Source organism: Dongia sp. agr-C8, assembly GCF_054658695.1.
Genome location: NZ_BAAGHZ010000001.1, coordinates 1015278 through 1071736 on the forward strand (window position 1 = coordinate 1015278; position 56459 = coordinate 1071736).

52 protein-coding genes (2 of these 52 cut by a window edge) are annotated in these 56459 nt (G+C 66.3%); 20 read left to right on the top strand and 32 right to left on the bottom strand.

Annotated features, from left to right (window positions below):
* Positions 1-711 carry the beginning of a DEAD/DEAH box helicase gene (locus ACYQ4T_RS04650; RefSeq protein ID WP_459851112.1) on the bottom strand. It extends 861 nt beyond the left edge of the window, so the window shows 711 of its 1572 coding nt (coding positions 1-711); its start codon is at positions 709-711; the stop codon falls past the left edge of the window.
* 323 nt (positions 712-1034) lie between these two features.
* Positions 1035-1736, bottom strand: a complete 702-nt coding sequence (locus tag ACYQ4T_RS04655; protein WP_459851113.1) for a hypothetical protein — start codon at positions 1734-1736, stop codon at positions 1035-1037.
* Positions 1737-1848: 112 nt separating this feature from the next.
* Between ACYQ4T_RS04655 and mobA the strand changes: the two genes are divergently transcribed.
* Positions 1849-2454 (top strand): molybdenum cofactor guanylyltransferase MobA, encoded by a 606-nt coding sequence (gene mobA, locus ACYQ4T_RS04660; protein ID WP_459851114.1) that lies wholly within the window; start codon positions 1849-1851, stop codon positions 2452-2454.
* Here the strand turns inward: mobA and ACYQ4T_RS04665 are convergent.
* Positions 2449-2634: a DUF3553 domain-containing protein gene (locus tag ACYQ4T_RS04665; protein WP_459851115.1), complete on the bottom strand. Its 186-nt coding sequence runs from the start codon at positions 2632-2634 to the stop codon at positions 2449-2451. The two genes, mobA and ACYQ4T_RS04665, sit on opposite strands and share 6 nt — an antisense overlap.
* Before the next feature lie 125 nt (positions 2635-2759).
* Here ACYQ4T_RS04665 and ACYQ4T_RS04670 point away from each other — a divergent pair, with 125 nt between their 5' ends.
* The 6 genes from ACYQ4T_RS04670 to ACYQ4T_RS04695 all read left to right on the top strand — a co-directional run bounded on the left by ACYQ4T_RS04670 (position 2760) and on the right by ACYQ4T_RS04695 (position 9526).
* Positions 2760-3395 carry a histidine phosphotransferase family protein gene (locus ACYQ4T_RS04670; RefSeq protein ID WP_459851116.1) on the top strand — a complete coding sequence of 212 codons (636 nt, stop codon included), beginning with the start codon at positions 2760-2762 and terminating at the stop codon, positions 3393-3395.
* A 151-nt stretch (positions 3396-3546) separates the two neighbouring features.
* The gene (locus ACYQ4T_RS04675) at positions 3547-6531 is read left to right on the top strand and encodes a chemotaxis protein CheW (RefSeq protein ID WP_459851117.1); all 2985 of its coding nucleotides are present in this window, start codon (positions 3547-3549) and stop codon (positions 6529-6531) included.
* Complete coding sequence (locus ACYQ4T_RS04680) at positions 6528-7028, top strand: chemotaxis protein CheW (protein WP_459851118.1); 501 nt, start codon at positions 6528-6530, stop codon at positions 7026-7028. The genes ACYQ4T_RS04675 and ACYQ4T_RS04680 overlap by 4 nt, the downstream gene beginning before the upstream one ends.
* Before the next feature lie 95 nt (positions 7029-7123).
* A complete protein-coding gene (locus ACYQ4T_RS04685) occupies positions 7124-7489 on the top strand; it encodes a response regulator (protein ID WP_028100043.1) in 366 nt (121 codons plus the stop codon).
* 31 nt (positions 7490-7520) lie between these two features.
* The gene (locus ACYQ4T_RS04690) at positions 7521-8666 is read left to right on the top strand and encodes a protein-glutamate methylesterase/protein-glutamine glutaminase (protein WP_459851119.1); all 1146 of its coding nucleotides are present in this window, start codon (positions 7521-7523) and stop codon (positions 8664-8666) included.
* Positions 8663-9526, top strand: coding sequence for a CheR family methyltransferase (locus ACYQ4T_RS04695; RefSeq protein ID WP_459851120.1), 864 nt, complete (start codon positions 8663-8665; stop codon positions 9524-9526). Before ACYQ4T_RS04690 ends, ACYQ4T_RS04695 begins: the two co-directional genes overlap by 4 nt.
* A gap of 17 nt (positions 9527-9543) precedes the next feature.
* On the opposite strand, the gene ACYQ4T_RS04700 is transcribed toward ACYQ4T_RS04695, so the two are convergent.
* Complete coding sequence (locus tag ACYQ4T_RS04700; RefSeq protein ID WP_459851121.1) at positions 9544-10512, bottom strand: hypothetical protein; 969 nt, start codon at positions 10510-10512, stop codon at positions 9544-9546.
* Positions 10513-10727: 215 nt separating this feature from the next.
* The gene (ctrA, locus tag ACYQ4T_RS04705) at positions 10728-11438 is read right to left on the bottom strand and encodes a response regulator transcription factor CtrA (protein ID WP_459851122.1); all 711 of its coding nucleotides are present in this window, start codon (positions 11436-11438) and stop codon (positions 10728-10730) included.
* A gap of 261 nt (positions 11439-11699) precedes the next feature.
* On the opposite strand from ctrA, the gene fliI reads away from it, so the two are divergent.
* The 4 genes from fliI (at position 11700) to ACYQ4T_RS04725 (ending at position 14852) form a co-directional block, all read left to right on the top strand.
* Positions 11700-13076 (top strand): flagellar protein export ATPase FliI, encoded by a 1377-nt coding sequence (gene fliI / locus ACYQ4T_RS04710; protein ID WP_459851123.1) that lies wholly within the window; start codon positions 11700-11702, stop codon positions 13074-13076.
* On the top strand, positions 13073-13498 hold the full coding sequence (locus ACYQ4T_RS04715) for a flagellar FliJ family protein (RefSeq protein WP_459851124.1): 426 nt from the start codon (positions 13073-13075) through the stop codon (positions 13496-13498). Before fliI ends, ACYQ4T_RS04715 begins: the two co-directional genes overlap by 4 nt.
* Positions 13499-13602: 104 nt before the next feature.
* On the top strand, positions 13603-13998 hold the full coding sequence (locus ACYQ4T_RS04720; RefSeq protein ID WP_459851125.1) for a PRC-barrel domain-containing protein: 396 nt from the start codon (positions 13603-13605) through the stop codon (positions 13996-13998).
* 53 nt (positions 13999-14051) lie between these two features.
* Positions 14052-14852, top strand: coding sequence for a PRC-barrel domain-containing protein (locus ACYQ4T_RS04725; RefSeq protein WP_459851126.1), 801 nt, complete (start codon positions 14052-14054; stop codon positions 14850-14852).
* A gap of 47 nt (positions 14853-14899) precedes the next feature.
* Here the strand turns inward: ACYQ4T_RS04725 and ACYQ4T_RS04730 are convergent, their stop codons facing one another.
* From ACYQ4T_RS04730 to fliF, 10 genes are all read right to left on the bottom strand, one after another.
* The gene (locus tag ACYQ4T_RS04730) at positions 14900-17053 is read right to left on the bottom strand and encodes a hypothetical protein (RefSeq protein ID WP_459851127.1); all 2154 of its coding nucleotides are present in this window, start codon (positions 17051-17053) and stop codon (positions 14900-14902) included.
* Positions 17050-17886, bottom strand: a complete 837-nt coding sequence (locus ACYQ4T_RS04735) for a MinD/ParA family protein (protein ID WP_459851128.1) — start codon at positions 17884-17886, stop codon at positions 17050-17052. Before ACYQ4T_RS04735 ends, ACYQ4T_RS04730 begins: the two co-directional genes overlap by 4 nt.
* Entirely contained in the window at positions 17883-18974 is a 1092-nt protein-coding gene (locus ACYQ4T_RS04740) for a flagellar biosynthesis protein FlhF (protein ID WP_459851129.1), read from the bottom strand. Before ACYQ4T_RS04740 ends, ACYQ4T_RS04735 begins: the two co-directional genes overlap by 4 nt.
* 206 nt (positions 18975-19180) lie before the next feature.
* A complete protein-coding gene (gene flhA, locus ACYQ4T_RS04745) occupies positions 19181-21313 on the bottom strand; it encodes a flagellar biosynthesis protein FlhA (protein WP_459851130.1) in 2133 nt (710 codons plus the stop codon).
* A gap of 45 nt (positions 21314-21358) precedes the next feature.
* The gene (gene flbD, locus ACYQ4T_RS04750; protein WP_459851131.1) at positions 21359-22747 is read right to left on the bottom strand and encodes a sigma-54-dependent transcriptional regulator FlbD; all 1389 of its coding nucleotides are present in this window, start codon (positions 22745-22747) and stop codon (positions 21359-21361) included.
* Between the two features lie 11 nt (positions 22748-22758).
* Positions 22759-23628, bottom strand: a complete 870-nt coding sequence (locus tag ACYQ4T_RS04755) for a motility protein A (RefSeq protein ID WP_459851132.1) — start codon at positions 23626-23628, stop codon at positions 22759-22761.
* 33 nt (positions 23629-23661) lie between these two features.
* A complete protein-coding gene (gene fliN, locus ACYQ4T_RS04760) occupies positions 23662-23997 on the bottom strand; it encodes a flagellar motor switch protein FliN (RefSeq protein ID WP_459851133.1) in 336 nt (111 codons plus the stop codon).
* A gap of 26 nt (positions 23998-24023) precedes the next feature.
* Positions 24024-24716 carry a FliH/SctL family protein gene (locus ACYQ4T_RS04765; RefSeq protein ID WP_459851134.1) on the bottom strand — a complete coding sequence of 231 codons (693 nt, stop codon included), beginning with the start codon at positions 24714-24716 and terminating at the stop codon, positions 24024-24026.
* A 10-nt stretch (positions 24717-24726) separates the two neighbouring features.
* A complete protein-coding gene (gene fliG / locus ACYQ4T_RS04770) occupies positions 24727-25743 on the bottom strand; it encodes a flagellar motor switch protein FliG (RefSeq protein WP_459851135.1) in 1017 nt (338 codons plus the stop codon).
* Positions 25744-25764: 21 nt separating this feature from the next.
* Entirely contained in the window at positions 25765-27462 is a 1698-nt protein-coding gene (gene fliF / locus ACYQ4T_RS04775) for a flagellar basal-body MS-ring/collar protein FliF (RefSeq protein ID WP_459851136.1), read from the bottom strand.
* A gap of 361 nt (positions 27463-27823) precedes the next feature.
* Here fliF and ACYQ4T_RS04780 point away from each other — a divergent pair, with 361 nt between their 5' ends.
* The gene (locus tag ACYQ4T_RS04780) at positions 27824-29635 is read left to right on the top strand and encodes a hypothetical protein (protein ID WP_459851137.1); all 1812 of its coding nucleotides are present in this window, start codon (positions 27824-27826) and stop codon (positions 29633-29635) included.
* A gap of 2 nt (positions 29636-29637) precedes the next feature.
* On the opposite strand, the gene ACYQ4T_RS04785 is transcribed toward ACYQ4T_RS04780, so the two are convergent.
* From ACYQ4T_RS04785 to ACYQ4T_RS04860, 16 genes are all read right to left on the bottom strand, one after another.
* Positions 29638-30120: a chemotaxis protein CheD gene (locus tag ACYQ4T_RS04785; RefSeq protein WP_459851138.1), complete on the bottom strand. Its 483-nt coding sequence runs from the start codon at positions 30118-30120 to the stop codon at positions 29638-29640.
* Entirely contained in the window at positions 30120-31202 is a 1083-nt protein-coding gene (locus ACYQ4T_RS04790) for a protein-glutamate methylesterase/protein-glutamine glutaminase (RefSeq protein ID WP_459851139.1), read from the bottom strand. The genes ACYQ4T_RS04785 and ACYQ4T_RS04790 overlap by 1 nt, the downstream gene beginning before the upstream one ends.
* Before the next feature lie 5 nt (positions 31203-31207).
* A complete protein-coding gene (locus ACYQ4T_RS04795) occupies positions 31208-32080 on the bottom strand; it encodes a CheR family methyltransferase (RefSeq protein WP_459851140.1) in 873 nt (290 codons plus the stop codon).
* Complete coding sequence (locus ACYQ4T_RS04800) at positions 32080-33813, bottom strand: methyl-accepting chemotaxis protein (protein ID WP_459851141.1); 1734 nt, start codon at positions 33811-33813, stop codon at positions 32080-32082. Before ACYQ4T_RS04800 ends, ACYQ4T_RS04795 begins: the two co-directional genes overlap by 1 nt.
* A 23-nt stretch (positions 33814-33836) precedes the next feature.
* Positions 33837-34376, bottom strand: coding sequence for a chemotaxis protein CheW (locus tag ACYQ4T_RS04805; RefSeq protein ID WP_459851142.1), 540 nt, complete (start codon positions 34374-34376; stop codon positions 33837-33839).
* Positions 34377-34380: 4 nt separating this feature from the next.
* A complete protein-coding gene (locus ACYQ4T_RS04810; protein WP_459851143.1) occupies positions 34381-36237 on the bottom strand; it encodes a methyl-accepting chemotaxis protein in 1857 nt (618 codons plus the stop codon).
* A gap of 26 nt (positions 36238-36263) precedes the next feature.
* Positions 36264-36773, bottom strand: a complete 510-nt coding sequence (locus ACYQ4T_RS04815) for a chemotaxis protein CheW (protein ID WP_459851144.1) — start codon at positions 36771-36773, stop codon at positions 36264-36266.
* Positions 36774-36784: 11 nt separating this feature from the next.
* Positions 36785-38785: a chemotaxis protein CheA gene (locus ACYQ4T_RS04820; RefSeq protein ID WP_459851145.1), complete on the bottom strand. Its 2001-nt coding sequence runs from the start codon at positions 38783-38785 to the stop codon at positions 36785-36787.
* A complete protein-coding gene (locus ACYQ4T_RS04825; RefSeq protein ID WP_395018121.1) occupies positions 38785-39150 on the bottom strand; it encodes a response regulator in 366 nt (121 codons plus the stop codon). The genes ACYQ4T_RS04820 and ACYQ4T_RS04825 overlap by 1 nt, the downstream gene beginning before the upstream one ends.
* A 16-nt stretch (positions 39151-39166) precedes the next feature.
* A complete protein-coding gene (locus ACYQ4T_RS04830; protein WP_459851146.1) occupies positions 39167-39463 on the bottom strand; it encodes an STAS domain-containing protein in 297 nt (98 codons plus the stop codon).
* A gap of 468 nt (positions 39464-39931) precedes the next feature.
* Positions 39932-40258 carry a CtrA inhibitor SciP gene (gene sciP, locus ACYQ4T_RS04835; RefSeq protein ID WP_459851147.1) on the bottom strand — a complete coding sequence of 109 codons (327 nt, stop codon included), beginning with the start codon at positions 40256-40258 and terminating at the stop codon, positions 39932-39934.
* A gap of 146 nt (positions 40259-40404) precedes the next feature.
* Positions 40405-41178 carry a flagellar hook assembly protein FlgD gene (locus ACYQ4T_RS04840; protein WP_459851148.1) on the bottom strand — a complete coding sequence of 258 codons (774 nt, stop codon included), beginning with the start codon at positions 41176-41178 and terminating at the stop codon, positions 40405-40407.
* 4 nt (positions 41179-41182) lie between these two features.
* A complete protein-coding gene (locus ACYQ4T_RS04845) occupies positions 41183-42829 on the bottom strand; it encodes a flagellar hook-length control protein FliK (protein ID WP_459851149.1) in 1647 nt (548 codons plus the stop codon).
* Between the two features lie 11 nt (positions 42830-42840).
* Complete coding sequence (locus tag ACYQ4T_RS04850; protein ID WP_459851150.1) at positions 42841-45387, bottom strand: hypothetical protein; 2547 nt, start codon at positions 45385-45387, stop codon at positions 42841-42843.
* A 9-nt stretch (positions 45388-45396) separates the two neighbouring features.
* Positions 45397-47109, bottom strand: a complete 1713-nt coding sequence (locus tag ACYQ4T_RS04855; RefSeq protein WP_459851151.1) for a flagellar hook-associated protein FlgK — start codon at positions 47107-47109, stop codon at positions 45397-45399.
* 29 nt (positions 47110-47138) lie between these two features.
* A complete protein-coding gene (locus tag ACYQ4T_RS04860; RefSeq protein WP_459851152.1) occupies positions 47139-49412 on the bottom strand; it encodes a flagellar hook-basal body complex protein in 2274 nt (757 codons plus the stop codon).
* 260 nt (positions 49413-49672) lie between these two features.
* Here ACYQ4T_RS04860 and rfbF point away from each other — a divergent pair, with 260 nt between their 5' ends.
* From rfbF to ACYQ4T_RS04900, 8 genes are all read left to right on the top strand, one after another.
* A complete protein-coding gene (rfbF, locus tag ACYQ4T_RS04865; RefSeq protein ID WP_459851153.1) occupies positions 49673-50458 on the top strand; it encodes a glucose-1-phosphate cytidylyltransferase in 786 nt (261 codons plus the stop codon).
* Between the two features lie 145 nt (positions 50459-50603).
* Positions 50604-51692, top strand: a complete 1089-nt coding sequence (rfbG, locus tag ACYQ4T_RS04870) for a CDP-glucose 4,6-dehydratase (RefSeq protein WP_459851154.1) — start codon at positions 50604-50606, stop codon at positions 51690-51692.
* Positions 51689-52240: a dTDP-4-dehydrorhamnose 3,5-epimerase gene (gene rfbC / locus ACYQ4T_RS04875; protein ID WP_459851155.1), complete on the top strand. Its 552-nt coding sequence runs from the start codon at positions 51689-51691 to the stop codon at positions 52238-52240. The genes rfbG and rfbC overlap by 4 nt, the downstream gene beginning before the upstream one ends.
* Positions 52241-52576: 336 nt before the next feature.
* Entirely contained in the window at positions 52577-53440 is an 864-nt protein-coding gene (locus ACYQ4T_RS04880) for a hypothetical protein (RefSeq protein ID WP_459851156.1), read from the top strand.
* A gap of 14 nt (positions 53441-53454) precedes the next feature.
* Complete coding sequence (locus ACYQ4T_RS04885) at positions 53455-54348, top strand: NAD-dependent epimerase/dehydratase family protein (RefSeq protein ID WP_459851157.1); 894 nt, start codon at positions 53455-53457, stop codon at positions 54346-54348.
* Complete coding sequence (locus tag ACYQ4T_RS04890; RefSeq protein ID WP_459851158.1) at positions 54345-55202, top strand: CmcI family methyltransferase; 858 nt, start codon at positions 54345-54347, stop codon at positions 55200-55202. The genes ACYQ4T_RS04885 and ACYQ4T_RS04890 overlap by 4 nt, the downstream gene beginning before the upstream one ends.
* Position 55203: 1 nt before the next feature.
* Complete coding sequence (locus tag ACYQ4T_RS04895; RefSeq protein ID WP_459851159.1) at positions 55204-55704, top strand: hypothetical protein; 501 nt, start codon at positions 55204-55206, stop codon at positions 55702-55704.
* Positions 55705-55714: 10 nt separating this feature from the next.
* The gene (locus tag ACYQ4T_RS04900; RefSeq protein WP_459851160.1) at positions 55715-56212 is read left to right on the top strand and encodes an acyltransferase; all 498 of its coding nucleotides are present in this window, start codon (positions 55715-55717) and stop codon (positions 56210-56212) included.
* A gap of 4 nt (positions 56213-56216) precedes the next feature.
* Here ACYQ4T_RS04900 and ACYQ4T_RS04905 read toward each other — a convergent pair whose 3' ends face one another.
* Positions 56217-56459, bottom strand: the 3' portion of a protein-coding gene (locus ACYQ4T_RS04905) for a hypothetical protein (RefSeq protein WP_459851161.1). 483 nt of this gene lie beyond the right edge of the window; only the last 243 of its 726 coding nucleotides appear in the window; its start codon lies off the right edge, out of view; its stop codon occupies positions 56217-56219.

Here is a 56459-nt window from a genome sequence, read left to right on the forward strand (position 1 = left end):
CTGGTCGATTCGCTCGGCGGTGGTCGATTGCGGCACGACTTCCACCCGGATCGGATCCTTCAGCAGGCCCTTGGCCAGATCGGCGACGTCGTTCGGCATGGTGGCCGAGAACAGCAAGGTCTGGCGCTGCTTGGGGAGCAGCGGGGTGATGCGGCGGATGTCGCGGATGAAGCCCATGTCCAGCATGCGGTCGGCCTCGTCGAGCACGAAGAACTCCGCGCTCTCGAGCTTCACATGGCCCTGCTGGATCAAGTCGATCAGGCGGCCCGGCGTGGCGACGACGATGTCGATGCCCTTGCGCAGCGCGTCGACCTGCGGGTTCTGGCCGACGCCGCCGAAGATCTGCGTCGAGCGCAGCGGCAGGTGACGGCCATAGGTCTTCAGGCTCTCGAGGATCTGCACCGCGAGCTCGCGGGTCGGGGTGAGGATCAGGGCGCGCATCGACTTCGGTGCGGCGCGCTTCTTGGTCTCCATCAGGCGCTGCAGCATCGGCAGCACGAAGGCCGCGGTCTTGCCGGTGCCGGTCTGGGCGAGGCCCAGCAGGTCGCGGCCCTGGAGGAGGTGCGGGATGGCGCGCGCCTGGATCGGCGTCGGGCGCTCGTAGCCGGATTCCTTCACCGCCTGCATCAGCGGCGCGGTGAGCGAGAGATCGGCGAACAAGGCAATCTCGTTCGTGGTGGTCTTGGTCTGGGTATGCGTAGTCGTAGTCAAAGCCGGGATTCCTTTCGGCAAGTGTCATCAAGCCGAAAGAATGGCAGCGCGCAGGATGCGCGCGGCGAAACGCCGGCGAGCGAGCCCGAGGCGCGCCGCTCGAGTACTATGACGGGGATGGATCTTAATCTCAGGACGGGCGCCCCAATGAGTGTCTGGCAGGGGGGCGCAAGCGCGCAGTCGCGAGAAATGCAGGCCTCATATGATGGATGAGGCCTGCAATGTCAAGGAAAAGCGGATTTCCCTTATTTTCCGTCACCCCCGGGGGCCTGGCAGATGCGGCGCGAGATGCCCGGGTCAAGCCCGGGCATGACGTTTCGGGACTACTGCGGCTTGATCCAGGAGATCGTGTCGGTCCACTTCATCTGCTGGACGAAGTCGTTGTAGCCGATCGAATACTCACCGTTGACGTCGAGCTGCTGGGCGCCGACGTCGGTATAGGGGTTGGCGCCCATCGGATAGGGCCGGGGGTCGTTGACGATCAGCCGGAGATCGGACGGCGTGCCTTCATAGCCGATCACCAGCACGACATCCTTGGCGCCCTTGTCGCCTTCGCCGGTCTTCGGCGGCTGCACGATCGCGACGAAGGGCCGCTCGAAGCGGATCTCGTGGATCGCGTCGATCGGCGACAGCACCTTGTGCTGCTGATAGCGCATCACCACCGGATCCTCGCCGAAGAACTTGTAGGCGAAGGGCGAGTAGCCCTGGATCAGCTTCAGGGTCGCCTGTTCCGCGGAGAGCTTGGGCGCCTCGCAGGCCTGCACGCCGGTCAGGAAGTCGGCCAGGCTGCACTGCCAGTTCTCGGCGCCGTAGAGCGGCGGCACGTTGTAGAAGTCCATGATCATCTGGCCGACGGCGGCCCAGCTCCAGCCGGGCTTGGATTCCTGGATCGCCGGGATGTCGAGCTCGGCCTTGGGCGGAATCACGTCGGGCACGGTGTCCTGGGCGCGGGCGACCATCGGCCCGGCGAGGCCGACGACCAGAGCGGCTGCCGCGAGACCGGCACGAAGACGGGAGCGAATCATGACTTTGGCTTTCCTTGGCAGCTCTCAGCGATCAGATTCCCCTTCGTACTAGGGGGCGCCGATTCGGCGAGAGGACAACAATCGGGCAGGTCCGAAGGTTGCACAGAATTTCGTGGTAGAAAACGCTGAAACCGCAGTTCACGCGGCTGTCATCCTCGCCGGCGGGCTGTCCCGCCGGCTGGGCGGCGGCGATAAATGCCTGCTGCCCTTGGCCGGCCGGCCGCTCCTTGCGCATGTGATCGCCCGCGTCCGGCCGCAGGTTTCGGCGCTGGCCTTGAACGCCAACGGCGATGCGACTCGCTTCCGGGACTTCGGGCTCGACGTGGTGGCGGATGACGCGGCGGACTTCGCGGGGCCGCTGGCCGGGATTCTGGCGGCCCTGGATTGGGCGCAACGCGCGCATCCTGCCGCGATGGCGGTGCTGACCGTGCCGGCCGATACGCCCTTTCTGCCCCTGGACCTGGCGGCCCGCCTGAACGCGGCGGGCGCACCGGCGGTGGCGCGGAGCGCGGGCCGGATCCATCCGGTCGTGGGGCTTTGGCCGCTGGCGCTGCGCGACGACCTTCGGTCCGCCTTGCGCCGGGAAGGGATGCGCAAGGTGGAGGACTGGACCCGTCGCCTCGACCCGGCCATCGTCGATTTCGAGGCCGGGCCGATCGATCCCTTCTTCAATATCAACACGCCCGAGGACCTGGAGCGCGCCGCGGCGCTGCTATGAGCCGGGGCGGTCAGGATCGGCGGCGACCAGAGCGACGCGGTCGATCAGGATCAGCACCTTCCCGGCGCCCTCGAAGTTGACGGTCACGCGCTGCCCGCTCACCGACTGGACCTGGCCAAGGCCCCAGTCCGGGCGGTCGGGATGGCGGACGAAAGCGCCGGGCGTCAGGAGCTGGACCATCCACGGTTGGATACCAGATTCGGAGCGAGCGTGCGCATCCTCACTCCTCGCAAAGTAAGCTCTGGTCGACCGGGAGCGAACCGCTAAACTGAGGGCGATTGGGGAAACAGCCAGAGTTGCGCCTTATGGACTTCGACCTGCAGATCCTGGAACTGGTTTGCTCGCGGCTCTGCCATGACCTGATCAGCCCGGTCGGCGCCGTCGGCAACGGGCTCGAGCTCATGGCCGAAGAGGGCGACGACGAACTCCTCGAGGACGCCAGAAAGCTGGTCGAGAGCAGCACCCATCGCGCTTCGTCGCTGCTCCAGATGTACCGTTGCGCCTATGGCAATGCCGGCAACCAGCCGAGCTTCGGGGCCGGAGAGGCGGTGAAGCTGGCCCGGGAAGCGCTGGACCCGGCCCGGGTCGAGTTCAAGGCCGACCTGCCGGTGGTCGCGGACTGGCCCCAGGGATTCGGCAAGCTGTTGCTCAATGCCATCCTGACCGCGGTCGAGTGGCTGCCCCGTGGCGGCAAGTTGTCGCTGGCTGCCTCCGAGTCCGACGGCAAGGCCGTGTTCGGGGTGACCGTCGAAGGCCAGCAGGCCGGCTATTCCCCGGAAGTCGCACGCCTTCTGGCGCTCGACCGGGCCGGTATTGAACTGACCGCCCATAACATCCAGCCCTATCTGACCGGGCTGGTCGCCAGCCACAACAAGTTCCGCCTGGAACTCACGCAACCCGCGGCCGGGATGGCGATTTTGCAGGGCCGGACGGCCGCTTAGCCCCCGCCGGCCGCTGGTTAAGGGCGATGGGATTTTGAGCCGCTGGGTTCACCCTAAATTAATGCTTTTCTGAAAATCTGAGCCTCAATCCGGCCCCGCTGAGAGGGTCGGTCCGGTATGTCCGCGCGTACCTCACAACGGGGCCAAAGCTATGGATGATCTGCTCAAAGAATTTCTGACCGAGACCTCGGAGAACCTCGCCGTGCTCGATGTCGAGCTGGTGAAGCTCGAGCAAAATCCCAACGATATGGAGCTGCTCGGGAACATCTTCAGGCTCGTTCACACGGTGAAGGGCACCTGCGGCTTCCTCGGCCTCTCGCGGCTGGAATCGGTCGCGCATGCCGGCGAAAACGTCCTTGGCAAGGTCCGGGACGGCGAGATCGAGGTCGGCGCCGAAGCCGTCTCGCTCATTCTCGAATGCCTCGACCGGATCCGCACAGTGATGACCGATCTCGAAGCCACCGGCTCGGAGCCGGCCGGCGACGACACCGATCTCATCAAGCGCCTCAATGCCTTCGCCGAATCCGGCGGCGTCAGTTCGGCGCCCGCGGCTGCGGCAGCGCCCGTGGCGGCCCCGGCAGCTCCGGTTTCGGCGCTGGCCGCGGCGGAAAGCTCGGCTTCGATCTACGAGCAGATCGGCGGCATGGGCACGGTCGATGCGGTGGTCGAAGTCTTCTTCTCCCGCGTGACCGGCGATCTGCGCGTGAAGCAGGTCTTCGACGGCGCCAGCATTGACCATCTGCAGGGCCAGATGCGCGACTATCTCGCGAAGCTCTGCGGCGGACCGGATTCCAGCGCCAAGTCGGTGCTGATCGAGCGCAACATGAACGACGCGCAGTTCGACGCGGCCTGCGGCCATTTGCAGGCGGCGCTGAACCAGCTTGAAGTCTCCGCCGCGCTCTCGGCGCGGATCATGGGCATGATTTTCGCGACCCGCGACGAGGCGACCGGCGGCGCGACCGCCCCGGTTTCGGTCCCGGCCAGCGACGAGGTCGTCGCCGAGCCGGCGGCCAAGCCCGCCAAGGCCGCCGCCAAGAAGGACGCCGGAGCCGAGGGCGGCGCTGCCGCGGAATCGGTCGCCAACCAGACCATCCGCGTCAACGTCGAGTTGCTCGAGAACCTGATGACCATGGTCAGCGAGCTCGTGCTAACCCGCAACCAGGTCCTGCAGATCCTCCGCAAGCAAAAGGACAGCGAGTTCGCCGCCCCGCTGCAGCGCCTCAACCACGTCACTTCCGAATTGCAGGAAGGCGTGATGAAGACCCGCATGCAGCCGATCGGCAATGCCTGGGCCAAGCTGCCGCGCCTGGTGCGCGACCTCAGCCACGAATTGAAGAAGAAGATCGACCTGGTGATGATCGGTCAGGAGACCGAGCTCGATCGCCAGGTGCTCGAGATGATCAAGGACCCGCTGACGCATATGGTGCGCAACTCGGGCGACCATGGCCTCGAGACCCCGGAAGAGCGCCGCCGCATCGGCAAGCCGGAGACCGGCAAGATCACCTTGAACGCCTATCACGAGGGCGGCCACATCGTCATCGAGATCTCCGATGACGGCAAGGGCCTGCCGATGGAGAAGATCAAGGCGAAGATCATCGCCAACAATCTCGCCTCCGAGGCCGATCTCGAGGGCATGAGCGACCAGCAGATCCAGCAGTACATCTTCAAGGCCGGCTTCTCGACCGCGGCCGCCGTCACCAGCGTCTCCGGGCGCGGCGTCGGCATGGACGTGGTCAAGACCAACATCGAGAAGATCGGCGGCACCGTCGAGCTGCGCTCGATCGAGGGCAAGGGCACGACCTTCTCGATCAAGATCCCGCTCACCCTCGCCATTGTCTCGGCCCTGGTGGTCGAATGCGCCGGCGAACGCTTCGCGATCCCGCAGATCAGCGTGGTCGAGCTGGTGCGCGCGACCCAGAACGGCGAGCTCAAGGTCGAGAAGATCAAGGACACGCCGGTCCTGCGCTTGCGCAACAAGCTGCTGCCGCTGGTTTCGCTCCGCGACAAGCTGGAGCTGAACGAGGGCAAGGAGACCAACGAGAACGACACCTTCATCGTCGTGACCCAGGTCGGTACCTACAACTTCGGCATCATGGTCGACCGGGTGTTCGACACCGAGGAAATCGTCGTGAAGCCGGTGGCGCCGATCCTGCGCCACATCCCGATGTTCTCGGGCAACACCATCCTCGGCGACGGCAGCGTGATCATGATCCTGGATCCGAACGGCATCGCCGAGGCTTCGGGTCAGATGGGCATCTCCGACGGCGAATCCGCCGAGGCAAAGAGCGCCAAGTCGCGGGCGCATGACGAGGAGCAGGTTCCGCTGCTGCTGTTCCGCACCGGCTCGGGCGTGCCGATGGCCGTTCCGCTGGCCCTGGTCGCGCGTCTCGAGGAGATCGACCGCAAGACCATCGAGCGGTCGAACGACCGCTCGGTCGTGCAGTATCGCGGCCAGCTGATGCCACTCATTCCGATGAGCCCCGAGCACGAGATGGGTGGGCAGAAGGAAGGCCGCCAGCCGGTGCTGGTGTTTGCCGACCGCGACCATTCCATGGGCCTGATGGTGGACGAGATCGTCGATATCGTCGAAGCCAAGCTCAACGTCGATCTGGCCGCCGAGCAACCGGGCCGCATCGGCTCGGCGATCATCGCCGGCCAGGCGACCGAGATCGTCGATGCCGGCTATTATCTCAGCCAGGCGTTCAAGGATTGGTTCGGCTCGCAGCAGCAGGATGCCGTCGAGACCGGCAGGCGCCGCCGCGTGCTGCTGGTCGATGACAGCGCCTTCTTCCGCAACCTCCTGGCGCCGCAGCTGACCGCCGCCGGCTTCCAGGTCATCGCCATGGACTCCGCCGACAAGGCGCTCAGCCTGAGCGAGGCGGGCGAAGAATTCGACCTCATCATCAGCGACATCGAGATGCCGGGGATGAACGGTTTCGAGTTCTGCGAATCCGTGAAGAAGAATGCACGCTGGCAGGCGACGCCGATCATCGCCTTGTCGTCCCACGCCAGCCCGAAGGACATTGCGCGCGGCCGCCAGGTCGGGTTTGACGACTATGTCGCCAAGTACGACCGCGACGGCCTGGTTCACACCATGAACGAAGCGCTTGCCGAACTGATGAGAGGTGCCGCATGAGCCGCAACCAAGAAACCGCGACCGAAGCCGTCACGACCGGCAAGGTCGGAGCCGGGGAGAACCGCGATTACGTGACCATGTCGATCGGCGGACAGCTGTTCGGCATCCCGGTCCTGAAGGTCCAGGACGTCCTGGGTACCCAGACCATCACCCGGGTGCCGCTGGCGCCGGTGGAGGTTGCCGGCTCCCTGAACCTGCGCGGCCGCATCGTCACCGCGGTCGACGTCCGGCTGCGCCTCGGCCTGCCGAAGCGCGACAGCGACAAGCAGGCCATGTCGGTCGTCGTCGAGCACGAGGGCGAGCTCTACAGCCTGCTGGTCGACAGCGTCGGCGAGGTCTTGAGCCTGGAAAGCCGGGATTACCAGCGGAACCCGCCCACGCTCAATCCGAGATTGCGCGAGTTCTCCGATGGGATATATCGTCTGAACGATTCCCTGCTCGTGGTGCTCAGCGTCTCGTCGCTTCTGAATTTCGGTAATCGGGCGGACGCCGCTTAACCTTTCAAGTCGTATCGTCTTTGAGGGGCCTGCCGCGGGCGAACGGGATGAGATGAGGACCCGGTTCGCCCGGTCGGCAGACGGAGACTGCGCTTATGAAGTCGTGCTTGATCGTCGATGATTCCAAGGTCGTTCGGATGGTGGCCCGCAAGATAATCGAGGGCCTCAACTTCGCGATCGAGGAAGCCGATAACGGCCAGACCGCGATGGACCAGTGCCTGAAGCGGATGCCGGACGCGATCCTGCTCGACTGGAACATGCCCGTCATGAGCGGCATCGATTTCCTGCGCAACCTGCGGCAGATGCCGGGCGGCCAGACGCCGGTCGTGGTGTTCTGCACCACCGAGAACGACATCCAGCACATTCAAGAGGCGATCAGCGCGGGCGCCAACGAATACATCATGAAGCCCTTCGACAGCGAGATCATCGAATCGAAGTTCAGCCAGGTCGGGCTTCTTTAACGTTAATAAGTAAAAGGCTCGGTACCAGGGAATGCGGCCTGAAACCAAACCAGTAGTCGCCGCCGGCGGCGGACCCTATCGGGTCATGATCGTGGACGACTCCGCGGTCATTCGCGGCCTGCTCACGAAGACGCTGGAGACCGACCCCGAGATCAAGGTGGTGTCGACGGTCGGCAACGGTCAGGCGGCGATCGATGCGCTGAAGCGCAACGACATCGACGTCATCGTGCTCGACATCGAGATGCCGGTGATGGACGGGCTGACCGCGCTGCCGAAGCTGCTGGAAGCCAAGCCCGGCGTCCAAGTCATCATGGCCTCGACGCTCACGCTCAAGGGCGCTTCGGTCAGCATGAAAGCGATGTCGCTCGGCGCCGCCGACTACCTGCCCAAGCCGACCACGACCACGGGCATCAGCACCGCCGACGATTTCAAGCGCGACTTGGTCGAGAAGGCGAAGAGCTGGGGCCTGGTGGCGCGCAAGAAGCGCGGCCTGCCGCCGGGCTCCGCCGCGGCCCCGGGCAGCAGCGTGCCGCCGCCGCCCAAGAAGCTCTATCCCGGCGCGGTCACCCTGCGACCGGCGCCATTGGTGCAGGGCAAGGTGGACTGCCTGGCGATCGGCTCCTCGACCGGCGGCCCGCAGGCGCTGTTCAACGTGTTCCGTGCCTTGGGCCGGGTCGACCGCATGCCGGTCTTCGTCACCCAGCACATGCCGGCGACCTTCACCACCATCCTGGCCGAGCACCTCGCCCAGGCTTCCGGCATGCCGGCGGCGGAGGCCAAGGATGGCGAGGCTGCCCTCCCGGGGCGGATTTATGTCGCGCCGGGCGACTTCCACATGACCGTGGAGAGCCAGGGCGGCAGCATGGTGGTCCGGCTGAACAAGAATCCGCCCGAGAATTTCTGCCGGCCCGCGGTCGATCCGATGCTGCGCTCGATCGCCAAGGCCTATGGCAACCGCACCCTGTTTGTCATGCTGACCGGAATGGGGCAGGATGGCTTGAAGGGGGCCAGGGAGCTCGTCAACGCGGGAAGCACGGTCATCGCCCAGGATGAAGCCAGCAGTGTCGTTTGGGGCATGCCGGGCGCCGTCGCCTCGGCCGGGCTCTGCACGGCAGTGCTGCCGCTCAATGAGATCGGGGCCTACGTCAAGAAGGCCCTCATGAGGTCGGCGGCATGACGGTGACGGATTTCGATTTCATCTGTCAGATCCTGAAGCAGCGCTCCGGCCTGGTGCTCGGCAACGACAAGGCCTACCTGCTGGAGAGCCGCCTGCTCCCCGTGGCCCGCAAGTACAAGCTCGCCTCGTTCGAGGACTTGGTGCGCCTGATCCGCGTGAAGAGCGACGAGACGGTGATCAAGGACGTGGTCGAGGCGATGACCACGAACGAGTCCTTCTTCTTCCGCGACACCAAGCCGTTCGACCAGTTCAAGCAGATCTGCCTGCCGACCCTGATGGCGGCGCGGCCGAACAAGACGATCCGGATCTGGAGCGCGGCGGCGTCCTCCGGCCAGGAATGCTATTCGCTGGCGATGATCCTCTCCGAGATGTCGGCGCAGCTCGCCGGCTGGAAAATCGAGATCCTCGGCACCGACCTCTCGACCGAGATCCTCGATCGCGCCAAGGAAGGCATCTACTCGCAGTTCGAGGCGCAGCGTGGCCTGCCGATCAACCTGCTGGTCAAGTACTTCACCCAGGTCGGCGACCGCTGGCAGATCAGCCCGAAGATCCGCGCCATGGTGCAGTACAAGGAATTCAACCTGCTGAACGACCCGCGGCCGCTCGGCAAGTTCGACGTCGTGTTCTGCCGCAACGTGCTGATCTATTTCGACCAGCCGACCAAGTCGAAGATCCTGAACAACATCGCCGCCCTGATGCCGAACGACGGCTATCTGTTCCTCGGCGGCGCCGAGACCGTGCTCGGCATCACCGACAAGTTCCAGCTCCTCGCCGGCCAGCGCGGCGTCTACGGCCTGACCGCCGGCCAGACGCCCGCATCCGCCGCCAAGCCGGCCGCGCCGGGCGCGCTCCGCGCCTGAGGCCTCAGGCCCCGGATTCAGGGCCGCGTAAACTTCCAGTCGATTACCAGCTTCGCCGGACGACCCAGGAGCCCGTCCTCGACCTCGCGCGTCAGGGTGCCGCTGGCGGTCTTGCATGCGCCGCAGGATACGCTGATCTGCGCGCCGCCGACCTGGCCCGGCTTGAGCGTGCGCGTCTCCTCGAAGCTGCCGGTCTTCACTTCCTTGCTCTGCGACGTAACGGTCTTCTTGACCTTCGCAAAGCCCGGCACCGGCATGGTGAAGATGAGGGAGCCGGATTGCGTGTCGACCTCGGCCATGACGCCCAGAGTGAAGCTGGTGTTGCCCTGCAGGTCGGTCAGCTTGCCCGCGCCGGAAACCGCGGTGTCGAAGGCGCAGGGCGTCTGGTTCTTCAATGAGCAGGCGGCGTCGAAATAGGCCTCGTGCGCCTTCTCGGTCACCTTGAAGCTGCCGGATTGCGGGCCGGCGGAGAACAGCTGATAGCGGTTGCCCGGCATGGCGCTCGCGGTCTCGATGTTCTGCTGCGCCGCCTTGAGCTTCGGATCGCTGGGGTCGATCTGCTGGCTCATCTTCATGGTTTCCTGCGTGATGCAGGCTTCGTCGTCGCCGCATTTTTCCATGATCTTCTGCGCCATATCCATCATGCCCTGCATGTTCTGGGCGCCGGCCGCGGCGGCTTCCTGGCGCTGCTGCATGGCGGCGTTCTCGCCGGCATCGGGCTGGTGCATGGCGCCGAACCCGGCGGGCTTTTCGGCGATCAGCGTCGCCGCCACCTCATAGCGGTTCTCGATTGACCAGATCACCTCGCGCTCATGCGAAGCGGGCCGGTCGGTGCCGCCGCCGGTCAGCGTATAGGTGAGCGTAAGGGTCGCCTTGGATTTCGGCGGCGAAAAGGGATCGGCCGCAGCCGGCATCGAAAGGAGCGCGACCGCGAGGCCGCAGAAGATCGTGCGCAGACGTCGGGGCGCTGCCTTGCTCTTTGACATGGGTTCGGATCCATCCCTGGTTCATCCGTGCGGCGAAAGCAATCGAGGTTCGCCTGCAATTCGCAGCGCGGCCAGCTGAAACCCGGGTCAGCGTGCCGGACGTCACAGCTTTCCGTTGGACCCGCACACGAAGATCCGAGTTGGCCGGAAACGCATAAACAAAGAAGCCCGGACTGAGCCGGGCTTCCCTGATGCATTCGGTATGGCGAAACGGATCAGGCGCTCTCGGCCTTGGCCGGCTGGCCGGCGGCTTCCGGATCGCGCAGCACATAGCCGCGGCCCCAGACCGTCTCGATATAGTTCTCGCCGCCGGTCGAGGTGGAGAGCTTCTTGCGGAGCTTGCAGACGAAGACGTCGATGATCTTCAGCTCCGGCTCGTCCATCCCGCCGTAAAGATGGTTGAGGAACATTTCCTTGGTGAGCGTCGTGCCCTTGCGCAGACTCAAGAGTTCCAGGATGCCGTATTCCTTGCCGGTCAGATGCAGCGGCTGGCCGCTCACCTCGACAGTGCGGGTGTCGAGATTGACCACCAGCTTGCCGGTCTTGATGACCGAATCCGAATGACCCTTGGAGCGGCGGACGATCGCCTGGATGCGGGCGATCAGCTCGCGGCGGTCGAACGGCTTGGTCAGGTAGTCGTCGGCGCCGAAGCCGAGACCCTTGATCTTGCTGTCCAGCTCGCTCAAACCCGAAAGGATCAGGATCGGAGTGTTAACGCGCGAGCTTCTGAGCCGGCGCAACACCTCATATCCGTCGATGTCGGGGAGCATGAGGTCGAGCAGGATGATGTCATAATCATAGAGCTTGCCGATCTCGAGACCGTCTTCGCCCAGATTGGTCGAATCTACGATGTAACCTTCCGCTTTCAGCATCAGCTCGATGCTCTTGGCGGTATTGGTATCGTCTTCGACTAACAGCACGCGCATGGCTGCACCCTTTCGTGCACTATTTTGCCACCGGTGTGACCCTGTGAATATTAACCATTTGGGCGGCCAATTGTAAAGGATTGCGTGGCCGGCCCGGGTCTCACCAGACTTCGTTCCTAAGTGGCTGATTTGTCCGGAAAGTTAAGACATTCTCCCAAGTCAGCATTAACCGCAGGTTAACGCCGATTGTTTATGGTTGGCCCCATCTGGAACCCCTGGCTGGCGCTAGACCCAACCTTGATCAAGACACTTGAACCATTGATGCGGGAATTGGCCCGCGTGCCGGACGTGACGATCTACGGCAAGGTTGCCGCGATCCTCGGCATGCTGGTCGAGATCGCCGGGCTGGAAGACTCGCTCTCGATCGGCTCGCGGGTCGACCTGGTCGACCGTACGGGCAACCGGGTGCCGAGCGAGGTGGTCGGTTTCCGCGACGGCCGGGCGCTCGCCATGTCTTTCGGCTCGCTGGACGGCGTCGGCCTCGGCAGCAAGGCCGTGTTGGTCCATGACGAACCGGCGATCCGGCCGACCAATGGCTGGCTGGGCCGGGTGGTCAATGCACTGGGCGAGCCGATCGACGGCAAGGGCCCGCTGCCGCTCGGTCACAAAGCTTGCCGGATCCGCGCCAATCCGCCGCCGGCGCATCTGCGCGCCCGGGTCGGCGGCAAGATCGATCTCGGCGTGCGCGCCATCAACACCTTCACCACCGTCTGCCAGGGCCAGCGCCTCGGCATCTTCGCGGCTTCCGGCATCGGCAAGTCGGTGACGATGTCGATGATGGCGAAATACACCAGCCTCGACATCAACGTGATCGGGCTTATCGGCGAGCGCGGCCGCGAGGTGCAGGAGTTTCTCGAGGACGAGCTTGGACCCGAGGGTCTCGCGCGCAGCGTGGTCGTGGTCGCGACCTCGGATGAATCGCCGCTGCTGCGCCGCCAGGCGGCGCAGATGACCCTGACCCTCGCCGAGTTCTTCCGCGACCAGGGCCGCCACGTGCTCTGCATGATGGATTCGGTCACCCGCTTCGCCATGGCCTTGCGCGAGATCGGGCTTTCCGCCGGCGAGCCGCCGGCCAGCAAGGGTTACACGCCTTCCGTCTTCGCCGGCCTGCCGCGGCTGCTCGAGCGCGCCGGTCCCGGCCTGGTCGGCTCCGGCAGCATTACCGGCCTGTTCACCGTGCTGGTCGAGGGCGACGATCACGACGAGCCCATCGCCGATGCCTGCCGCGGTATCCTCGACGGCCATATCGTGCTCGAGCGTTCCATTGCCGAGCGTGGGCGCTATCCGGCGATCAACGTCTTGCGCTCGCTGTCGCGCACCATGCCGAACTGCAACAACGAGCAGCAGAACGACATGATCCGCATCGCGAGACAGAACATGTCGGTCTATGACGACATGGCGGAGCTGATCCGCCTCGGCGCCTATCGCCGCGGCACCGACCCGACGGTCGACCGCGCGATCGAGCTCCGGCCGGCATTGGAGAAGTTTCTGTCCCAGCGCAAGACCGAGCGTTCGGACCTCGAGACCGGGTACCGGGAACTGGCCGCCATTGTCGCCATGCCCTATGACGGGGCGGACGGCGCCGCCCCGACCGAGGCCGCCACAACCGAGGCCCCCCCGCCTGAGGCCAAGGCATGAGCGGCCTCGACCAGATGCTGCGGCTGCAGAAATGGACGCTGGACGAGAAGCGGCGCCAGGCGACCGACCTCGAGGCGCTGATCGAGCGCCTGCGCGGCGACATCCGCCGCCTGGAAGAGGAGGTCGCCAACGAGGTCGAGGCGGCGCGCAACGACATCGAGCTGAGCCGCATGCTGCCCGACTACAAGCGGACGATGGCGGAGCGGCGCGAGCGGATCGAGAAGTCGGTCGCCGACCTCAGCGCCGAGCTCGACAAGCTGCGCGACCAGATCATGGAATCCTTCGCCGAGCTGAAGAAGACCGAGCAGACCATCGCCAACCGCGCGCAGCGCCAGCGCGTCGCCCAGCGCCGCCGCGAGCAGAACCGCGCCGACGAAGTCGGATTGCAGCTGCATCGCCGCAAGAAAGACACCACGCTCTAACTCCCGCCCGACAAGCCGAGCAAAATTCGCCTGCGGAGCGGCGGAACTCGCCCGGCCTGCGCCGATTATCCCGTTGTGAAACCGGAACAATCGAGGAGGAAGCGATGGCACAGGCCATTCCGCGCAGTCAGCAGACCTTGAAGAAGGACGAGACGGTCAACCTGATCGCCGCGACCAAGGTCAACGGAACCAAGCTCTTCAACCGCAAGGGCGAACGCGCCGGCGAAGTCGAAGACATCATGCTCGACAAGGTCTCGGGCCATGTCGCGTATGCAGTAGCGGCCTTCGGCGGCTTCCTCGGCCTGGGCGAGACGCGGCGGGCGATCCCGTGGAGCGTGCTGCGTTACGACACCAGCCTCGACGGCTACGTCGCCGATGTCGATGACTCGGTGCTGAAAGACGCGCCCAACGAGATCCCGTCAAACGACAGCTATTACCGCGACCTCGACTGGAACTCGCGGGTCTACAGCCATTTCGGCGTCCCGCCGTACTGGATCTGAACGACTGCCTGCGCGCGATGGGCGCGCGGGCCATCCATTTAAAAGGAAATATCATGAGCAAGTTCAAAACCGGCCTGCTCGCCGGCAGCTTCATCGCGGCTTTTGCCGTCACCCCGGCGCTCGCGCAGGATTCCACCACCGCCCCGGCCAAGCCGGCGGCGCCGGTCAGCACCGAGGCCTCCACCAATGTCGGCGTCGGCGCGGTCGATGCCGGCAAGCTGATCGGGGAGGACGTGGTCGACGCGAGCGGCAAGACGGTCGGCGAGATCGAAAGCGTGATCGTCGATACCAAAGGCAAGGTCACGTCGGTGGTGCTGGATATCAGCGGCTGGCTGGAATCCGAGAAGCGGATCTCCGTGCCGTGGACCGATCTCAAGGCCGATGCCGACGGCAACATCCACAGCAGCATCACCAAGGAGTCGGCACAGGCAGCCGCCGGCTACAAGTACAGCACCGAGGCCAATCGCGGCAAAGTGCTGAACGATTCCGGCCAGCTCTATGCGAGCGACAGCGCGCAGGAGCCGACGACGGCGCAAACCACCGCAGCCGACACCAGCCGCCCGGCGGCGCTGAATGCCGACGGCTCGATCAACGCCAGCAAGGTGGTCGGGGTCAATGTCGTCAACAACGCCAACGACACGGTCGGCGAGATCAGCGAAGTCCTGCTGGATGATTCCGGCAAGGTCTCGGGCGTGGTCGTCGATGTCGGCGGCTTCCTCGGCATCGGCACCCACGCGGTGAAGCTGGCCTGGAACCAGATCAAGATGACGAACCAGGACGGCAAGCTGCAGGCCGTGGTCAACATGGACAAGAACGCGCTGAAGCAGATGCCGGAATACAAGACCAACGGCTGAGGCTGCGCAGTTCGAGGCCGGCGGAGTTCGCTCCGCCGGCCTTTTCTTTATGCGGTGAGACCGTCGCGCGACTGCCGGAGCTCGTCGAGCGGCGAGACCGGGAAGACCTCGACGGTGCGGAATTCCAGCGCGCCGGTGGCGCCGCCGACCTCCAGCGCGTTCTCGAAGATATTGATGATGTCCTGGCGCTGATTGCGCGAGAGCCGGCTGCGGCTGCGGATCATCAGGTCGAAGCGCCTGCCGCGGATCAGTCCGTCGAGCTGGAAGGCGCCGAGTGCGGCGAAATTCACATCCACCAGGAAGCGGGTGCCCTGGTCCTTCTTGTCCGGCTCGCTGCCTTCGCCGCCGCTGTTGTGCCGGTAGTAGAGGTTGATCTGGGTGAGGCCGACCCGCGGGTCGTAGACCGGCAGGAACAGGGCGCGCCAATCGACCGCCGGCCGATCCTTGGCGAGATCGGAAAGCTGGGTGAACTCCTCTCTGAGGCGCTTCACCATCTCCTCTTTCTCGATGGGAAGCTTGCGCCCGGCGAGCATCGGCTGAAGCAGCCGCTCGATCTCACCGCTGCGATAGGCCCCGATCGCGGCGGCGAGCCCGGCCGCGAGCCGCGGCCCGGTTTGCGGGATGCCGGGCGGCGGCGGAGTCTCCGGATCATGGGAAGTCCCGACCGGCACGCCGCGCAGCACCGCAATGAGATCGTCCAGCGCTGGCCAGCGGTTGGAGAGATAGAGCAACGCCTGCTGCGGGCTGGTGATCGGCGGCAGCGGTGCTGCCGCGGGCGGCGCGATCGGCTCCAGCACCAGGGCCACCTGCGCGCCGACCGGCAGGCGCGTGCGCTCCTGCATCATCAGCGCGCCGGCGGGCGTGTCGATCACGGCATGGCCGGCGCGGGTATAGCCCAGCACCTTGCCGATCAGCGGCACAGCGCTGCCGGTCAGCCGCGCCGCCTCCGGGGCAATCTCGATCTCCCCGCCCTTGGTCGGCAGCACCGCGACCACATGCAGCGTGAGCTCGCTGCCGGCGGTTAGCATGGTCGGCAGCGCCGGCGTGGTCGCCGCCGCCGTCGTGCTGCCGGCGAGGAATTGTGCGAGCAACGGACCCGCGCCCGAGGCGAGCGGCATCGGCATCGCGCCGGGCGGCACATGCGCCGCCGGGATACTGCCGGGCGGGACGCTGGATGCGGGGACGCTTCCCGGCGGGACATTCGCGATCGGCATGCTGCCCGCCGGAAGATTCCCCGGCAGAGGCGTACCGGCCGGCAACGGTGTCGCGCCCTTCGGCAGCGGCACGGTCTCCGCCGCGTCGGCGGCGGCGAACAAGGCAGCGATGCGCGTGGCGACATCGGGTTGCAGGATCGTGGCGCCGCTGCCGGGCTGCGCGACGGCGGTGACGAGGACGGTAGAAGCGGGAACGCCACCGGCTTGCGGCGGTGAAGCGGCGGGAACAGCCGGTGACGGCTGCGGGCTCGCGGGCAGTGTTGCCGACGGTTGTGTCGTGCCTTGCGGCAGCGGACTCGGCCTATCGGGATCGACCGGGGCCAGGATCGGGCCGGTCGGAACGGGGGTCGTTGTCGGCGGTTCGACCAGCGCCCGGGCCTGGGCCAGGATCTGTGCCTTCTGCGCGGCATCGGGCGGTGCCGCGATCGGCGGGTTCGGCGCGGTGAAAGGCTCGATCTCCACATCCGGCGTCGGCAGGAGAGAGGCGGCCGGCGGCGCTTGCACGACGACGGCCTTGACGCTGCTGCCGGCGATCTGGATCGGCGGCGGCGCAGCCGGGCGCGGCGCCGGCTCGGCCTTGCTCTTGTGCGCGGCCGCACCTGCAGCGCCGCTCTGCGCGGTGGCGGCGGAACTCGCGCCACCGGCGCTGCCGCTGCCGGCCTGGTGGGCTTTCTCGGCGTTGCGGTTTCCGGCTTCGACCGCGAGGATCAGCACCTGCAAGCGATCGCCGCCGGCATTGCGGACTTCGAGCGTCACCTGGCTGCCGGCGGGAATCGCCGCATTGGTGGCGACGCTGACCGTGCCCTTGTCGGTGGCGATGGTGGTCAAGCCGTCGCTGCCCTTGCCCAGCACCGTGCCTTTGAGGATGGTCCCGGTCACCAGGCCGAGCAGGCTGCGCGGCGGATCCGGCACGACGCCGGACATTACGTTGGGCCCGGTGGACGTGCCGGGGAGATTGCGGCTGATCGGGTTGAAGAGGTCGCTCACGCCCCGCGCCTGGCGGAGGTCTGCTCGCCGCCGGTGATCTCGAACATTTTGCGCGCCAGCGCCTCGATGTCGGTCGCCGCCGGGCTGCTCGGGTGCCGCACCAGGAGCGGCGTCTGGGTCGAGATCGCGTCGCGCACCTTGGGGTCGCGGCGGATCACGCCGAGCAGCGGGACGCGGCGTTTGAGGAAGCGCTCGCAGGCCTTGGCGAGAGTCTCATAGGTGCGCTGGCCGATCTCGCGGCTGGAGGCCATGTTGACGACCACGCCCATCGGAGTCTCCTTGTGCTGCTCCTGGGCGTCGAGAGTCACCATCTTGATCAGCGCATAGGCATCGGTGAGGGCGGTCGGTTCGTCGGTGGTGACCACCAGGCAGAAGCCGGCGCGGCTGGCGAGATAGCGCACCGGGCGCTCGATGCCGGCGCCGAGATCGACCACCACGCGGCCATAGGAATCGCCGACCGCGCGCAGGCCCTGGGCCAGCGCCTGCAGCCGATTGATCGGCATGCTGGCGAGCGAGCCGGATCCGGACCGCCCGGCGATCAGGTCGAAGCCGCCGCTCGGATAGTTGATGACGGCGCGGCTTAAGGGCAGGTGGCGCTCGAGCGCGGTGCCGAGATCCATGCCGGGCTGGATGCCGAGCTGCACGTCGATGTTCGCCAGGCCGAGATCGCCGTCGAACAGCAGCACGCGCTGGCCGAGCTTGGCGAGCGCCTGGGCCAGCGAGATGCTGAGCCAGGTCTTGCCGACGCCGCCCTTGCCGGAGGCGACGGCGATAACATTGGCGATCGGTTCATCCGACGGCGTCGTCGCCGTGCGGACGGGTGACTCACTCATGTTCTTGATCCCACTGGTCGCTTCCGGCTTCCGCTTGCCCCCTCGGAATCCGGCTTCTTACGCGCCACCCCGCCCTGGCGACCGAAATTCGGCCGTTCCCCATCTGGTTCAGGGGCGACTCGCGCGGCGGTAGCGCTATTTTGCCCGCGTTTCGGCGCTTCCGCCATCTCTTGCGGCATCAGCAGCCGGGCCAGCGCATCGGCCCCGAAGAACATCAGGCCATTGGCGATTTCCGGGGAAACCCCGAATTCCGCAAAGCCCAGCTGCCCGCCCTCGGCACAAGCAAGCAGCGCGCCATAGCGCCGGGCGGCGTCGATCCGGGTTGCGATCAGCCGCTGGCAGCCGACCTCCGAGAACAGCTGGCCCAATTCGGCGGATTCGGAGACGTCACCCCCGGCGGCCAGGGTCAGGACCGGCTCCGCCTTGACCGAGGCGGCCAGGTCGGCCAGGGCCGCCATGTCGTCGGGTTTGAGCGGGTTGATGCCGGCGGTGTCGATCAGCACCAGGGCACCCTCGGGCGCGGCGCCGACCGCGCGCTTCAAGGCCCCGGCGTTCTTCGCCTGATAGGCGGTGATGCCCATGGCCTTGGCATAGGTCGCGAGTTGGTCGATCCCGCCTGCCTTGGCGAGGTCGCAGGTGATGGCGACGACTGGCCATTTCTGCGCCCGCGCGCCGGCGGCGAGCTTGGCGAGCGTAGCTGTCTTGCCGGCCCCGGGCAGGCCGACCAGCATGATCGGGCGCTCCGGCCGGTTCTGCAGGATCGGGCTGTAGGTGAAGCGGGAGCGAAGCGCCGCGCCCAGCGCCTGGCGCGGATTCTCCAGCAGGAAATTCTCGGCCAGGGTCAGCAGCCGTTCGGACAGCAGTTCCGGCACGCGGTGGAAGTCGAGCGCGCCGGCGATCGCGTCCATCGGCTCGACCGTGAGCAGGGGTGCGGGCTCCAGGATGGCGGCCCGATCCAGCGCGGCCGTGATCTTCACCTGCTTGCCCGCGGTCTCGGTGCTCAGGATCACGGCATCAGGGCCGAGCTCATCGCGCACCAGGCGGATGGCTTCGCTCATAGTCGCGGCGCTGAAGGTTCGAAGTCGCATGGGGCTATCTTATACTAGAGCAATGTCCTGCCAATTTGCGCCGTCGCCCTCCGGGTTCGCCCGCAGTGCCGCTACGCGCCCATTGGGCGAAGGCCCGATCTTGTGCGCCTTCGCGCACGGGGCCCGCTTCCTAGCGGACGGACTCGCTGCTGGCGAACAGAATGGCCCAAATTGGCAGGACATTGCTCTCGGACCCCGCCGCGCGATCAGATCTGCCCGAGGGTGCGGATCTTCGCCTTCGCATGGATCTCGTTCTGCGACATCACCATGGTGGTCGCCCGGAACCGCTCGATGATCTGCCGGACGAAGGGCCGGATCCCCGGGCTGGTCAGTAGGACCGGAGACTCACCCATGATGGCGAAGCGCTCGAAGGTCTGGCGCACCGACTGGATGAACTGCTGCAGCTGGGTCGGCGGCATGACCAGGTGGCGCTCCTCGCCGTCGCCGGCGATCGAATCCGCGAAGGCCTGCTCCCATTCCGGCGACAGCGTCACCAGCGGAATGATGCCGCCCGCATCGGTGGCGGAATCCGAGATTTGGCGCGCGAGCCGGGCGCGGACATGCTCGACGATCGAGGTGATGTTGCGGGAATAGCCGCAAGCCTCGGAGATGCCTTCGAGCACGTTGGGCAGGTCGCGGATCGAGACCCGCTCGCCCAGCAGGGTCTGCAGCACGCGCTGCACGCCGCCGACCGAAATCTGGCTCGGCACCAGGTCGGCGACCAGCTTCTGCTGCTCCTTCGGCAACTCGTCCAACAGTTTCTGCGTCTCGGCGTGAGACAACAGCTCGGACATGTTGTCCTTGACGATCTCGGTCAAGTGGGTGGTGATCACGGTTGCGGGATCGACCACGGTATAGCCGCGGAACAGCGCTTCCTCGCGCGCGGAAGGGTCGACCCACATCGCCGGCAATCCGAAGGCGGGCTCGGTGGTCTCCTCGCCGGCCATGCCGATCTTGTCGCCGCGCGGGTCCATGACCATGATCATGTTGGGACGGAGATCGCCGCGGCCGGCCTCGATCTCCTTCACCCGCACGATGTAGGAGTTGGCGTTGATCTGCAGGTTGTCCTGGATGCGCACCGCCGGCAGGATGAAGCCCATCTCGGTTGCGAGCTGGCGCCGCAGCGCCTTGATCTGGTCGGTCAGGCGATGGCCGCGCTCGGTGTTGATCAGGCCGAGCAGGCCGTAGCCGAGCTCCAGCCGGATCGCGTCGATGGTGAGCGCGGTCGAGATCGGCTCTTCGAGGACGGGGGCCGCCGCTTCCTTCTTCTTCTGCTGCTGGACCTGGTCGACCGCAGCGCGCTTCTCCTTGCGGGTCAGCAGGAATGCCGCGCCGCCGGCCAGCAGCGCCAGCACCAGGAAGGGCAGGGCCGGGATGCCCGGCAGCAGCCCCAGCAAGGCCATCAGGAAGGCGGCGAGGCCGAGCGCGAGCGGGTGGCCGGATAGCTGCTTGAACAGCGCCTTGTCGGTCGAGCCGACCATGCCGGCCTTGGTGACCAGCATGCCGGCGCCGGTCGAGACGATCAGCGCCGGGATCTGGCTGACCAGGCCGTCGCCGACCGTGAGCAGCGTGTAGGACGTCGCGGCGTCGCTCAGGCTCAGGCCCTGCTGCACCACGCCGATGATGATGCCGCCGACGATGTTGATGAGGACGATGACCAGGCCGGCGATCGCGTCGCCGCGCACGAACTTGGCGGCGCCGTCCATGGCGCCGAAGAAATTGCTCTCGTCCTCGAGTTGCTTGCGCCGGGCCTTGGCTTCGGTCTCGTCGATCAGGCCGGCGGAGAGGTCGGCATCGACCGCCATTTGCTTGCCGGGCATCGCGTCCAAGCTGAAGCGGGCCGAGACTTCGGCGATACGGCCGGAACCCTTGGTGATGACGACGAAGTTCACCAACACCAGGATCGCGAACACGATGATGCCGATGACGTAGTTGCCACCCATGATGAAGCCGCCGAAGGCCTCGATGACATGGCCGGCGGCGGCGGTTCCCTCGTGGCCGTGCGACAGGATCAGGCGGGTCGAGGCCAGGTTCAAAGAGAGGCGCAGCATGGTGACGACCAGCAGCACCGTCGGGAAGGTGGAGAAGTCGAGCGGCTTTTCGATCAGCAGCACGACCATCAGCACCAGGACCGAGATCGTGATCGACAAGGCCAGCGAAATGTCGAGCAGCCAGGCCGGCATCGGGAAGATGAGGACGGTCAGGACCGCCATCATGCCCAAGGCGAACAGGATCTCGCCGCGCCGCAGCGTCGCGATCACCCGGTTCATGTTGAAGCCGCCGCGCGCCGCTCCGGCTTGCGGAGCGGCGGTGGGTGCGGCGTTGCTGGCGTCGGACATGGGCTACTCGTTCGGCTTGGGTAAGCGCTACTCAGTGCTCGCGGTTCAGGCCGAGGCCTGATCGACCTCGCCGTGCGAGGGCGGGACCATGACGCCTTCCTCGCTGTACTGCTTCAGCTTGTTGCGCAAAGTGCGGATCGAGATGCCGAGGATGTTGGCGGCATGGGTCCGGTTACCGAGGCAATGCGACAGCGTGTCGATGATGAGGTCGCGCTCGACCGCCGCCACGGTCTTGCCGACCAGCACCGCCGTGCCGGCCGCATCGACCGCCTTGGCCGCGGCGGCGTCGGCCGCGCTGGGGGCGGCTTCCGTCGCACGGGTCACGGGCAGGCCGCGGCCGCCGGTCAGCATGATGGCTTCCGGACCGATGATCGGGCCCTGGGCCAGCAGCACCGCGCGGTGCATGGTGTTCTCGAGCTCACGCACGTTGCCGCGCCATTCATGGGCGAGGAGGATGGCCTGCACTTCGGGCGCGATGCCGTCGATCTTGATGCCGTTGGCTTCGCCGTACTTATGGGCGAAATGGTCGGCCAGGACCGGAATATCGCCCGGGCGCTCGCGGAGCGGCGGCAGTTCCAGCGACATCACGTTCAGGCGGAAATAGAGATCTTCGCGGAAATTGCCCTTCTTCACCTCGTCCTGCATGTCGCGGTTCGAGGTGGCGACCAGCCGGAAATCGACTTTCACCGGCGAGGAGCCGCCGACCCGGTCGATCTCGCGCTCCTGCAGGGCGCGCAGCAGCTTGGCCTGCAGGCGGGGGTGCATCTCGCTGACTTCGTCGAGCAGCAGCGTGCCGCCGTTGGCTTCCTCGAACTTGCCGATGCGCCGCGCCACCGCGCCGGTGAAGGCGCCCTTCTCATGGCCGAACAGCTCGGATTCCAGCAGGTTCTCCGGGATCGCGGCGCAGTTGACCGAGATGAACGGCTTGGAGGCGCGCTTCGAATGGGCGTGGATGTAGCGCGCCATCACTTCCTTGCCGGTGCCGCTCTCGCCGGTGATCAGGATGCTGGCATCGCTCGGCGCCACCTGGTCGGCGAGCTTCAGCACGGCCTTCAAGTTCGGATCGTTGAAGATGAAGGCGGAGCTCTCTTCGGCGACGGCGGCCAGCACTGCGGCGATCAGCTCGGCATCGGGCGGCAACGGGATGTATTCTTTCGCGCCGGCGCGGATCGCGCGGACCGCGATCTCGGACGAGGAGCCGATGCCGCAGGCGACCACCGGCAGGTTGATGCGCTCGCGCTTCAGGCTCTCGATCATGCGCTGGATGTCGAGGTTGACGTCGAACATGACGAGGTCGGCGCCCTGGCCGTTGCGAAGCGCGTGCATCGCCTGATCGACGTCGTTCACATGGGCGACCTTGGCGCCACGCGAGAGGGCGATCTTGCCCGCCGCGCTGATATGGCCGTCCAGGGAACCGACAATAAGCAACCGCATCTTCCGTCTCCTTAGTCGAAATACTTCACCCGCTGGGTCGCGGGCAGAATGGTGTTGAGGACCAGCTCCAGCCGGCGGGGATTCTCCTGCCGTCCGATCGAGAGCGAGCCCAGGATGTAGATCTGGTTGATCAGGAGCTCGGTCGCCGAGTTGCGCTCGAGCTTGGAGGCGAGCGGCAAGAACACGACGTTGGCGAGCAGGGCGCCGTAGAGGGTGGTCAGCAGCGCCACCGCCATCGCCGGGCCGATCGATTCCGGGTTGTTGAGGCTGCCCAGCATGTTGACCAGGCCCACCAGGGTACCGATCAGGCCCATCGCCGGGGCGACCTCCGCCGCGCGGCGCAGGATGCCGGTCGAGCGGACGTGGCGCTGCATCATGGCGTGGGTCTCGAAGGTGAGATTCCGCTCGATCTCTTCGACCGCGATGCCGTCCACCAGCATGGTCATGGAGCGGTGCAGGAAGGGCTCCGGGCGCAGGCCGTAGAGCTCGGACTGGAGCTGCAGAATGCCGCGGCGGCGGGCGCGCTCGGCCAGCTGCAGCATGCGCATCGCGGCGTCGTTGGGAGTCTGGCCGGAGCGGAACAGGGTCCGGAGCATGATCGGCTGCGCCTGGAACACCTCGCCGATCGAGTAGCTGACCGAGGTGACCGCGAAGGTGCCGAGGACGACCAGCAGGATCGCCGGCACGTTGATGAAGGCGGTCCAGCGGCCTTCCAGCAGGATCGCGGCGACGATCAGGCCGATCGCGCCGAACAGGCCGATGAAGGTCGCGAAATCGATGCCGCCTTGGCGCGGGGCGATCCGCACCGGGGCATCGCCGCGCCGCGTGAAAGAATCGGCGTCGAACCGGTTTTCGCCGCGATCGCCTGCTGCTTCAGCCATGGTCTGGTTCCCGCTTCAAGGGTCGCTTCACTCTCACGCGCGATCGGTCTTGATGATTTCGGTCATGGTCACGCCGAGGCGGTCTTCCACGACCACGACCTCGCCGCGGGCGACCAGGCGGTTGTTGACGTAGATGTCCACCGCCTCGCCGACCTTGCGGTCGAGCTCCACGACCGCGCCGCGGCCGAGCTTCAGCAACTGGCTGACCTGCATCTGGGCTCGGCCCAGCACCGCGGAGACCTGGACCGGCACGTCATAGACGGCATCCAGCTCCTTGGACGAGCCGCGTCCGGCGTCGGCGCCGCTCTCCTGAACGTCGCCGCCGGCATTCTCGAACTCGGTCAGCTGCAGATTTTCTTCATCGCCCATTTGAAACTCCTATCAATCCGCCAGGGTCAGCTCCCTTGGGCGGTGTCGTCCTCGTTGGAAATCAACGCCTGTTCCATCGCCGCCTCGATCGCCTTCCAGATCTCGTCGGCACTCCTGATCATTCCGCCCTGGCTCCACTCGATCTTGCAGTCGCCGGGCTTCAAGCTCTCGTCACCGGCCACCACGATGCGGCCTTCGAAACCGCGTGACTGCGCCAGCGCTTCGACCTCGCCTTTGAGCGTCTCGGCCAGGCCGCTCGCGACCTTGACCGTGAAACGCGGCTCGGTGCGGAGCTGGTCCAGGCAGCGCCCGAGCAATTCCTTCACCTCTTCGAGCCCGTGCTGGCGCGCGAACTCCGGAAACAGCCGGCGCACCATCGCCAGGCTCAGCTCCAGCGTCGTCTCGCGCAGCTGGCCCGCGACCGCCTGGACCTCGCCATCGACCTTGGCGAAGTGCTGGGCGATCGCGCCCAGCGCCGTCGCGGTCTGGCGCTCGGTCTGCGCCGTCGCCTCGGCCTTGCCCTTGGCCAGACCCTCGGCCATGGCGGCCTTGCGGGCCTCGGCCACCGCGGCCTCCAGCTCCTCCTCCGAGAAACTCGGCGGCGGCGGCGGTGGAGGCGGCAATTCCTCCTCGATGACGACCTCCGGGGCGGGCTTCGGCGCCACCACGCGCGGCGCGTCGAAGTCGTTGTCGAAGGTGAATTTGCGGACCACGGCCAATGTTTCAGTCCTAGTAGATCAACTCGTCTTCGCCCTTCTTGTCGGAAAGGACGATCTCGCCCTTCGCGGCAAGCTCCTTGGCCATGTTGACCATGGCCATCTGCGCCTCCTCGACGTCGCGCAGGCGGACCGGGCCCATTGCCGCCATGTCCTCGCGCAGCATCTTCGACGCGCGCTCCGACATGTTGTTGAGGAACAGGGCCTGCAGCTCGGGCGAGGCACCCTTGAGCGCCATCGGCAGCTTCGCCTTGTCGACGTTGCGGAGCAGGGTCTGGGCGCCGCCCGGGTCCAGCTTGCCGAGGTCGTCGAAGGTGAACATCAGCGACTTCACCTTTTCGGCGGAGTCGCGGTTGCGCTCCTCAAGGGCGGTCATGAAGCGCTGCTCGGTGCCGCGGTCGAGGTTGTTGAAGATCTCGGCGATCATCTCGTGGGCGTCGCGGCGGCTGGAACGCGCCAGGTTCGACAGGAACTCGTTGCGGAGGGTCCGCTCGACGTCTTCCAGCACGTCCTTCTGGATCGCCTCCATCCTGAGCATGCGCATGACGACTTCCATCGCGAAGGCTTCCGGCAGGGTCGCCAGCACGCGCGAGGCGTGGTCGGAGCGGACCTTGGAGAGCACGACGGCAACGGTCTGCGGGTATTCGTTCTTGAGGTAATTCGCCAGCACGCTTTCGTTCACGTTGCTGAGCTTGTCCCACATGGTGCGGCCGGCCGGACCACGGATCTCTTCCATGATCTGGTCGACCTTGGTCTTGTCGAGCACCTTGGCCAGCAGGCGTTCGGTGGTCTCGAAGGTGCCGGTCAGGGCGCCGGTCGAGGAGATCTGGTCGGCGAACTCGACGAACAGCCGCTCGATCACCGTCGAGGAGACGGTGCCGAGATTGGCCATGGTCTGCGAGATCTCCTTGATCTCGTCGTCGTGCATCAGCGCGAAAATCTTCGCGGCGCTTTCCTCGCCCACCGACATCAGCAGCAGGGCCGATTTCTGGGCCCCGGTCAGCGAACGATAATCGTCCTTGGCGCGCATTCTCTTGTCCTCTTCCCCGGCCTACTGGTCCGCGTTCATCCAGCCGCGCATGATGTTCATGGCCTGCTCCGGATGCTGGTCCACGAGATCGCTGATCCGCTTCAGCGACGAGGCGCGGACCCGGCCTTCCACCTGGTTGATGTCGATCATCTGGTCGATCTCCTCGGCCATGTTGTCGGCCTCGATCATGCCTTCGGCGGCGGTCATGCCGGGGAGGGCGGCCGTGCCGGCCGGGCCGGGGATCGCCAGCGCCGCGGCGGCGCCCGGCGGCAGGGCGGCGCCGGCCGGGCCGGCCAAAGCCAGGCCCGGCTGCGCCACGCCCGGCAAGGCGAGCAGGCGATTGAGCAGGGGACGGACCACCAGCAGCAGCACCAGCACCGCGATCACCGAGAGCACCAGGAGCTCGGCGATCCGCATCAGGTCCTGCTTCTCGAAACCCATGATCTCGAAGGGCTGGGCCGCGGCCGCATCCGGCGCGGTGAACTGCATGTTGACGACCTCGACCACGTCGCCGCGCTTCGCATCGAAGCCGATCGACGACTTCACCAAGGTCGCGATCTGGTCGAGCTCGGCCTGCGGGCGCGGCGCGTAGACCTGGTTGCCGTTGGCATCGGTCGTATAGGTGCCGTCCACCAGCACCGCGGCGGAGATCCGCTTCACGTTGCCGGACTGCTTCACCTCGACCTGGGTCGTCTTGGAGATCTCGTAGTTGACGGTCTCCTCGTTGCGCTGGTTCTGCGACTGGCTGTTCGAGCCGGCGCCGCTCTGCTGCGCGGGCGGGTTCGGGATGTTGTTGGCGACCGAGACGTTGTTGTCCTGCTGCCGCTCGTTGCTGCTATCGTTCTCCTCCACGGTCTGGGTGGAGCGGACGACCTGGCCGTCGGGATTGAAATTCTCGGTGTTGGTGGTGACCTGGTTGAAGTCGAGATCGGCATTGACCTCGGCGCGGATCTTGTCCGGGCCGAGGGTCTGGGCCAGCAGGTCCTCGATCGAGCGGGTGAGGCGGGTCTCATAGGAGCGCCGCATGTCCTCCATGCTGGCGCTGTCCTGGCCGTCGCCGCCGTCGGCGCCGCGCGCCAGCAGGTTGCCCTTGTTGTCGATGACCGAGACGTTGTTGGCCTTCATGCCGGGAATCGAGGAGGAGACCAGGTGCTGGATGGCGCTCACCTGCTCCTTGTCGAGGGTCGAGCCCTGGAGGATCAGCACCACCGAGGCGGTGGGCTCGGCCTGGTCGCGGGAGAACAGCTCGCGCTTCGGCATGACCAGGTGGACGCGCGCCGACTTCACCTGCTTCAGCGAGCGGATGGTGCGCGCGAGCTCGCCTTCGAGCGCCCGGATCTGGTTGATCTGCTGCACGAAATTGGTGGTGCCGAGCGCGTCCGCGCGGTCGAAGATCTCGTAGCCGATCGAGCCGCCCGAGGGGATGCCTTCGCCGGCGAGACTCAGGCGCAGCTTGGTCACCTGGTCCTGCGGCACCAGGATCTCGGCGCCGTCGGCTTTGAGCTGATAGGGAATGTTCTGGCTGTCCAGACGCTGCACGATCGCCGCGGAGTCGCTGGATTCGAGCCCGCTGTAGAGCAGGCCATAGCCGGGCGAGGTCATCCGCGCCACGACGAAGACGAAGAACGCAATCAGCGCAAAACCGATGGCGCCCAGGCTGGCCAGCCGGAGCGGTCCGAGGTTGCGCAGGGTCTGCAGCAGCGAGTTCACGTCGTTCACCTTCTTTGCCGCGCCACGATCGTCACCGAAGCGAGCCGTTCAAATCCGTCGCAAATGCTCCGAAAACACCGATAAAATTTTAGGCGAATCTCGGGTTTCCAATCGCACAGCGGGTTCCGCGGGAGGCAAAATATGCCGCTACCTCCTAAAGAAAGATTAAGACCGGGAAATTCTTGCCTAGCGCGGGCGATTTGGGCGACCGGGGGCCGAATCGCGGCCGGGAGGACCGAACCGAGCCCCTGGAGGTGCTCGGCTTTACGCATCCTTAAGCGCCGAACCGCTACTTTCGCGATAAGGGAACGCAGGCCATCTCGACGCGCCTTCTGGCGGCCCACCACGTCGGACAGCGGATCACCACGCAATGAATCTAGGGACTGAAGGCGGAACCCAGACCGTCGTTTCCGGCGCGGCAGCGCCGGGGACCGCGCCTGACGCGAGCCATGCGCTCGATACGCTGGAACGTGCCTTGGGGGAGATCGGCCAGGCCGCCCGCATGACCGAGGGCACCTTCGTCGGCATCGGCCAGCGGCTGGAAGCCTCGATCAACACGATCGACGGCCTGACCGCGACCTTCAAGACCCTGATGGAAGAGCTCGGCAGCGATGCGCTGGTTCAGGCCACCGCCGATCTCTCCCAGGTCTCGGCCCGGATCGGCGCGCTGGCCCATGCCCCCCGCGATGGCGAAGCGGTGCTGGGAAAGATCTCCGGCCTCACCGATGCGATGAAGAGCCGGGTCGGCCGCATGCGCAAGGCGGTGCAGGCGGTGGACGTGCTCGCGGTCAACGCCAAGATCGCCGCCGCCCATCTCAAGACCGGCGGCGAGGGCTTCGCCACCTTCGCCGAGGAGATCACCCGCGCGATGAAGGTCGCCGAGGAAAATCTCGACGGCTTCGCCGAGCAGCTCGACGCGATGTCGGAGCGCCTAAAGGCCGCGACCGCCAGCCAGCGCGCCCTGTCGCAGCAGCGCGACCAGGCAATCCGCACCATACCCGACCAGCTTGCCCGCAGCGTCTCGGCGATCGCCGGCCGCCGCCGCCAGGCGGAGAGCACCGCGGCGGCGATCCAGCAGAAGACCGTCGAAGTGGGTACGCGGGTCGGCACCGCCGTCATGGCGATGCAGATCGGCGATACCAGCCGCCAGCGCATCGAGCATTCGGAATTCGCGCTGACCCTGGCCGCGCGCCTGTTCGGCCGCGCCACCCGCAGCGCCGTCGATTTCGACCTCGCCGCGGTCCCTACCGAAGAGAAGCTCCGGCTGCTGGACGCGATCGGCGCCCTTTCCCTGGCGCAGCTCACCGACACCGCCGAGGAGCTCGACGACCAGCTGGGCGAGATCGCGGCTTCGCTCAGCCAGCTGGCCGGTGACGCGGATGAGATCGCCGGGCTCGGCCAGCAGACCTATTCCTCCGACGGCTCGCAAGCGGGCAGCTTCCTCTCCGAGCTGGAAGAGGATGTGCGTCACGCCCGCGGCCTGCTCGAGGATCTGGGCAATGCCCAGACCGAGGGCGACGGCGTCATGGCCGGCGTGCTCGCGACCACCAAGGCGCTGGTGCGCAACATCAGCGCGATCCAGTCCCTGGAATCCGACATCCGCCTGATGGGCCTCAACACCACCTTGCGCAGCAGCCGCCTCGGCGACGAGGGCAGGGCGCTGACCGTGATTGCCCAGGAGCTGCGCACCTGCTCGAACCTGACCGCGACCGAGGCCGAGGCGGTGCTGGCCGATCTCGACGCCATGGTCACGGCAGCGGGCGCCTCGTCCGGCGCCGATCCGGAACGCCGCTTGGCCGAGATCACCGAATTGACCAACATTCTGGTGACCTCGGTCGACCGCCTCGCGAAGACCGCGACCTCTCTCTCTACGGCGCTGGAGACGCTCGACCGCGACAGCGAGACGGTGGCGGAATCCTTGCGCCAGACCTCCAGCGAGATCCGCGCCAAGGCGGAGATCGGCGCCATCCTGAAGCAGGCCTCGGCCGCGCTCGCCGGGGTGCAGAGCGGCGCGCCGCTCGACGAGGAGATGGGCGATCCCGGCGGCATCCTCGCCGCCATCTTCGGCAAATACACGATGGCCCGCGAACGCGAGGTCCACGCCCGCGTGCTGAAATGCGAGCTCCCCGCCGTTACGGAAACGCCCGCCGCCGGCGCCGGGGACGACGACATCTTCTTCTGAAACTAGGAAGCTGCCGGCAGCTTCTCGTGCTCGGAGAGCCAGCGGACGAAAGCCTCGCCGGTCCCGGTGTTGAACATCAGCAGCCGGCCACGCTGGCCGCCGGTGCGCCGTCCCGCCACGGGAATCCCGCGCCGCGCCAGTTCCCCCAGCGCGAAGGCGACGTTGCTGGCGCCGACCGTGCCCTCGCCGCCGACCGGCAGCACCGCGGCGCCGCCGAACACCTTGGCCTCCAGGCTGCGCAGGTGCGCGCCGAGGTCGAGCACGCCTTCCAGCAGCTCCAGCATGGCGGTGTCGCCGTAGCGGCTGCTGGTGCCGCCCCGGGGCAGCACGAAGTGATTGAGGCCGCCGATGCCGCGGTCCTTGTCCCACAGGGTCACCGAGACGCAGGAGCCGAGCACGGTGGTGACCAGCGCCGGCCCCGCCCGGCAGATGACCTCGCCCGGCGAGAGGAAGAGCTTGCGGATGTCGGGTTCGGCGAGCGCCATCACTGCCGGCCGATCCGGACGATCTCGCCGGCGATGCTCTGCAGCGGCATGATCTTGTCGGCGGCGCCGCGCGCGATCGCTTCCTTCGGCATGCCGAAGACGACGCAGGTCGCCTCGTCCTGGGCGATGGTGGTGGCGCCGGCCGCCTTCATCTCGGAGAGGCCGCGGGCACCGTCGTCACCCATCCCGGTCATGATGATGCCGACCGCATTGGACCCGGCATAGCGCGCGGCGGAGCGGAACAGCACATCGACCGAGGGACGATGGCGCGTCACCAGCGGCCCGTCCTTGACCTGCACGTAATAGCGGGCGCCGCTTCGCTGCAGCAAGGTATGCTTGTTGCCCGGCGCGATCAGCACCTGGCCGCGCAGCACGGTGTCGCCGTCGCGCGCTTCCCTGACCTCGCAGGCGCAGAGGCCGTTCAGGCGGCGGGCGAAGGCTTCGGTGAACTTCTCCGGCATGTGCTGGACGATGACCACGCCGGGGCAATCCGGCGGCAGGTCCTCCAGCACCACGCGCAAGGATTCCGTGCCGCCGGTCGAAGCGCCGATGCAGATGATCCGCTCCGTGGTGCGCGCCATGGCGGCGCCGTTGGGCGGCGGCAGCATCGCATCCGCGGTGAGCTTCTTCTGGGCGCCGCGGCGCTCTTCCGCATTGCGCGTGCGCGGCACGTTCTTGAGGCGGGCATGGCCTGCCGCCTTCACCACGTCGCAGATCCGGATCTTGGAATCCTCGAGGAATTTCGGGATATCGACCCGCGGCTTCAGGATCACGTCGACCGCGCCGGCCTCCAGCGCCTGCATCAAGGTCTCCGAGCCTTCCTCGGTCAGCGACGAGCACATGACGACCGGGATCGGCCGCTGCTGCATGATCTTCCTGAGGAAGGTGATGCCGTCCATGCGCGGCATCTCGACGTCGAGGGTGATGACGTCGGGGATCTCATCCTGGATCCGCTTCGCCGCGACGAAGGGATCCGATGCCGTTCCCATCACCTCGATGCTAGGATCGGATTCCAGGATCCGGGTGAGCGTTTCGCGCACCGACGCTGAATCGTCGACGACCAGGACTCGCAGCTTTTGCATGGCACTCAGTTTCGGCGAAACACCGTCGGACCGGCAAGGGTCAGCGGCAGGTCGAACCCGGCCAAGGTCTCGGAATGGCCCATGAAGAGATAGCCGCCCGGCCGCAGATGGCTGCACAGGCGCTGCAGCACCGCGTTCTGGGTCGGCTTGTCGAAATAGATCAGGATGTTCCGGCAGAAGATGACGTCGAAGTCACTGTCCAGCGGATAGGTCGTATCCATCAGGTTCAATCGCGCATACCGCACCTGCGCGCGCAGCTCCGGCACGATGCGGGCAAGGCCGCGCTTCGGATTCTTGTCGCGCAGCACATAGCGCTGGTAGAGCGCATCCGGCACCGGCGCCATCATGGCTTCGGGATAGATGCCGGCGACCGCGGTCTCCAGCACCTGGGTGCAGAGATCGGTTGCCAGGATCTCGTATTCGAAGCCGCGGTTGCGCGCGGCGAACTCCGCCAGCACCATGGCCAGGGTATAGGGCTCGGCGCCGATCGAGCTCGCCGAGCTCCATACTTTCACCGGCTTGCGGCCGGCGCGGTGGCGCGCGACGTCGGCGAGCACGCTCTGCTCCAGGATACGGAAGTGGTCGGGCTCGCGGAAGAACTCGGTCTTGTTGGTGGTGACGGCGTCGATCAGGTGGACCTGCTCGTCGTCCAGCCCGCCTTCCTCGAACAGGTAATGGCAATATTGCGCGAAGGTCGCATAGCCGGTCGCCTTCAGGCGGCGGCGCAGGCGGCCCTCGACCATGGTGAGCTTGTTCGGCGGCATCTTGATGCCGCTATAGCCCTGGATGAACTTCGCCAGCTTCTCGAAATCCTTCCGGCTCAGGGAGTTTGGATTCCCTGAGCCGGCAGTCGCGGTGCTGCGAGAAATGGCGTTCATCAGACGCGTTCGAACTCGGCGTCGCGGGCGTCGGCGCCGCCCGAGGTCATGTCGAGCGAGAAGCCGCCACGACCGTTGGCCCGCGCCTTGGCCTTCACCGGAACCTTGACGGGCGCCGAGTCATTGGCATGGCCGTTGGCCTTCGCGGCCTTGGCCGGCTTCGGCGTCATGGCGACGACATTCGGCCGCGCCGGGGCCACGGCGCGGGCCGGGGTCGGCGCGCGGATTTGCGTCGCCTGGTCGTTGGTGCGGAAATAGGCGATCGAGGACTGGAGCTGCTCGGCCTGGGCGGCGAGCTCTTCCGAGGTCGCCGACATCTGCTCGGAGGCGGAGGCGTTCTGCTGGGTCACCTTGTCGAGCTGCTGGATCGCCTGGTTGATCTGATCCGAGCCGATGTCCTGCTCGCGGCAGGCGGCCGAGATCTCGGAGACCAGCTCCGCCGTGCGCTTGATGTCGGGGACCAGCTTGGTCAGCATCTCGCCGGCTTCTCTGGCGACCTTCACGGTCTGCGAGGAGACGGTGCCGATCTCGGCCGCGGCCGCCTGGCTGCGCTCGGCGAGCTTGCGCACTTCCGAGGCCACCACCGCGAAGCCCTTGCCATGCTCGCCGGCGCGCGCCGCCTCGACCGCCGCGTTCAAGGCCAGCAGGTCGGTCTGGCGGGCGATCTCCTGGACGATGGTGATCTTCTCGGCGATGGTCTGCATCGCATCGACCGCGCGGCCGACCGCGTCGCCGCTGGCCTGCGCATCGGTCGCGGACTGGCGGGCAATCTTCTCGGTCTGGGTGGCGTTGTCGGCGTTCTGCTTGATGTTCGAGGCCATCTCCTCCATCGAGGACGAAGCCTCCTCGGCGGCCGAGGCCTGCTCGGTCGCACCCTGCGACAGCTCCTCGGCGCTCGACGACAGCTCCTGGCTCCCCGCCGAGACGTTGTCCGACGCGCTCAGGGCGTCGGCCACGACGATGCGAAGCTGCTCGACCATACGGTTCACATGGCCGATCAGGTCGCCGATCTCGTCGTTGGGGACCTTGTCGATCGTGGTGGTGAGATCGCCGTTCGCCACCGCTTGCGCGAGATTGCCGGCGCGGGCGAGGCCGCGGCTGATGATCATCGAGATCCAGATGCCGGAACCGACGGCAACCAGCAGCGAGGCGACCACGGCGGCGATCAGCATCGCGCGGTTGCGCTCGTAATCCGCTTCCGCGTCCAGCTTGGCCTGGTCCATGAAGGCCTGGCTGAGCGTCGCGATTTCCTCGAGCTGGGTTTCGCCCTGCTGGACCATCGTGCGGCCTTCGCCCTCGGAAACCGCTTCCGCCTGCGCGCGGCCATCGACGCCGGCCATCAGGCTGCGGATCTTGTCCTGCACCGGCAGCCACTGCTCCCAGGTCGCCTGGAAGGCCGTCAGCTTCTGCGCCGCTTCGTCATGTGCGATGGCGGCGAGTTTCTTCTGCAGCGCGACGCCGTCCTGCCGCAGCTTCTGGATCCGGCCGTCGTATTCCTGCACCTGGCTCGGCGAGTCGGAGAGGATCATGTTCTTCTCGGCCCGCACCAGGGCCAACAGGTTGATGCCGAGTTTCTCGGAGAGCGAAACCTCCTGGGCCGCGACGTCGACCAGCGAGTCGACCGAATCGCGCAGCGCAGCGAGGCCGCTGATCGCCACGAAGGAGGAGACTGCCGAGAGCAGGATGACCACAACGAAAGTCACCCCCAGCTTCAGTTTGATGGTTGTGCGCATGGGTTTCGTTCCTTTCGCTAAAATCAGGCGGCGGTTTTGGTCTTCGCCGTGGCGCTGATCAGCGCCACGTCGTTCGACGAAAAAAGGCGGGCGAGCTCGAAGATGATGACGAAGTTGTCGTTGCGGCGGCCAACCCCGCTGATGTAGTCGGAGCGCCATTGCAGGCCGATCGCCGGCGCCGGCTGGATCTCGCGCCGGTCGAGGGTGATGACCTCGATCACGCGGTCGGCGATCAGGCCGAGGACCAGCTTCTGGTCGCCCCCCTCTTGTCCGCCAAGGGGGAACTCAAGGACCAGAATGCGGGTCATCTCGTTGGCGGCCTGCGCGGGCAGTCCCAGCTTCAGCCTGAGATCGATCACCGGCACGCCGCGGCCACGGACGTCGATTAACCCCGCCAGATAGCCGGGCGCTTCCGGGATGCGGAACATCGGCCGCATGTCCAGGATCTCCAGCACCGCATCGACAGGCACGGCGAAGACCTCGCGGTCGATGCCGAGTGTCACGAATTGCGCATCGTGGCCGATGGTGGGCCCGGGAGCGGCGGCAGTGGCGGAATCGGCCATGGCGTCAGACCCTTTCGAACTCGGCGTCACGGGCATCGGCGCCGCCCGAGGTCATGTCGAGCGAGAAGCCGCCGCGGCCGTTGGCACGCGCCTTGGCCTTCACCGGCACCTTCACCGGCGCGACCGTCTCGTTGGCATTGGCATGACCGTTGGTCTTCGCGGCCGGCTTAGCCGCTGCAGCGGGCTTCGCCGGCGCGATATGCGCGACCGTCGGCCGGGTCCGCGCCGGCGCGCGGGTTTGCGTCGCCTGGTCGTTGGTGCGGAAATAGGCGATCGAGGACTGGAGCTGCTCGGCCTGGGCGGCGAGCTCTTCCGAGGTCGCCGACATCTGCTCGGAGGCGGAGGCGTTCTGCTGGGTCACCTTGTCGAGCTGCTGGATCGCCTGGTTGATCTGATCCGAGCCGATGTCCTGCTCGCGGCAGGCGGCCGAGATCTCGGAGACCAGCTCCGCCGTGCGCTTGATGTCGGGGACCAGCTTGGTCAGCATCTCGCCGGCTTCTCTGGCGACCTTCACGGTCTGCGAGGAGACGGTGCCGATCTCGGCCGCGGCCGCCTGGCTGCGCTCGGCGAGCTTGCGCACTTCCGAGGCCACCACCGCGAAGCCCTTGCCATGCTCGCCGGCGCGCGCCGCCTCGACCGCCGCGTTCAAGGCCAGCAGGTCGGTCTGGCGGGCGATCTCCTGGACGATGGTGATCTTCTCGGCGATGGTCTGCATCGCATCGACCGCGCGGCCGACCGCGTCGCCGCTGGCCTGCGCATCGGTCGCGGACTGGCGGGCAATCTTCTCGGTCTGGGTGGCGTTGTCGGCGTTCTGCTTGATGTTCGAGGCCATCTCCTCCATCGAGGACGAAGCCTCCTCGGCGGCCGAGGCCTGCTCGGTCGCACCCTGCGACAGCTCCTCGGCGCTCGACGACAACTCCTGGCTCCCCGCCGAGACGTTGTCCGACGCGCTCAGCGCCTCCGAGACCACGCTGCGCAGCTTCTCCAGCATGCGTTCGAGTGCCTGGCCCAGGGTGTCGCGGTCGGAGAGCGGCTTTGCCTCGACGGTGAGATCGCCGTTGGCGATGGAGTCCGCGATGCTGGCCGTGTCGCGCAGGTTGCCGGTCATGGTGTTGAGCGCGTCGACCACGTCCTTGATCTCGTCATTGGATTTGACCGCGATGGTCTGGCCGAGATCGCCGACGGCGACCGCGTTGGCCAAGGTCACCGCCTGGCCAAGGCCGCGGCTGATGGAGAGCGAGATCCAGACCCCGGCGCCGGTCGCGATCAGCAGCGAGGCGATGACGGCGGAGAGCAGCATCAGGCGCTCCTCCTCGTAGTCGGTCTCGGCATCCAGCTTGGCCTGCGCCATGAAGCCCTGGCTGATCGTGACGATCTCGTGCAAGTCGGCTTCCGCCTGCCTCACCAAGTTGCGACCTTCGCCCTCCGAGAGTTCTTCCGCGGCGGTTCGGCCGTCGATCCCGGCCATCAGGCTGCGGATCTTGTCCTGCACCGGCAGCCATTGCTCCCAGCTGGACTGGAACGCATCGAGCTTAGCCTTCGCCTCGCCCTCAACGACGGCGGCGAGTTTTTCATGGGTCGCGACGCCTTCCTGGCGCAGCTTCTGGATCACGTCGTCGTACTGCCGCACCTGGCCCGGGTCGTTCGCCATGATCAGGTTCTTCTCGGCTCGCACCAGCGCCAGCAGGTTGATCGCGGAGTCCTGCGACAGCGCGACCTCCTGGGCGGCGCCGTCCACCAGTTCGTCCACCGAATCCCGCAGCGAGCCCAGGCCCGCTAGGGCGAAGGCGGCGGAGACCGCCGAGAGCAGGATGACCACCAGGAAGGTGATCCCGAGCTTCAGTTTGATTGTCGCGCGCATTTCCCCAAGCTCCTCAAAAAGTGTGATCAGGCCGCGTCTTGCGCCGGCGCTGTCGTCTGGCTGGCGGCGGCCGTTGCCCGGTCGCCTTCTTCGAAAACCCGGTCGATATCCAGGACAGCGATGAAATCGCCGCCATGCTTGCCGATGCAGCGGATGAATTCGGGGCGCCAGCGCATGCCGATCTTCGGCGTGTCCTCCAGCACCTCGGCGTTCATCTCGGTCACCTCATGCACCTTGTCGGCAAGCAGGCCGACGGTGGTCATCTCTCCGTCCAGCAGGACGTTGATCACGATGATGCGGGTGTCGATGGTCGCTGCGGCCGGCGTCATCTCGAACTTGAGGCGCAGGTCGGCCAGCGGCACGACCTTGCCGCGGACGTTCACCAGGCCGTTCAGGAAGGCCGGGCCGCCCGGCACTTCCGTGACGTTCACCAGATCGAGGATCTCCTGAACCCGACCGGCCTCGAGCGCGAACTTCTCGCCCTGCAGGGTCAGGGTCAGCACTTCCAGGGATCGCTTGCCTTGCCAGATGGCCATCGGATGCTCCGTCAGCTCGCCAGCTTGAGGTTGCGCTCGCGTTGTCCGCGTGCGACCAGATGGCCGATTTCCAGGATGAGGGCGACGGTGCCGTCGCCGAGAATGGTGGCGCCGGAGAAGGTGCCGACGCCCTTGTGCAGCTTCGAGAGCGACTTGATGACGGTCTGGTGATCGCCGATCACCTGGTCGACCACCAACCCGACCCGCATCTCGTTCGAGGAAACGACCACCACCTTCTGATACTTGTCCGGGGGTGTCGTCGCGTTAAACATCTCGCGCAGGCGCAGGAAGGGCACCAGGTCGCCGCGGATATTGAGGAAGTTGCTGCCGTTGACGCGGCTCTCTTCAACCGGCGGCAACTCGACGCATTCCTCGACCGCGGAGAGCGGGATCACGTAACGGCCCTGGCCGATCCGCACCAGCAGCCCGTCGATGATCGCCAGCGTGAGCGGCAGGCGCAGCGTGATCTCGGTGCCCTTGCCGGCGGTGCTGGCGATGTCGATCGAGCCCCTGAGCGCATCCAGGGTCCGCTTCACCACGTCCATGCCGACGCCGCGGCCGGAGAGGTTGGTCACCTTCTGCGCCGTCGAGAAGCCCGGCTGGAAGATCACCTGGAACAGCTCGGAATCCGACATCTCCTGGCCCGGCTGGATCAACCCGTTCTCTTCGGCCCGCGCGCGGATCCGGGCGCGATCCAGGCCCTTGCCGTCGTCGGTGATCGAAATCAGCACCTTGTCGCCGGTATGACGGGCGGCGAGGTGGATATGGCCTTGCAGCGACTTGCCGGCTTCCTGGCGCTGGTCCGGCCCTTCGAGGCCGTGGTCGATCGAGTTGCGGATCAGGTGCACCAGCGGATCGTTGAGACGCTCGATCACCGTCTTGTCGAGCTCGGTCTCCTCGCCGCTGGTCGTCAGGGTGATTTCCTTGCCGAGCTCGCCGGCCAAGTCATGCACCAGGCGGCGGAAGCGGCCGAACAGCTGGGCGATCGGCACCATGCGGACGCCCATCGTGGTGTCGCGCAGCTCCAGCGCCAGGCGTTCGATCTCCTCGGAGATGGATTTGAACTCGCCGTCCTGGCTGGCGGCGGCGATCTGCTTCAGGCGCGACTGCGCGATCACCAGCTCGCCGACCCGGTCCATCAGGTTGTCGAGCCGTTCGGCCGGCACGCGGATGCTGCCGCCGCTCTTCAGCGCCTCGGCCGTGCTCTTGGCCGGCTGGGCCGCCGGTGCGGGCTTCGGCGCGGCGGGTGCCGGGACGGGTGCGGCCGCGACCGGAGCCGGGGCGGGCGCCGCCTTGGGCTGGTCGAGCTGCTCGATCTTCAGCTCCATCTCGTCCATGACGAACATGAAGACGTCTTCGATCGTGCTCTTCGGCTTGTCGGTCTCGAGGTCGACATCCCAGCCGATATGGATCTCGGTGCCGTTGAGCGCGGCGAGAGGCGGAATCTTGTCGAGCAACGGCGTGACCGTCGCCTTGCCCAGGGAACGCAGCTCGTCGATCAGTAAAAGCGGATTGGTGCCGGTCGCCAGGGCGTCGGCCGGCAGGCGGAAGTGGACGCGCCATTTGGCGGTCGGCGCGGTCGGCGGGGCGACGGTCGTCGCGGCTTCGGCCGGCTTGGGCGTCTCCGCGGCGGCATGGCCGCCGACCGTTGCCTCCAGCCGCGCCAGGATCGCCTGGCCGGCGGCGTGATCGGCGCTTTCCGGGCGTTCGATCAGGTTGCGGATATGGTCCTTGCCGGCGAGCGCGATGTCGGCCAGGGCCGCGGTCATCGCCACCTTGCCCTTGCGCACGAGATCGAAGGCGGATTCGACATGGTGGGTGAAGCCCGCGACCGCGTCGAAGCCGAACATCGAGCCCGAGCCCTTGATCGTGTGCAGCGCCCGGAAGGTGCTGTCGACCAGTTCCGGATTGTCCGGCGTGCGCGTCAGGTCGAGCAGGATCTGCTCGAGCTGCTCCAGGAGCTCCTGCGCCTCTTGCCGGAAGGTGTCGGTCGGATCCCCCGCGCCGGTCATCAGCCGAGCACCTTCTTCACCACCGAGATCAGCTGGTCCTGCTGGAACGGTTTGGTGATCCAGCCGGTGGCGCCGGCCGCCTTGGCCTCGCTCTTGAGCGCGGCGTCGGATTCGGTGGTGAGGAACAGGATCGGCACGCCCTGATAGGCAGGCAGCTTGCGCAGCTCCTTGATCAGGGCCAAGCCGTTCATGACCGGCATGTTGAGGTCGGTCATCACCATATCGACCTTGGCGCCCTTGGCCTTCGCCAGCCCTTCGGCCCCGTCATTGGCCTGGATCACGTCATAGCCGGCGCCGGAAAGGGTCAGCTTCACCATCTGGCGAATGCTGGCGGAGTCATCGACGCTCAGAATGGTCTTGGCCATTTCAATTCTCCTGAATTCAATGCCCCGGGGTCCAGATCGTGGCGCCGGCGGCATCGACGCCGCTGCGCGCCAGCACCTGCTGGACGGCTTCCGGGTAAGGCTGGACGAGACGGATCGCGACGCCGCTCTGCTCGGCGGCGAGCATCAGCTGGATCAGGCTGATATCCGTCTCGGTGATGCCGCCCAGATCGATCTCCAGCGGCGTTTTTGCTTCAAGTTTGGCGAGGAGATCGCGCCGGATCGCCTCGATTTCGCGGATGGTGACTGGACCGACGATTTCGATCCGGTCGGCGGCGCTGCGCGGTCCGGCCATGAGGGGGAACTCTTCTACTGAGCAGTCACAACTTTCTGTGGCGTGATCTAATCAGTCGAATGTGAAAAAACCGTTAGCCGGAAATCACTCTCTCAATCGGTGCGCGCAGAAGGACTGTATATGAACTAACTACAGTGCAATTGCGCGTGACAGGAATGGCGCGCGGCTGCTGTGAAATCGGACCTGTAAAATCGCATGAAAGGGAACAAATGCGCAGGAGAAATCACTTGCGCTAAGAATGTTCATGCTCTGCGTGAATAGCTTCCCGCTGGAAGTTGCATCGTGACACTTTCGCGAAAAATGGTTGCAGGAGTGGAATTATCACAGCCGCGCACCGCTCGGGTCAGGTCCGACTTTTTCTCGTATGTCGCGCCGCGCCGGGACGCGCCCGATGGCGAAAGCGTCGAGCACGCGTTTACGCGGTCGATCGAGATCCGGAGGGAAAGGTGAAGGAAGAGGCCGCCGGCCTCAGCTGTTCGGCGTTTCGTCGGCGGCGGTCTGCTCGGTCGCGCGATAATCCTGCAGACGCGTCGTCCGCAAGCCGCGCAGGCCATGCCGGTCGATCGAGCGCTGCCAGGAGAGGAATTCCTCCACCGAGAGCGTGTAGCGCTGACAGGCTTCCTCGAGGCTGATGATTCCCGCACGCACCGCGGACACGACCTCGGCCTTGCGACGGATCACCCAGCGCTTGATGCCGGGTGGCGGCAAGTCCTCGATACGCGCGATCCGCCGTTCGCCATGCCGGGTGAGGGCTGGCTTTTGCGGCATCGGGGCGGGCGAGTGGTTCGGCCTCATGCGGAGTCCACTGGTTCAGACCGACGACAGGCTAAGACCGGCCGCTTAACAAAATGCTAAGCCGGTGAAGAGAAAGGAAAACTCGGATTTAGCTAAAATTGTTGGTAATCCGGGTCCACGCCGGGCAGAACCACCGGCCCGGGGGCTCAGGCCCCGGTGGTTTCGTCCCCGGTATCCGTCTCATCGCCGGTCGTGGTCTCGGTCGGCTTGGAGATCCGGAGCACGTCCTCCAGCGGCACCGAGACGTCGCCCATCTTGAGGAAGACCTTGCCGTCGGCGATCACCGCCTGGTCCACCTTGCCGTAGCTGGTGATGGCGGCGTCGCTCGCCTTGCCGGTGGCGGGGTCGGTGACGCTGACCGCCACGGTGTATTTTCCGTCGGGCAGCTGGTTGCCGAAATAGTCGGTGCCGTCCCATTCGACCGGATGGGTTCCGACCTGGGCATCGACCTGCTTCAGCATGACGACGTTGCCGGCGGCGTTCAGGATCTTGAGGGTCGCGGAGCCGGCCTTCTCGATCGTGTAGTCGAACTTGGCCTTGCCGTTCTGCAGCGCCACGTCGCCGCTGTCGGCGGCGATCGTGGTGCCGACGAAGCCGACCGCGCCATAGGCATTGGCGGTCGATTGCAGGCCGATCAGCTGGTCCAGCTTCTTGTTGCCGTTGATCTGCTGCTCGACCGCGGAGAACTGCACCAGCTGCTGGGTGAACTGGGTCGCGTCCATCGGCGAAAGCGGATCCTGGTTCTTCAACTGGGCGGTCAGCAGGGTCAGGAAATTGGTGTAGTCGCCGGAGAGGCTGGCCAGCGCATCATCGCCGGTCTTCGTGGTGGTGGACGAGCCGGTGCCGCCGCTGTTCTGCGCCTGCTTGGAGATGATGTCGTAGGCCGAGGTCCCGGACGTGGTGGCGGTCGTCGTCGTCATGACTTCAGGTCTCCAGATCCACATAGCCGTCGGCGGTTGCGACCACATCGGCCCGCACTTCCGCCTTCACCTCAGACCCGCTGGCGCCCTTGCCCAGGCCCGAACCGCTGCCCGTTCCCGTGCCGTTCTGGGAACCGCCGTTCTGGCCGTTGCTGTCCCGCAAGTTGAAGGACAGGCTGCCGCTGTCGGTCTGCAACCCGGCGTCTTGCAAGGCGCGTTCCAACGCCTTGGCATCGTTGCGGAGCAGGTCCAGGGTCCCCGGTCGGTCCACGACGATGGTGGCGGTGACGTTCTTATCCTTGTCGATATCGAGCTTTACCTCGACCCGGCCGAGCTCCACCGGGTGGAGCGCGACCGTCAGGCGGCTGTTTCCATTCTGCATGGCATCCCTGATCTGCACTGCGATCTGCTCGTGGGGCGGCAAAATCTGCAGGTTCTGCCTCAGCTGGGCCATGAAGGCGCTTTGCTTGGCGGCAATATTGTTGCTCAAGCCCGTGGCGCCGGACCCGAGATACTGAGACCAGTTGGAAAGCTCGGCCTCGTCGGCGCCGAAGCCGGCGCCGGCCTGGACCGCCATGCTCTCGGCCAGCTCGTTGCGGATGCTGGTGGTGCCGGACCAGGTGACGCCGGCCGGACGCGCCATCGGCTGCACGATCGCGGCGGCGGTCTTGGCGTTGAGCTCCGGCGTGACCGTGGCCGCGGTCTTGTCCTGCGACGCCTCGGCTTTCTTGGATCCCGCGGCCGGCTTCTCATCGCCGACGGCGGGCTTCAGCGAGGCCAGCGGATCGGCGGCCTTGGCGAGTTCCTGGGCGGCATCCTGGAGGGCGGTGACGGCATCCGCCGCGGCCTGCTGCGCCTCGGGACCGCCGGCATTGAGGATCGCGCCGAACTTGAGGCCGGCGGTCGCGGCTTGGCCCTGGGCCTTGCCGCCGACGGCCGCGCTGAAATCGACCGCGTTTGCGAGTTGCGCCGCCAGCCCGGCCTGCAAGGCGGTCGCGGCGTTGCCGCCGCCGGCGAGTGCCGTCGCATCGACCGCGACATCGGTATCGGCGCTCAAGGCCTGGATCGGCAGCGGCACCGCGAGCAGGGCGAGCAGGCCGGGATCGGTCCCGGCCACGACCGTCTCGCTCGGGTCAGTGCCGTCGCCTTGCTGCTGCGTGCCGTCATTCGCCTGCTGCTGCCCCTGGTCGCCCGACGCGTCCGGCTGACCGTCGCTCTCGGTCGTGCCGGCCGACGCCGTGTTCTCGGTCGTGGTCTGCGTGCCGGCCGCAGCCTCGGCGGTCTGATCCGTCTCGTCGGTCTCGGGCTTGGTCGCCGGCTTGGCGCAGCTCGCGTTCTCGCCGACCGGCTTCTCCGGCTGCTTCGCCTTCGGCGCCGGCTTGTCCTGCGCGATCGGCGCGGTCGACTTCGTATCGCGGCGCTTCAGCGCCTGCGGCCGCGGCGTGTCGGCGCGATCGCTCGCGTCGTTGCGGTTGCTGCGCGGCTCGGCGGCGCGGGTCTTGACGGCATCTTCGCCCCGGCGGGCGATCTGCTGATCGAGGATTCGGGCGAAGGCGTCGCCGCTCTGCTCGGCCGCATGGGTGTTGGCGGTGCTGCTGCGGTTGTTGCCGCCGTTGACACCCGTCAGGAAGTCGAAACGAATCTGCTGCATCGATGCCGTTCTCACGTCAGGAAGTTCACCAGGGACAGCCGGCCGGTGGTGCCGACCACGCTGAACACCGCTTCGAGCTGGGTCTGCGCCGCCTGGACCTTGGCGGCGACCTCGTTCTTGTCGACCCCTTCGATCTTGTCGCTGCTGTCGACCGAGACGCTGATCTGGGTCTGGTGCGCCAGCGTGGTCGCCGACATCAGCGTGTCGTTGACCGTGTTGGAGGAATGCAGCGCCCGCAGCCCGTTCAGCGCGTCCTTCATCAGCGACTGCGCCTGGGTCATCTTGGTCTGGTAGGTGTCGGGATCGGTGACCGCCGACTGGGCGATCCGCAGCGACATGATCATCTTCTGGATCGCCGGCGCGTTGGCCGAGAACGTGTAGTCGATGGTCAGCTGGTCGGCGATCGTGATCTGCGAACGGTCCCAGGCGCGGTCGCTGTCGCCCATGGCCTGGTGCACGTTGTAATCGGTCGGCTTCGGGTCGCCGATCACCTGCGGCCGCGCGACCTTGGCCTCGGTGGTCAGCGCGACGCCGCCGGTCGTCCCGGTGATGACGACCTGGCCGGAGCCGACCGGGCCGGGGAGGGCGGTCGCCGCCATCGGCGGGTTGGCCGCGTTGATCTGCGCCGCGAGGTTGACCGCGATCTGATCCATGTCGGCCTCGCTGCCGTCGGTGGTGTAGCGCACCGTGCGGCCGTTGACCGTGATCTCGTAGACGTCGCCGACCCGGCCGACCGGACCGGACAAGGTCACCTGGTCGGTCTGCGGCGTGGCGCCGGCGGGAATGTTGGCGACCAGCGTCGTGGTGGTCGGGTTGAGGCTGGGCTGGCCGACATCGGTGGTGAGGGCCGCCGTATAGGTGAAGGCGGTGCCCGGCGTGTCGGACTTCAGCAGCAGCTTGCCGTCCTTGACCGATGCCGTCACGCCGATGGCCGCGGCGTTGATCTGCGACACGAACTTCGCCGCGATATCGGCTTCGGTGTCGTAGGAATTGGTGGTGACGGTGAAGGGGCCGGCCACCGGCGCCGTGAAGTTGATCGTGTAGATGTCGCCGTTGTCGCCCTTGAGGTCCGGGAAGCCGACCAGGTCCTGCTGGGCGACCGGCACCACGGTGCGCTGGGTGGTCTTCACCGTCGCGCTGTTCTCCACCGCCGAGGTCGTGGTGAAGGCGGTGGCGTTGGTGAGCTGCAGCTGGCCGCCGCCGAGGTTGGCGGTGGTCACCGAGAACGGCGGCTGCGTCGCCGCGATCTTGGCGATCAATCCGTTGACCACGTCGTCGATGCCGGTTTCCTCGCCGGTGGTGCGATAGGTGATCGTCACCGGCGAGGTGTGCGACGGCGGGTCGGTGATGGTGACGCTGAATTCCTCGCCGATCGTGCCGATCGGGCCGCTGAAGGTCGCGACATCCACCTGGTTGCCGCCCAAGGGCACGTTCGGCTGCACGGTCGAGATCACCGACGGCGTCGGGTCGTTGCCGGTCAGGCTGCTGGTGAAGGCGGTGCCCGGGGTGACCGCGGTCATGGTGAAACCGGTGGCGTCGACATCGGTGAAGTTGACGACGCCGGTCAGCGCCGGCAGGCCGCCGTAATAGGTCGCGACCTGGTTGGCGACCTGCTGGGCGGTCAGCGGGCCGTTGACGGTGAAGTTGTTGCCGTTGACCGTGAAGGTCTCGCTCTGCAGGGCGCCGAGATCGTCGGTGGTGACCCGCATCTGCTGCACGATGGTGCCGGGGGCGAGCTGCATCGTGGTCGCGGTCGAAGCGGCGTTCTTGCTGCCGGTCGGATCCGGCAGCCGGGTCAGGTCCACCACCGGCGCCTGGGCGCTCGAGGAGACGCCGCCGAACAGATAGCGGCCGTTGACCTGCTGGTTGAGCAAGGTCTGCACGGTGGTGAGGTTGCCGCTGACCTGGGCGATGATCGGCGAGATCTTGCCGGCCGTGGTCAGGGTCGAGACCATGGTGTTGTCCTCGCCGCCCGAGACGTTGGTGACCGAGGCGGTGACCTGGAACTGCGGGCCGGGCAGGGTGCCGGTCAGGATCAACTGCTCGCCGTTGGCCTTGGCGGTGACCTTCAATGCCGGCACATGGCTGTTGATCTGGTTGGCGATGTTGCCGGCGATCTCGTCGAAGCTGCCTTCGGTGCCGTTGGTCACATAGGTGAACAGGGTGCCGTCGACCGACAGCTTGTAGATGTCGCCGGTGTCGCCGACGTCGCCGCTGAACTGGATGGTGTTGACCTGCTTGGTCGGCGGATCGGAATCCGGCGAGGTGAAGGCCTGGAACATGTCCGAGGCGATCTTCTCCATCTGGCTGAAGATGCTGTCGTAGCTCTTCACGTCGGTCGAGGCGGCGTTGATCGAATCGATATAGCTCTGGCGCTTGGTGGCTTCGGCGCGCAAGCCGAGCAGGCTCTGGCCGTCGGAGCCGTAGTTGACCAGGCTCAGCGACTTCTTGCCGGAGGCCAATTGCTGCGTCAGCTCGTTCAGCGAGCCCTGCAGGTTCTTGAAGCCGTTCAGGTTGCTGAGGTAGACCGCGTAGGAGCTGAATGCGTTGATGGCCATGATGATCTCCTAGCGCACCGCTTGCTCGAGCGTGTCGAACATCTCCTGCACCACCGTCAGCAGGCGGGCGGAAGCGGCATAGGCGTTCTGCAGCACCTGGAGGTTGGCGATCTCCTCGTCGAGATTGACGCCGGTATCCGACTGGTAGCGCTGGGTCGACATGCTGAGCGCGTCGCTGTCGAACTTCGCCTGGTCGCTCAGCATCTTCGCGCCCGAGATCGAGTTGCCGACCACGCCGCTCATCATGCTGGAATAGGAGACGCTGGTGAGCGCGATCCCGGTCGCGAGGAAATTCCGGTCGGTGGTGGTCATCGCGTTCACCACCTCGGCGGCCGAGTTCTTCTTCAGCTGCAGCGAGCCGTTCAGCAGCGCGGCGTTCATCTGGAAATCGTAGCGGTTGCTGCCGGTGAACAGGTTGCCGTCGAGCTCGGGGATCTGGTTGTTGACCGTGGTCTGCACGGTGAACGACTGGCCGAGATTGTTGCCGACCAGCTGCAGCGAGGCGGTGCCGGGGATCGCGGTGATGCCGAGCGTGGTGTCGGCGTTGATCTGGGCCGAGAGCTGCGCCGCGATCTGGTCCAGGCTCTTGTCGCCGTCGGTTGCGGTGTAGCTGAAATTCTTGCCCTGGACGGTGACGGTGAAGATGTCGCCGGTCTGCAGCGCGCCGCTGAAACTGACCGTGCTGTATTGCGCCTGGGTCGGCGTCGGCGTGACCGTGGTCTGGAACGAGGCGGAGACGCGCTGGCTGGTGCCGGCGGCGTTGTAGGCGGCGGAAAGGCTGGGCGGCGTGCCGGCGGTGGTGGTCAGCGCGCCGACGATCATGTCGAGCTGGGCGCGCAGCTTGCGGATCACCTCGGTGCCCGGATCCATGCTGACCGGCTTGCCGCTGGAAGAGGAATCCTGGCGGAAATTCAAGAGCGCATGGATGCGCCCGCCGGAGAGCTGGTTGTTGATCGCGGCGCCGTCGCTCACCCGGATGACGTTGGTGCCGTCGAAGGCGAACAGGCTGGGCGGGCCGTCGAGCAGCTGCAGGCCGGCGGCGGTGAACAGCGAGACCGAGCCGTCGTCCTGCTCGACCGTGCGCACATCGACGTATTTCGCGATCTGCTTCACCAGATTGTCGCGCTGGTCCATGAGATCCGCCGAGGCCGAGCTGTCGGTCTGGGCGGTCTTCATCTGCAGATTGACCTGGAACAGCTGCTTCAGCAGATCGTTGAGCTGGTCCACGGAACTGGCGGTGTCGGTGCGGACGTCGGTGTCGATCTGGTCGATGCCGGCGGCGATCCGGTGGATCTCGTCGCCGATCTGCGAGCCGGCGCCGATGATTGCCTGCTGCGCGGCGGCGGAATCAGGTTCCGCCTGGAAGTCCTGCCAAGCGCTGAGGAATGAGTTCATCGCCTTGGTGAGGCTCGACTGGTCGGCGCTGGTGCCGAGCAAGTCCTGGATCCGCGCCATATAGTCGTTGGTCGCGGCGCTGGCGCCCGAGGTCGCGGTCTGCGCCTCGACCTGCTTGCGCAAGGTCACCGAGAGCGTGCTCGCATAGCCCGAGATCATCACGCCGCCGACCTGGCCGTTGCCGAAGGTGACGGACTCGGTCTTCAGGCTCTTCTTCGTGTAGTTCGGATCCTGGGCATGGGCGATGTTGGACGAAGCCAATTGCACCTGGGCCTGGTTGACCCGGAGCGCCGAGACCGCCGAATTGAGTGCGGCTGTGAGCGACATTTCGCCTGCTTCCTACCCGAACCTACCGGTTACCGCTTGATGTTGATGACTTCCTGCAGCATGTCGTCCGCGGTGGTGATCACGCGGGCGTTCGCCGCATAGGCGCGCTGGGTCACAATCATCTTCGAGAATTCCTCGGCGATATCGACGTTCGATCCCTCGACTGCGTTCGAACGCACCGTGCCGGCGCCGCTGGCGCCCGGGTTGGTGATGCGGGCGGTGCCGCTGTCGAAGGTCTCGGTGAAGGCCTGGCCGTTCTCGCGTTTCAGCGCCGTCGGGTCGTAGAACTGCGCCAGCGGCACGCGGAAGTAGACCGTGCTGGCGCCGTTGTCGTAGTTGAGCTCGACGTCGCCGTTGTCGCCGATGTTGATGCCGGTGAACAGGCCCTGCGGCAGGCCGTCCTGGGAGAGGCGCTGGATATCGACCTGGGTGCCGGAGAACTGGGTCAGGCCGTCGGTCGATTGGAAGCGGCCGAGATCGAGCTCGACAACCTGCGGGCCGGAGCCGTAGTCGACGGTGAAGGTGATGATCGCCGGGTCGTTGGCGTTCTGCGAGGCCGGCACTGTGGCGTCGCCGGACGGATTGTACTGGTTGCTGATGCCGACGATGGTGCCGGCGGTGGTCGGCGTCTCGCCGAAGGTGATGTCGATGAAGCCCGGCACGTTGCCGTTGACCGCCGTCACGGTCTCGGCGAAAGCCGTGCCCGGGACTTTGGCGGTCAGCACGACCTGGCTGCCGACGACCGTGGCGGTGACCGGCAGGCCGCTCGCGGCGTTGATCCGTGCCGCGAAGCCGGTCGCGATGTCGGCCAGGCTGGTCTCGGTGCCGTCGTTAACGTAGGTGACGGTCTGGGTGCCGATGGTGAGGCTCCAGGTGTCGCCGATTTCGCCGGGGCCGACGGTGCCGCCAAGCGTGATCGTATCGACCTGGGCGACCGGTATGACGTTGGCGACGGTGTTGGCGGTCGCGGTCGGCGGATTGGTGGTGTAGGTCACGCCGGCAAGGGTGTTGGTGCCGTCCGGCGCCGCGGCGGCGAAGAGGCCACCCGCGGTATCGGACTGGATCAGGATGCGGCTGGCATTGTTCGGATCGGCGATGGCGGTGACGCCAAGCGCCAGGGCGTTGACCTGGTTGATCAGCGAGGTGCGCGCGGCGGCGACGGTCATGGGGCCGGTCACGCTGATCTGCGGCGCGCCGCTGCCGGCAACGTCGAAGGCGAGCACATCGCCGGCGATAAGCGCGCCGGGAATCGTGACGCTGTCGATCTGGCCGGAGCCGTTGCCGGCGAAGGTGCCGGTGAACGGCGTGCCGGCGACGTCCGCGGTCACGTCCAGCGTGTTGCCGACGACGTTGCCGGCGGTGACGACCGCCGACATGCCGGCACTGGCGTTGATCTGCGCGGCCAAGGCGGTGGCGAGCTGGGCGCCGGTATAACCGCCGACCGGGGCCGTCACCGTGACGGTATTCGCGCCGATCGTATAGGTCAGGGTGCGTCCCGGCGGCAGGCCGTTCGGCGCCACGGTGACGGTTTCGACCTGGGCGACGCCCGGCACATTGGCGGTGGTATTGGCGGCGACCGCGGTCTGGTCGTTGGTCCCGCTGATGTTGCCGGCGACCGGATCGAGCGTGCTGTCGGCGGCGGTGATGTCGAGGTTCCAGATGTTGTCGGCGCGCTTGACCCAGGTCATGCTGATCGTGTGCGGGTTGCCGAGCGCGTCGTAGACCTTGACGTTGGTGGGCGCCAGCGCCGGGTCCGGGTTCACGATCGAGGTCGCCGGCAGGTTGCCGACCACTTCGATCTGCGAGGTCGGGGTCGGCGGCGTGGTCAGCTGGGTGATCTGGATCGGGGCGAGCGAGCCGGTGTCGGGAACCCCGGTGGTCTGGTCGACGGTCCAGCCGTTGAGGTAATAGCCGCCGCCGTTGACCACGTAGCCGTCGCGGTTCACCTCGAAGTCGCCGGCCCTTGTGTAGTAGGGCAGCGCGCTGAAGGTGGTGAGCGTGCCGTTCTGCGAGGTCGGGCGGCTGACCACGAAGAAGCCCTGGCCGCTGACCGCGAGGTTGGTCGAGCTCTGGGTCTGGTTGATGTTGCCCTGCAGCGCGTTGGCGTAATAGGGCGAGGCCACGACGCCACCCGGCAGGTTCAGGCTCTTGTTGGAGATCGTGATGATATCCGAGAACCGGGTGTCGACCTTCTTGTAGCCGACGGTCTGGGAGTTGGCGATGTTGTCCGAGATATTGCCGAGGGACCGGGACTGTGCGTTCAACCCGCTCACTGCGGTGAACATCGCGCCGAGAATGCTCATGGAAGGCCTCGCCTTGGGTAACCTTGCGTCAGGTGTCGGACGGATAAAGCAACTGCCGGGCCAACTCGCGGAGGCGCGGTTTCCCAAGGGTTATCAAATGATTGACGTGGCGGGTCCGGGCCGGGCGGCAGAATGTGCCCGGTCGAAGTTCGGCAAGAACTGCTGTTGGCTCCGGTTCGCGCTGTCCGAAGTTGGCCACGACTCACCGCATATGGCACAGTCATTGCGTACCGATTCGCGCATATCTGCCGCGAGGACTTATGAATCTGCATGAGATGGAGGCCGTCATTCTCTGTGGCGGCCAGGGCACCCGGCTCCGGGAAGAGACGGAATTCAAGCCGAAGCCGATGGTCGAGATCGGCGGGCGGCCGATCCTGTGGCATATCATGCAGCGCTACGCCAAGTTCGGCGTCCGGCGCTTCATCCTCTGCCTCGGCTATAAGGGCGAGATGATCCGCGACTATTTCCTCCAATACCGTTACCGCAACGCCGACGTGGTGGTCTCGCTGCGCTGGAACGACGTCCAGATCATCGGCCAGGAGCCGGCGGAAGACTGGGAGGTCGTGCTGGCCGATACCGGCCAGGACACCATGACCGGCGGTCGTATCAAAAAGGCCCTGAAGCATGTCAAGGGCGAGCGTTTCTTCGCGACCTATGGCGACGGCGTGGCCGACGTGGACTGCGCGGCGCTGCTGAAGACGCATATGGACTGCAAGCGCCTCGCCACCGTGACGGCCGTGCACCCTTCGTCGCGCTACGGCGAGATCGACATCGAGGAAGGCTCGGTTTCCGACTTCATGGAGAAGCCCCAGGTCAATAACGGCTGGATCAACGGCGGCTATTTCGTGTTCGAGAAGCAGGCCTTCGCCGACGTCAGCGACGACCCCGCCGTGGTGCTGGAGAACGACGTGCTGCCGAAGATCGTGCGGCAGAAGCAGCTCACCGCCTATCACCATGACGGCTTCTGGCAGTGCATGGACACCTACCGCGAGATGCTGATGCTGAACGGCCTGATCGCGCAGGGCAAGGCGCCCTGGCTCTCGTGACAACGGCCTGCGGGTATCAAAGAACTCCCCTCCCCCAAGATTGGGGGAGGGCTAGGGAGGGGGTTGATGCAGCCGTGACGCTTCTCGAGCATGCGCCATGGAAGATCCAACGCTCTGAAGACACTGCCGTGCGCCACCCCCCGCAATGACCCACCCCATCCCCGATCCATCCTTCTGGCGCGGCCGCCGCGTCTTCCTGACCGGCCATACCGGCTTCGTCGGCGGCTGGACCGCGCTCTGGCTGCAGAAGCTGGGCGCCGAGGTCCACGGCTTCGCCCTCAACCCGCCGACCGATCCCAGCTTCTTCGCCGCGGCCAGGCTGTCGGACCGGATCGCCGCCAGCACCATCGGCGACATCCGCGACCCTGCGCCGCTGGCCAAGGCCGCTGCCGAGGCGAAGCCCGGCATCGTGCTGCATCTCGCCGCCCAGCCCCTGGTGCGCGCGGCGTTCCACGATCCGGTCTCGACCTTCGCCACCAATGTGATGGGCACCGCGCATCTCCTGGATGCCGTGCGCAACCTTTCCGGCCTTGCGGCCGTGGTGGTCTTCACCACCGACAAGGTCTATCGCAACGTGAACTGGCCCTGGCCCTATCGCGAGAACGATCCGCTTGGCGCCGACGAGCCCTACAGCGGCAGCAAGAGCGGCGCGGAACTGGTGACCGAGGCCTTCCGCAACAGCTATTTCAGCCGGGCCGAGCAGCCGGTGCCGGTGGTGACCGTGCGCGCCGGCAACATCATCGGCGGCGGCGACTGGGCCGAGGACCGCATCGTGCCCGATGCGGTGCGCGCCTTTGCGGCGAAGCAGCCGCTGATCATCCGCAACCCCAAGGCCGTGCGGCCCTGGCAGCATGTGCTCGACGCCGCGCGCGGCCTGCTGCTGATCGCCGAACGCACCGCGGCGCAGAAGCTGCCGCCCGAGCTGCTGTCCTGGAACCTCGGTCCCGGCGATGCCGAGACCACGCCGGTCGCCGACCTGGTCGATCATCTGGTCAAGGGCTGGGGCGAGGGCGCGCGCTGGGAGCATCGCGGGGACAACGAAGTGAAAGAGGCGCATTTCCTCACCCTCGACAGCCACCAGGCCGCCCGCCATCTCGGCTGGAAGCCGGTCTGGCATGTCGCCGCCGCCGTACAGCATTCGGTTTCCTGGTATCGCGGCTTCCTCGCCGGCGACGACATGGCCAAGGCCAGCCTCGCCGAGATCGATCGTCATGTCTCGGATGTGACGCCGTGAAGATCACCAGGCTGAAGATTCCCGGCAGCGTCGAGGTCGCGCTGCAGGCCCGCGGCGACGAACGCGGCTATTTCATGCGCACCTATGACGAGGCGATCTTCGCCGAGCATGGCCTGCCCACCCGCTGGGTGCAGATGAATGAATCGCTGTCGGCGAATGTCGGCACGATCCGCGGGATGCATTTCCAGCGCCCGCCGCATACCGAGGCGAAGCTGGTGCGCTGCACCCGCGGCGCCTTGCTCGACGTCTTCGTCGACTTGCGCCGGGGCTCGCCGACCTACGGCCAGTGGGATGCAGTCGAGCTTCGCGCCGACCGCCACAACGCGGTGCTGGTCCCGCGCGGCTGCGCCCACGGCTTCTGCTCGCTCGAGCCGGACAGCGTCGTCAACTACATGGTGGACAATTTCTACACCCCGGCGGCCGAGGAGGGAGTGCGCTGGAACGACCCCGCTCTCGCCATCCGCTGGCCGCTCCCGGGCGAGCCCACCATCTCCGCCAAGGACGCCGCCTGGCCGCTGTTCAAGGACGTGGCGCCGGTCGAGCTCTAGGGCCGATCCCGGCCCTTGGAGTTCTGGAACATATAGGGTACAATCATTCCCGCAACGCAGCCGGCGTTCCGTTTCCACGCGCAGCTGCATGTACAGTGCATGGACGAAACGACGGTTCTGCTGGCCTCTGCTGGATAGATTATCGTTATTTTGCAATATATTAGTCGCATTGACCGCCCTCCGGCGCGGCTCCTGTAAATGCAAGGGCCGGTTCTGCAATTGGGCGAGTAGGGTAGCCTTACCCTTTGTTAACCTTAACAGCCTAAGCCTAGGCGGCCCGTGGCATCTTCCTTGCTTCGGCGCGGTATCGATCGGGGCAAGAGTGATCTCACCGTCATGAAGTTCGGCATTTCCTATTTCGGCCCGGAGCCGCTGTTTCACCTCCGCCGCGATTTCCTGCTCTCCATGAAATACGGGTTGGAATCCCTCGGCCATGACGCGGTGCTGAACGGGCTCTCGCTGGAGAGCGACCGCTTCAATTTCGTGGTCGGCGCCTATTTCCTCCCCGCCGCCGAGATCCCGAAGATCGCCCAGTCCGGCGTGAAGCATGCGCATGTGAACACCGAGGTCATTGCGCAGGACATGCTGAACTTCAATCCGCAAAAGACCGACTTCCTCGGCGCCTACCTGCCGGCGATGAAGGCGGGGGCTTTCGTCTGGGACGTGATCCAGGACAACATGACCGAGTATCAGCGCTATGGCGCCAATGCGCATTTCCTGCGCTGGGGCTGGGATCCGAAGCTGGAGGACATCGAGCACCGCAGCGAGAAGGATCTCGACTTCTACTTCTTCGGCATGATGAGCAACCGGCGGAAGCAGATCGTCCAGTCGGTGCGTCAGAAGGGGTTCCGCGGCGCCTCCGACCATTCCTGCCCCTATTTCCTGCGCAACGACCGGATTGCCCGGGCCAAGGTGCAGCTCAACATCGTCCAGGAAGAGAAATACACCCACGTGAACTCATTCCGGGTCTGCTATCTTGCCAACAACGCCTGCGCCATCGTCTCCGAGCACGAGCAGGATCCCGCCGGCTACCTGGAGATGACGCGGCTGGCGACCGCCCAGGAGATGCCGGATGCCGTCGCCGACCTGGTCGCCGGCGACAAGTGGCGCCAGCAGGGCGAGAAGGCCCAGGCGATGATGCGCGAGCGTCCGATGAAGACCATCCTCGAGGCGCTCCTCGACACCAGCGGCTTGAAGTAGAGACGGGAAGCAGCTTGGCAAAGGTCGCGGTCACGGGTGCGAAGGGATTGATCGGCAGTGCCGTCGCCGCCGAGCTCGGCGCGCGCGGCCACGAGGTCGTCTCCCTCGGCCGCGGCCCCGGCAACGCCGTCACCCTCGACCTCGCCGGGCAGCTGCCGGCGCTCCCCGCGATCGACGCGCTGATCCATTGCGCCGGCGTCACCGATGAAGAAGTGAAGGCCGACAGCGCGGCCGCGATCTTGCGCGCCGCTTCCGGCACCGATCGCCTCGTCGCGGCCGCCGCGACAGCCGGTGCCAGGCGCATGGTCTATGTCTCCAGCGCCCATGTCTACGGCGCGCTCACCGGGCATATCGACGAGACCATGCCGGCCAATCCGCTGAGCGACTACGCGCTCGCGCATTACCTCGCCGAGCAGATCTTCCGCCGCAATGCCGCGCGGGCCGGTTTCGCGGTGCGCATCCTGCGCCCCTGTGCGGTGTTCGGACCGCTTGGCGAGCCGCTGCGCTTCCGGCGCTGGTCGCTGATTCCGTTCTCCTTCCCGCGCGCGATCGCCGAGACCGGATTGATCCGCATCCTCGGCACCGGGCGCGACCGCCGCAACTTCGTCGGTACCAACGTGATCGCGGCGCAAGCTGCCGATTTCGTGGACATGCAGACTCCAGGCGTCGCGATCCTCAACCCGATCGGCACCGCGGACCTGACGGTCGCGGAATTTGCCGAGCTTTGCGCGAGGCTGGGCGGCGACGTGCTTGGCCGCAAATGCCGGGTCGAGATCGCCGGCAAGGGCGACACCGATCCCGCCCTTGAATACCGCTCGGTCTTCGTCGGTGCGCGCAACGGGCACAGCCTCGAGACCCATATCGTCGATCTGATCCGCCAGTGTTCCCAGCTTGGAGCGACTGCATGAGCACCGCCAACCCCGAACTCGCGTTGGACAAGGAAATTGCCCAACGCTACGTCGCCTTCCTGGTCGAGAACGGCCGGAGCGACGATCCCGACGCGCGCCGCGACTACTGCGAGCGCGCCGGCGTGCATCAGAAGCTGCTGCACAACAACCCGCATATCGCCGCGATCGAGAAGCTGTTCCAGGACCAGTCCAGCATGGAACGCCTCGGCGACATGACGCTGCGGCAATACATGATGTACCACTACTACTATCTGCATCAGGGCTATCGCTACGGCGCGCCCAAGCTGCAGCAGAAGTGGCTCGGCCACGACATCATCAAGACGCCGCAGGATTGCTGGGTCTACCAGGAGATCATCTGGGAGACCAAGCCCGACGTGATCATCGAGCTCGGCATCATGTTCGGCGGCGCGACGCATTTCTTCGCCTCGATCCTCGACCTGGTCGGTCACGGCGAGGTGCTCGGCATCGACATCTCGCTTGCCAAGGCGAAGCCACCCGAGAACAAGCGCATCACCTATATCGAGGGATCGAGCACCTCCGAAGCCGTGCTCGAGCAGGTGCGCAAGAAAGCGCAAGGCAAGCGCACCCTGGTGATCGCCGATTCCGACCATGAGAAGCTGCATGTGCTGGGCGAGATCCGCGCCTATGCGCCCTTCGTCCATGTCGGCGGCTATTTCGTGGTCGAGGACTCGCTGAACGACGTCATGGGCTACCATCCGGTGCCGAACGAGGGGCCGAAGGCCGCGGCCGACGTCTATCTCACCGAGACCGACGATTTCGTCTTGGACCGCCGCTGGGGCGAGCGCTACGTGATGTCGCTCAATCCCAACGGCTATCTCTTGCGGGTGAAGTGACATGCGCCTCGTAATCGCCGCGCCGCCGACCATCGACGTCTCCGCCCTCGCCAAGGACTTGGCTGCGAAGGATAAGGCGACCCTCATCACCGATCCCAGCCGCGCCGCCTGCGAGCGCTACGGCTACCAGACGCTCTACGAGATGCCGATTGCGCTGCAGAAACAGGCGCGCCGCAAGCTGATCACCGACCATATCGCCGCCCTGCAGAAGGGCGGGTCGCTGGTCTGCGACCATTCGATCTTCCAGTGGCTGGCCGACTGGATGCGCTGGATCTGGGGCAAGACCCCGACCGAGGAATGGGAAGCGGTGCTCGCGGAAGCCACGCCGGCGGTGAAGCTCTACGACGCGATCGAGCATGTCGCGGAAGGCCCGGCTGCGGGCTACAACGGCTACACTTGGCTCGACCAGCGCAACGGGAAGGAGATCGAGCGGCTGATGCGGCATCTCTACGTCGATCTCGGCTGCGCCGAGAAGGTGCGCTTCAACGGTCGCAAGGCGTGACGCGCAGCCGATGCTGGTGATCTCGCCGACCGCGCAGATCTCGAAGCTGGCCGATATCGAGGATTCGGTGCGCGGCACCAGGATCACGATCGGCGACGGCGTCTTCATCGACGCCTTCGTGAAGCTCCGGGTCGCCGGCGGCAGCGGCGACGTGACGATCGGCCCGAACTGCTACATCAACGCCGGCTCGGTGCTCTACAGCGGCAACGGCATCACGCTCGGCGAATACGTGCTGATCGCCGCCAACTGCACGTTGGCGCCCACCAACCACGAATACCGCGATCCCGACGTCGTCATCCGCAAGCAGGGTTTCGCGCCCAGCCGCGGCGGGATCGTGATCGAGGACGACGTCTGGATCGGCGCCAACAGCGTCCTGCTGGACGGCGTGCGGATCGGCCGCGGCGCGGTGGTCGCGGCGGGCTCGGTGGTGCGCGGGACCTTGCCGGCCTATTCGATCTCGGCCGGCAATCCGGCGAAGGTCGTCAAATGGCGGAAGAAGCCGGCCTGAACCCTTAGCCGTTGTTGCTGGCGTCGGGATGCAGCTTGGCGACGATGCGGCCGTCGGCGGTCTTGGCCGAATGGACCGAGCGCGCCATCAAATCCTGCCAGCCCATGGTCTGGTTGGCCTTGGCATGCTCCTTCTTCCAGTCCTCGGCGTATTCGCTGCCCTTGGTCTCTTCGAAGATCGGCATGCCCTGAGTGTAGTGCACCATCTTCGCGTCCTCGCGCGGGGCGTCGTAGCCGACCAGATGGTT

Bases quoted from the DNA above. Each gene is read 5' to 3' on its own strand.
- ACYQ4T_RS04655 (WP_459851113.1), bottom strand. From the start codon at position 1,736: ATGATTCGCTCCCGTCTTCGTGCCGGTCTCGCGGCAGCCGCTCTGGTC.
- ACYQ4T_RS04665 (WP_459851115.1), bottom strand. From the start codon at position 2,634: ATGGTCCAGCTCCTGACGCCCGGCGCTTTCGTCCGCCATCCCGACCGC.
- ACYQ4T_RS04670 (WP_459851116.1), top strand. From the start codon at position 2,760: ATGGACTTCGACCTGCAGATCCTGGAACTGGTTTGCTCGCGGCTCTGC.
- ACYQ4T_RS04675 (WP_459851117.1), top strand. From the start codon at position 3,547: ATGGATGATCTGCTCAAAGAATTTCTGACCGAGACCTCGGAGAACCTC.
- ACYQ4T_RS04680 (WP_459851118.1), top strand. From the start codon at position 6,528: ATGAGCCGCAACCAAGAAACCGCGACCGAAGCCGTCACGACCGGCAAG.
- ACYQ4T_RS04685 (WP_028100043.1), top strand. From the start codon at position 7,124: ATGAAGTCGTGCTTGATCGTCGATGATTCCAAGGTCGTTCGGATGGTG.
- ACYQ4T_RS04690 (WP_459851119.1), top strand. From the start codon at position 7,521: ATGCGGCCTGAAACCAAACCAGTAGTCGCCGCCGGCGGCGGACCCTAT.
- ACYQ4T_RS04695 (WP_459851120.1), top strand. From the start codon at position 8,663: ATGACGGTGACGGATTTCGATTTCATCTGTCAGATCCTGAAGCAGCGC.
- ACYQ4T_RS04700 (WP_459851121.1), bottom strand. From the start codon at position 10,512: ATGTCAAAGAGCAAGGCAGCGCCCCGACGTCTGCGCACGATCTTCTGC.
- ctrA (WP_459851122.1), bottom strand. From the start codon at position 11,438: ATGCGCGTGCTGTTAGTCGAAGACGATACCAATACCGCCAAGAGCATC.
- fliI (WP_459851123.1), top strand. From the start codon at position 11,700: ATGCGGGAATTGGCCCGCGTGCCGGACGTGACGATCTACGGCAAGGTT.
- ACYQ4T_RS04715 (WP_459851124.1), top strand. From the start codon at position 13,073: ATGAGCGGCCTCGACCAGATGCTGCGGCTGCAGAAATGGACGCTGGAC.
- ACYQ4T_RS04720 (WP_459851125.1), top strand. From the start codon at position 13,603: ATGGCACAGGCCATTCCGCGCAGTCAGCAGACCTTGAAGAAGGACGAG.
- ACYQ4T_RS04725 (WP_459851126.1), top strand. From the start codon at position 14,052: ATGAGCAAGTTCAAAACCGGCCTGCTCGCCGGCAGCTTCATCGCGGCT.
- ACYQ4T_RS04735 (WP_459851128.1), bottom strand. From the start codon at position 17,886: ATGAGTGAGTCACCCGTCCGCACGGCGACGACGCCGTCGGATGAACCG.
- ACYQ4T_RS04740 (WP_459851129.1), bottom strand. From the start codon at position 18,974: ATGCGACTTCGAACCTTCAGCGCCGCGACTATGAGCGAAGCCATCCGC.
- flhA (WP_459851130.1), bottom strand. From the start codon at position 21,313: ATGTCCGACGCCAGCAACGCCGCACCCACCGCCGCTCCGCAAGCCGGA.
- flbD (WP_459851131.1), bottom strand. From the start codon at position 22,747: ATGCGGTTGCTTATTGTCGGTTCCCTGGACGGCCATATCAGCGCGGCG.
- ACYQ4T_RS04755 (WP_459851132.1), bottom strand. From the start codon at position 23,628: ATGGCTGAAGCAGCAGGCGATCGCGGCGAAAACCGGTTCGACGCCGAT.
- fliN (WP_459851133.1), bottom strand. From the start codon at position 23,997: ATGGGCGATGAAGAAAATCTGCAGCTGACCGAGTTCGAGAATGCCGGC.
- fliG (WP_459851135.1), bottom strand. From the start codon at position 25,743: ATGCGCGCCAAGGACGATTATCGTTCGCTGACCGGGGCCCAGAAATCG.
- ACYQ4T_RS04780 (WP_459851137.1), top strand. From the start codon at position 27,824: ATGAATCTAGGGACTGAAGGCGGAACCCAGACCGTCGTTTCCGGCGCG.
- ACYQ4T_RS04785 (WP_459851138.1), bottom strand. From the start codon at position 30,120: ATGGCGCTCGCCGAACCCGACATCCGCAAGCTCTTCCTCTCGCCGGGC.
- ACYQ4T_RS04790 (WP_459851139.1), bottom strand. From the start codon at position 31,202: ATGCAAAAGCTGCGAGTCCTGGTCGTCGACGATTCAGCGTCGGTGCGC.
- ACYQ4T_RS04795 (WP_459851140.1), bottom strand. From the start codon at position 32,080: ATGAACGCCATTTCTCGCAGCACCGCGACTGCCGGCTCAGGGAATCCA.
- ACYQ4T_RS04800 (WP_459851141.1), bottom strand. From the start codon at position 33,813: ATGCGCACAACCATCAAACTGAAGCTGGGGGTGACTTTCGTTGTGGTC.
- ACYQ4T_RS04805 (WP_459851142.1), bottom strand. From the start codon at position 34,376: ATGGCCGATTCCGCCACTGCCGCCGCTCCCGGGCCCACCATCGGCCAC.
- ACYQ4T_RS04810 (WP_459851143.1), bottom strand. From the start codon at position 36,237: ATGCGCGCGACAATCAAACTGAAGCTCGGGATCACCTTCCTGGTGGTC.
- ACYQ4T_RS04815 (WP_459851144.1), bottom strand. From the start codon at position 36,773: ATGGCCATCTGGCAAGGCAAGCGATCCCTGGAAGTGCTGACCCTGACC.
- ACYQ4T_RS04820 (WP_459851145.1), bottom strand. From the start codon at position 38,785: ATGACCGGCGCGGGGGATCCGACCGACACCTTCCGGCAAGAGGCGCAG.
- ACYQ4T_RS04825 (WP_395018121.1), bottom strand. From the start codon at position 39,150: ATGGCCAAGACCATTCTGAGCGTCGATGACTCCGCCAGCATTCGCCAG.
- ACYQ4T_RS04830 (WP_459851146.1), bottom strand. From the start codon at position 39,463: ATGGCCGGACCGCGCAGCGCCGCCGACCGGATCGAAATCGTCGGTCCA.
- sciP (WP_459851147.1), bottom strand. From the start codon at position 40,258: ATGAGGCCGAACCACTCGCCCGCCCCGATGCCGCAAAAGCCAGCCCTC.
- ACYQ4T_RS04840 (WP_459851148.1), bottom strand. From the start codon at position 41,178: ATGACGACGACGACCGCCACCACGTCCGGGACCTCGGCCTACGACATC.
- ACYQ4T_RS04845 (WP_459851149.1), bottom strand. From the start codon at position 42,829: ATGCAGCAGATTCGTTTCGACTTCCTGACGGGTGTCAACGGCGGCAAC.
- ACYQ4T_RS04850 (WP_459851150.1), bottom strand. From the start codon at position 45,387: ATGGCCATCAACGCATTCAGCTCCTACGCGGTCTACCTCAGCAACCTG.
- ACYQ4T_RS04855 (WP_459851151.1), bottom strand. From the start codon at position 47,109: ATGTCGCTCACAGCCGCACTCAATTCGGCGGTCTCGGCGCTCCGGGTC.
- ACYQ4T_RS04860 (WP_459851152.1), bottom strand. From the start codon at position 49,412: ATGAGCATTCTCGGCGCGATGTTCACCGCAGTGAGCGGGTTGAACGCA.
- rfbF (WP_459851153.1), top strand. From the start codon at position 49,673: ATGAATCTGCATGAGATGGAGGCCGTCATTCTCTGTGGCGGCCAGGGC.
- rfbG (WP_459851154.1), top strand. From the start codon at position 50,604: ATGACCCACCCCATCCCCGATCCATCCTTCTGGCGCGGCCGCCGCGTC.
- ACYQ4T_RS04880 (WP_459851156.1), top strand. From the start codon at position 52,577: ATGAAGTTCGGCATTTCCTATTTCGGCCCGGAGCCGCTGTTTCACCTC.
- ACYQ4T_RS04890 (WP_459851158.1), top strand. From the start codon at position 54,345: ATGAGCACCGCCAACCCCGAACTCGCGTTGGACAAGGAAATTGCCCAA.
- ACYQ4T_RS04895 (WP_459851159.1), top strand. From the start codon at position 55,204: ATGCGCCTCGTAATCGCCGCGCCGCCGACCATCGACGTCTCCGCCCTC.
- ACYQ4T_RS04900 (WP_459851160.1), top strand. From the start codon at position 55,715: ATGCTGGTGATCTCGCCGACCGCGCAGATCTCGAAGCTGGCCGATATC.